The 57,671-nt window shown below is 55.6% G+C and carries 36 protein-coding genes, 2 pseudogenes and 1 riboswitch (1 of these 39 running past the window's edge); of the genes and pseudogenes, 10 read left to right on the top strand and 28 right to left on the bottom strand.

Annotated features, from left to right (window positions below):
* Window positions 1-600, top strand: partial view of a phosphatase gene (locus tag PGS25_RS02280; protein WP_118360312.1) — the 3' portion only. Its footprint begins 129 nt before the window's first position; only the last 600 of its 729 coding nucleotides appear in the window; the start codon falls outside the window, past its left edge; the stop codon is at window positions 598-600.
* 12 nt (window positions 601-612) lie between these two features.
* Window positions 613-1,539 (top strand): ROK family protein, encoded by a 927-nt coding sequence (locus PGS25_RS02275; protein WP_270417564.1) that lies wholly within the window; start codon window positions 613-615, stop codon window positions 1,537-1,539.
* A 478-nt stretch (window positions 1,540-2,017) separates the two neighbouring features.
* Here the strand turns inward: PGS25_RS02275 and PGS25_RS02270 are convergent, their stop codons facing one another.
* The 17 genes from PGS25_RS02270 to PGS25_RS02190 all read right to left on the bottom strand — a co-directional run bounded on the left by PGS25_RS02270 (window position 2,018) and on the right by PGS25_RS02190 (window position 37,883).
* Window positions 2,018-11,986 (bottom strand): InlB B-repeat-containing protein, encoded by a 9,969-nt coding sequence (locus PGS25_RS02270; protein WP_270417563.1) that lies wholly within the window; start codon window positions 11,984-11,986, stop codon window positions 2,018-2,020.
* Window positions 11,987-12,235: 249 nt separating this feature from the next.
* Window positions 12,236-12,820, bottom strand: a complete 585-nt coding sequence (locus tag PGS25_RS02265) for a response regulator transcription factor (RefSeq protein ID WP_270417562.1) — start codon at window positions 12,818-12,820, stop codon at window positions 12,236-12,238.
* Window positions 12,810-14,744 carry a sensor histidine kinase gene (locus PGS25_RS02260; protein WP_270417560.1) on the bottom strand — a complete coding sequence of 645 codons (1,935 nt, stop codon included), beginning with the start codon at window positions 14,742-14,744 and terminating at the stop codon, window positions 12,810-12,812. The genes PGS25_RS02265 and PGS25_RS02260 overlap by 11 nt, the downstream gene beginning before the upstream one ends.
* A 391-nt stretch (window positions 14,745-15,135) precedes the next feature.
* On the bottom strand, window positions 15,136-17,220 hold the full coding sequence (locus PGS25_RS02255) for an elongation factor G (protein WP_270417558.1): 2,085 nt from the start codon (window positions 17,218-17,220) through the stop codon (window positions 15,136-15,138).
* A gap of 614 nt (window positions 17,221-17,834) precedes the next feature.
* A complete protein-coding gene (rpoD, locus tag PGS25_RS02250; protein ID WP_118760287.1) occupies window positions 17,835-19,073 on the bottom strand; it encodes an RNA polymerase sigma factor RpoD in 1,239 nt (412 codons plus the stop codon).
* Window positions 19,070-20,836, bottom strand: coding sequence for a DNA primase (gene dnaG / locus PGS25_RS02245; RefSeq protein ID WP_270417557.1), 1,767 nt, complete (start codon window positions 20,834-20,836; stop codon window positions 19,070-19,072). The genes rpoD and dnaG overlap by 4 nt, the downstream gene beginning before the upstream one ends.
* A gap of 58 nt (window positions 20,837-20,894) precedes the next feature.
* A complete protein-coding gene (locus PGS25_RS02240; RefSeq protein ID WP_270417556.1) occupies window positions 20,895-21,896 on the bottom strand; it encodes a deoxyguanosinetriphosphate triphosphohydrolase in 1,002 nt (333 codons plus the stop codon).
* A gap of 121 nt (window positions 21,897-22,017) precedes the next feature.
* Window positions 22,018-22,653: a YigZ family protein gene (locus PGS25_RS02235; RefSeq protein WP_117750915.1), complete on the bottom strand. Its 636-nt coding sequence runs from the start codon at window positions 22,651-22,653 to the stop codon at window positions 22,018-22,020.
* 32 nt (window positions 22,654-22,685) lie between these two features.
* Entirely contained in the window at window positions 22,686-23,966 is a 1,281-nt protein-coding gene (gene hflX, locus PGS25_RS02230; protein ID WP_270417554.1) for a GTPase HflX, read from the bottom strand.
* 694 nt (window positions 23,967-24,660) lie between these two features.
* On the bottom strand, window positions 24,661-24,864 hold the full coding sequence (rpmE, locus tag PGS25_RS02225) for a 50S ribosomal protein L31 (RefSeq protein WP_016147979.1): 204 nt from the start codon (window positions 24,862-24,864) through the stop codon (window positions 24,661-24,663).
* 87 nt (window positions 24,865-24,951) lie between these two features.
* Window positions 24,952-25,410 (bottom strand): S-ribosylhomocysteine lyase, encoded by a 459-nt coding sequence (locus PGS25_RS02220; RefSeq protein ID WP_110436301.1) that lies wholly within the window; start codon window positions 25,408-25,410, stop codon window positions 24,952-24,954.
* Window positions 25,407-26,795, bottom strand: a complete 1,389-nt coding sequence (locus PGS25_RS02215) for an MATE family efflux transporter (RefSeq protein ID WP_270417553.1) — start codon at window positions 26,793-26,795, stop codon at window positions 25,407-25,409. Before PGS25_RS02215 ends, PGS25_RS02220 begins: the two co-directional genes overlap by 4 nt.
* Window positions 26,796-26,905: 110 nt before the next feature.
* Entirely contained in the window at window positions 26,906-27,562 is a 657-nt protein-coding gene (locus tag PGS25_RS02210; RefSeq protein ID WP_270417552.1) for an HAD family hydrolase, read from the bottom strand.
* 120 nt (window positions 27,563-27,682) lie between these two features.
* A complete protein-coding gene (locus PGS25_RS02205) occupies window positions 27,683-28,975 on the bottom strand; it encodes a chloride channel protein (protein ID WP_270417551.1) in 1,293 nt (430 codons plus the stop codon).
* A gap of 87 nt (window positions 28,976-29,062) precedes the next feature.
* Window positions 29,063-30,568 (bottom strand): IMP dehydrogenase, encoded by a 1,506-nt coding sequence (locus PGS25_RS02200; protein ID WP_117491317.1) that lies wholly within the window; start codon window positions 30,566-30,568, stop codon window positions 29,063-29,065.
* A gap of 378 nt (window positions 30,569-30,946) precedes the next feature.
* Entirely contained in the window at window positions 30,947-34,522 is a 3,576-nt protein-coding gene (gene addA, locus PGS25_RS02195; protein WP_270417550.1) for a helicase-exonuclease AddAB subunit AddA, read from the bottom strand.
* On the bottom strand, window positions 34,503-37,883 hold the full coding sequence (locus PGS25_RS02190) for a PD-(D/E)XK nuclease family protein (RefSeq protein WP_270417549.1): 3,381 nt from the start codon (window positions 37,881-37,883) through the stop codon (window positions 34,503-34,505). Before PGS25_RS02190 ends, addA begins: the two co-directional genes overlap by 20 nt.
* A gap of 288 nt (window positions 37,884-38,171) precedes the next feature.
* A riboswitch (FMN riboswitch) is annotated at window positions 38,172-38,298 on the top strand.
* 172 nt (window positions 38,299-38,470) lie between these two features.
* Between PGS25_RS02190 and ribD the strand changes: the two genes are divergently transcribed.
* From ribD to ribH, 4 genes are all read left to right on the top strand, one after another.
* Window positions 38,471-39,556, top strand: a complete 1,086-nt coding sequence (gene ribD, locus PGS25_RS02185) for a bifunctional diaminohydroxyphosphoribosylaminopyrimidine deaminase/5-amino-6-(5-phosphoribosylamino)uracil reductase RibD (protein WP_270417548.1) — start codon at window positions 38,471-38,473, stop codon at window positions 39,554-39,556.
* Window positions 39,556-40,191, top strand: a complete 636-nt coding sequence (locus PGS25_RS02180) for a riboflavin synthase (protein WP_117491329.1) — start codon at window positions 39,556-39,558, stop codon at window positions 40,189-40,191. The genes ribD and PGS25_RS02180 overlap by 1 nt, the downstream gene beginning before the upstream one ends.
* A gap of 15 nt (window positions 40,192-40,206) precedes the next feature.
* Complete coding sequence (locus PGS25_RS02175; RefSeq protein ID WP_117491331.1) at window positions 40,207-41,415, top strand: bifunctional 3,4-dihydroxy-2-butanone-4-phosphate synthase/GTP cyclohydrolase II; 1,209 nt, start codon at window positions 40,207-40,209, stop codon at window positions 41,413-41,415.
* Between the two features lie 80 nt (window positions 41,416-41,495).
* Window positions 41,496-41,957 (top strand): 6,7-dimethyl-8-ribityllumazine synthase, encoded by a 462-nt coding sequence (gene ribH / locus PGS25_RS02170; RefSeq protein ID WP_117554956.1) that lies wholly within the window; start codon window positions 41,496-41,498, stop codon window positions 41,955-41,957.
* A gap of 118 nt (window positions 41,958-42,075) precedes the next feature.
* Here ribH and PGS25_RS02165 read toward each other — a convergent pair.
* The 7 genes and pseudogenes from PGS25_RS02165 to PGS25_RS02135 all read right to left on the bottom strand — a co-directional run bounded on the left by PGS25_RS02165 (window position 42,076) and on the right by PGS25_RS02135 (window position 49,026).
* Window positions 42,076-42,337 (bottom strand): annotated as a pseudogene (locus PGS25_RS02165) (hypothetical protein).
* Window positions 42,338-42,470: 133 nt separating this feature from the next.
* Entirely contained in the window at window positions 42,471-43,622 is a 1,152-nt protein-coding gene (dnaJ, locus tag PGS25_RS02160) for a molecular chaperone DnaJ (RefSeq protein WP_118360297.1), read from the bottom strand.
* Between the two features lie 127 nt (window positions 43,623-43,749).
* Entirely contained in the window at window positions 43,750-45,597 is a 1,848-nt protein-coding gene (gene dnaK / locus PGS25_RS02155; RefSeq protein WP_118479120.1) for a molecular chaperone DnaK, read from the bottom strand.
* A gap of 56 nt (window positions 45,598-45,653) precedes the next feature.
* On the bottom strand, window positions 45,654-46,181 hold the full coding sequence (gene grpE, locus PGS25_RS02150) for a nucleotide exchange factor GrpE (protein ID WP_270417547.1): 528 nt from the start codon (window positions 46,179-46,181) through the stop codon (window positions 45,654-45,656).
* A 28-nt stretch (window positions 46,182-46,209) separates the two neighbouring features.
* The gene (hrcA, locus tag PGS25_RS02145) at window positions 46,210-47,256 is read right to left on the bottom strand and encodes a heat-inducible transcriptional repressor HrcA (RefSeq protein ID WP_270417545.1); all 1,047 of its coding nucleotides are present in this window, start codon (window positions 47,254-47,256) and stop codon (window positions 46,210-46,212) included.
* Window positions 47,257-47,531: 275 nt separating this feature from the next.
* On the bottom strand, window positions 47,532-48,737 hold the full coding sequence (locus PGS25_RS02140) for a tyrosine-type recombinase/integrase (RefSeq protein WP_270417544.1): 1,206 nt from the start codon (window positions 48,735-48,737) through the stop codon (window positions 47,532-47,534).
* Between the two features lie 82 nt (window positions 48,738-48,819).
* Window positions 48,820-49,026 carry an excisionase gene (locus tag PGS25_RS02135; RefSeq protein ID WP_270417543.1) on the bottom strand — a complete coding sequence of 69 codons (207 nt, stop codon included), beginning with the start codon at window positions 49,024-49,026 and terminating at the stop codon, window positions 48,820-48,822.
* A 234-nt stretch (window positions 49,027-49,260) separates the two neighbouring features.
* Between PGS25_RS02135 and PGS25_RS02130 the strand changes: the two genes are divergently transcribed.
* Window positions 49,261-49,944, top strand: a complete 684-nt coding sequence (locus tag PGS25_RS02130; RefSeq protein ID WP_270417542.1) for a recombinase family protein — start codon at window positions 49,261-49,263, stop codon at window positions 49,942-49,944.
* A gap of 262 nt (window positions 49,945-50,206) precedes the next feature.
* Here the strand turns inward: PGS25_RS02130 and PGS25_RS02125 are convergent, their stop codons facing one another.
* Window positions 50,207-51,529: a hypothetical protein gene (locus tag PGS25_RS02125; RefSeq protein WP_270417540.1), complete on the bottom strand. Its 1,323-nt coding sequence runs from the start codon at window positions 51,527-51,529 to the stop codon at window positions 50,207-50,209.
* Between the two features lie 520 nt (window positions 51,530-52,049).
* Entirely contained in the window at window positions 52,050-52,388 is a 339-nt protein-coding gene (locus PGS25_RS02120) for a hypothetical protein (RefSeq protein ID WP_270417538.1), read from the bottom strand.
* 396 nt (window positions 52,389-52,784) lie between these two features.
* On the opposite strand from PGS25_RS02120, the gene PGS25_RS02115 reads away from it, so the two are divergent.
* Both PGS25_RS02115 and PGS25_RS02110 read left to right on the top strand, forming a co-directional pair.
* On the top strand, window positions 52,785-53,804 hold the full coding sequence (locus tag PGS25_RS02115) for a Gfo/Idh/MocA family protein (RefSeq protein ID WP_188885413.1): 1,020 nt from the start codon (window positions 52,785-52,787) through the stop codon (window positions 53,802-53,804).
* A 98-nt stretch (window positions 53,805-53,902) separates the two neighbouring features.
* Complete coding sequence (locus PGS25_RS02110) at window positions 53,903-54,505, top strand: hypothetical protein (protein ID WP_117750901.1); 603 nt, start codon at window positions 53,903-53,905, stop codon at window positions 54,503-54,505.
* A gap of 96 nt (window positions 54,506-54,601) precedes the next feature.
* On the opposite strand, the gene PGS25_RS02105 is transcribed toward PGS25_RS02110, so the two are convergent.
* The gene (locus tag PGS25_RS02105; protein ID WP_270417535.1) at window positions 54,602-55,609 is read right to left on the bottom strand and encodes a Gfo/Idh/MocA family protein; all 1,008 of its coding nucleotides are present in this window, start codon (window positions 55,607-55,609) and stop codon (window positions 54,602-54,604) included.
* A 300-nt stretch (window positions 55,610-55,909) separates the two neighbouring features.
* Between PGS25_RS02105 and PGS25_RS02100 the strand changes: the two genes are divergently transcribed.
* Window positions 55,910-56,926, top strand: a complete 1,017-nt coding sequence (locus PGS25_RS02100; RefSeq protein WP_118360290.1) for a LacI family DNA-binding transcriptional regulator — start codon at window positions 55,910-55,912, stop codon at window positions 56,924-56,926.
* A 547-nt stretch (window positions 56,927-57,473) separates the two neighbouring features.
* On the opposite strand, the pseudogene PGS25_RS02095 reads toward PGS25_RS02100, so the two are convergent.
* A pseudogene (locus PGS25_RS02095) lies at window positions 57,474-57,671 on the bottom strand (ABC transporter permease); the annotation flags it as partial.

The following is a 57,671-nucleotide window of genomic DNA, read 5'->3' as shown; positions in this document are numbered from 1 at the left end:
ACCAATCCGGACGGCCCGCACGAGTGGCATTTCTCCAACCTGGACCTTATCCCGCGCAAGATCGGCAAGGTAACGGTCATTCGCGGCATCGAATTCGACATCACCGCTCCGGCAGGCGGCATCAACGTCATTTCCAACAAGAGTCTCAAGCCCATTGAGTTTGCGCTCGCCTCCTTCCACGAGTGCATGTTCCCGCCGGTGGACAGCAGCGTGCACACGGCGGCGCTCGAGGCCATCCTGTACAACCCGTATGTCAACGCGTTCGGCCACCTCGGCAACTCCAACTTCCCGTTCGATCACGAGTACATCATCAGCCGCTGCAACGACCACGGCAAGATTGTCGAGATCAACAACGCGTCTCTGTCCATCCGTAAGGGCAGCCATGACAACTGCATGGACATCGCCCGCCTGTGCATGAAGTACGAGGTGCCCATCTCGGTGGACAGCGACAGCCATATCTGCTACCGTGTCGGTCATGTGGAAGGCGCACTGGAGATGCTCGAGGAGATCGGTTTCCCGGAGGAGCTGATCATCAACAGCAGTGTGGAGCGACTGGATACCTATTTCAAGGGCCGCGGCCTGTATCTGTTCGACGAATAAGGAGGATTTGCGATGAGAATCGGTATTGATCTGGGCGGCACGACCGTTAAGGCGGCGCTCTGCGCCGAGGATGGTACGCTGCTGCTGAGGGACAGCCTTCCGACCCGGACCGGCAACGCAGCCGGCCTGAAAGCGGATATGAAAGCGCTGGCGCTCTCGCTGTGCAGGGCGCATGGCTGCGCGGTAGAGGACGTAACGACGATCGGCATCGGTGTGCCCGGCTCGTTTGACAAGGCGACCTGCACCCTGCGGTTCGGCACCAATCTGGGTCTGAATAACGTCAGCTTTGCGGATGCGTTTTTGCCGGAGTTCGGCTGCTCGGTGCATCTGGATAACGACGCCAACTGCGCCGCACTCGGCGAAGCGACTGCCGGTGCGGCCAAGGGCACGCGCAACATGCTGATGGTAACGCTCGGCACCGGCGTTGGCGGCGGCATTATCATTAACGGCCAGCTGTATACCGGCTGCAACGGCATTGCCGGTGAGATCGGGCACATGGTTATCCGAAAGGACGGCGAGCCGTGCAACTGCGGACGGCGCGGCTGTCTGGAGGCGTACTGCTCGGCGGCTTCGCTCGTGCGGTTTGCCGAGCGTGCGCTCGAGGACGGACGAAAGAGCGTGCTTGCCGTACACAAGGGGCAGCTGAACGCCAAGCAGATCTGCGACGCGGTGGACGCAGGAGATGCGCTCGCGCAGGAGCTGTTTGACGAATACTGCGGCAATCTGGCGAACGGTCTGGCGAGCTTTGTCAACCTGTTTCAGCCGGAGAGCATCGTGCTCGGCGGCGGACTGGCGGGCTACGGTGAAAAGCTGCTCGAGCCGCTGCGGCGGCTCACCTTCCCGCAGACCTTCCGCGGTGAGGACCGAAATACCGAGATCGTCTGTGCGTCGCTCGGCAATGACGCAGGTCTGGTGGGCGCAGCGATGCTTGTAGAGTAATCGCTTGCGAAGCGAACGAATCTTGCCTGCCCGGCAGGGGCACAAGAGGGTAGACACCAAGGTTTCCACCCTCTTGTGAATCACCCCTTTCCCTTTGGGATAGTCTGGCGAAAATCGGAGAGCGGCGACCGCTTCGAAAAGAAGAACGGCAGAGGATTTTTCTATTCGCAAGGACGGACCTATTGAGGTCCGTCCTTTTCTTTTACCTATTCGCAGTTCAGTTACCTTACTGCTACACATATGAGTTACTCTACGCAGGCGCGGCATGACAGTGCCGCGCAACTCGTTGGTCTGGTGACTACGGACGGCACCTGCGAATTTACCGATTGGTACCATCTACCCCGTAGAGGAGCACAGTGTGCTCCCACGCAATGGTAAACCGTCACGTCAATTTTCCATTCTCCATGATTCAACCGCATAGAAAAAGGGCTGACCCGTCGGGTCAGCCCTTTTCTCTGTCCTGCTGTTTTGTCTGCCGTTACTTGATGATGTTTTCGCACCAGCGCTGCATGATCGCTGCGATCTCGGCACGGGTGGCGGTGCCGGTCGGTGCCAGACGGCTGCCATTCTTGCCGTTCAGCACACCTGCGCCGACTGCCCACTGCAGAGCCGGAATCGCGTACTCACTGGCCTGCTGAACATCCACATAGCTGAGAATATTGGTATTCTCACCCACGCTTACGTCGATACCCTTGCTCTTGGCGTAGCGATACAGGATCGCTGCCGCCTGCTCGCGGGTGACGGCGGCATTCGGTCGGAAGGTACCGTCTGCATAGCCGGTTACGACCTTATTGGACGCTGCCCAGCCGACTGCTTCGGCATACCATGCGTCAGCCTGCACATCCGAGAAGTTCGCCGCTGTGCCCTTCGGCTTGCCTTCCAGGTTATACAGGATCTGCACGAGCATACCGCGCGTCAGGTTGGCATTCGGTGCAAATGCACGGCCCGATACACCGTTCATCATTTTGTGCGTGAGCACATAATCAACGGACAGATGATACCACTTTGCAGTATCTACATCCGTAAACGGTGCGGACGGACAATCCTTGCCGCCATCACACGGCTGATCTGCGGTGGTCTTGAAGCCCACGCTGACCTTAGCCGACGGCATCTTAAAGGTGTATTTGCCGCTGCCGAGGTCGGTCAGGGCAACCGTCTTGCCGTTTGCGTCCGTGACAGTCAGCGTACCTTCTCCGGCAGCAGTCAGCGTTACGGTGTCGCCTGCGGCCGCCTTGGTCTTATTCGCCTTGACGATATTCGCCAGTGCGGACGGGATCACGATGTCGTAGGTGGTCGGGGCAACGGCTCCGCCGCCGCCACCGCCGCCGCCGCCCGAAGTCGGCGCGGTATACTTCGTCCAGCTTACGCCGAACGGAGACAGGCTGGTTACATGGAACCGCAGACCATCGTTCTCCTTGGTGATATGGGTAACCTTCTCGATCTTGCCCTCGGAGCCGGTCTTGGTCAGCATATGGACGATCTGGAAGGTATCCTTGCTGTCCGTACCGTTCGGATACGGCAGAACAACGTCTACACCGTCCGCCGGGAAGTTGTTTTCGTTTACCGGAATCCACTTGCCGCTGTCATAGTATTTAAGCGCGATGTCGTAGAACGCCACGCCATCCTTCCTGCCAGTCAGTTCCGCTGTCAGCTTTGCCTGAATCTTTTCGACCGTATCCAGTTCCGGAATATTTTTGAATTTCTCCGGAACGGTCAGACTGCCGATGATTACCTGATGCGCTTCTACGCTCATATCCGGCACTGCCGTTACGTTCTTGATCGTGACGGTGTAACTGCCGTTTGCGTTCTTCTTGGCTTCCACTGCGTTACAGCCGTGCAGCGTTGCATTTTCGACAAGTTTGCCGTTGATGCAGTCGTAGCCGTTGATGACCAGCTTGCTGATTACCGTGTAGTCGCCTGCCAGACCGACTGTGAATGTCAGATCGCCGTTCTTGCGGATTTCGCTTGTCGGCTGCGTATCATTCGGTACGCGCTTCACATCGGAGACCTTCCAGCCAATGCCGCCGGTCGGGATAACGAAACCTTCGTAGGGAACGAACTTGACAGCCACATCGGTCTTGCCGGTCAGGCTCGGGATAACCAGCTCGTTAGAGATGTTATTCTGATCTACACCGTTTACCGTCCACTGTGCGACCATCTGCTTGTTTCGTCCGTTTTCTACGGCAGGCGTTGCCGTGAATATGATCTTGCTGCCGCGGGTAACACTTGCCGGACTGTTCTTCTGCGGCGTAATGGCCTTGCCGTTTGCCGCTGCAGCAACCGTTGTGCCGGTATCTGCACCCTGAACATCCAGGGTTACATCGTAGTTGATCGCGCCGTCAAATACGGCCTTGACTGTGGTATTTCTGCGAATTTCCGTCAGTGCCAGCGTATTGCCGGAGGCAGCCTGTGCAGCACCGCCGTTAACCGACCATTCCTTGAGATAGTAGCTATTGCTGCTCGGCACTGCCGTAATAGTCGTGCTGCCGCCGCGCTTGACGCTTGCCGGTTCTGCCGACGCCGTACCGCTGCCCTCGCTCGTTACCGTAATGGTGTATGTCGGGCGCTCAATCAGCGTTGCGGAAACCTCGGTATCTGTGGTTACATTCTGCACGGTGTAACTGAGCGGTGCATCCGCCGTATCGGTCATCTCAGCGACTGTCGAGCCGTTCACCTGCCATGCCTGCACCATATCGTCCGTGTTCTCCGGCGTTACGGTGAAGGTTACGTCCGAGCCGGAGGAAACATAGCCGTCCGTGATCGTCTTGCCGTTTGCGGTGATGGCGATATTGCCGTTTCTGCCGTTCCGCACGGCGCTGACCGGAACCATTGCCTTGAAGGTGACTGCAACCCTGCTGTTTTCGGTTACGTTCAGGGTGTAGGTGCTGCTGCTGTTGGCAACCGAATGACCGTTTACCGTCCACTCGTCAATCTCGTAACCCTCATTGGGTTCTGCAGTGAAAGCAACCTTAGTGCCGCCGTTGACCCGTGTGCCAGCTGCAACCGATGCACTCAGCGTGCCGTTTGCCGGCTGGCTGTACGTTACTTCGTACTCGCCTGCGCTGAACTGTGCCGCAACGTGATATACCGTTACGTTCGGCTGCGTAAGATAGCCGTTCTCGACCGTCCAAGTCAGCGTATTGCCGCTGCTCTGTACAGCCTCGCCGTTTACCGTCCAGCCGATCACATTCTGACCTGCCGGCGGTACTGCCGTAAAGGTGAGCGACTCGCCGCCGCGCGCGGTCGTTTCGCCGCCGTCTACGGTGACGTTATCGCCTGTGGTGATGTCATACTCAACCTGCCGGAACTTCGGTTCAATGTAAATCGAGCTTGCACTGGTCGTATTCGGATAGGTGTAGGTTTCGCCTGTGCCTGCGCTGTCGTCACGCACATTATTGATATACCAGCCTTCGATTTCGTAACCAGGCTTTACCTCTGCCGTGAACTGGATCGGCACACGTGCCGCAATATTCGCACCGGCAGCCGCATCCTTGAGGATAGACTCGCCGTTCGCAATGGCTTCACTCAAGTAGCCGCCTTCGCTCGTTTTGTCCGTCGGACCGAAGGTGATGCCGGTCACCAGCTTGACAAAGCGGACCTGAACCGTCGTTTCATCCTGCGGTTTGCTCAGTGTCTTGCGCGTTGCGGTATCCGCCGTGGTCTGGCCGTTGATGGTCCAGTCCTGTACGCGGTAGCCTGCGTTCGGCACCGCCGTGATCGTGATATTCGAGTCGCGGTAGAAGCTGTGCGTGCCTGCTTCGAGGTTCTCCTGTTCGTATGCGCTCATGCCCTTGCGGGTGATTTCTGCGGAAACCGTGCCGCCGTCTCCCTCGTCACCGAGCGAATCAACGGACAGGGTGAAGTCGTACTGCGGGAGCGCCTTAGACGTTGCATGAACGTCTACATTGCTTTCGATAGAGCCACTCCGGGTATAAGTGGTGTTATCATTTTCTGCTCCGTTGACATTCGTCCAACCGGTAACGTTCCAGTTGTCAGTCTCGTAGCCATCATCCGGTGTTGCCGTAAATACGATATCGCCGCTGTACTTCTCGACATGATCGCCGGTGCTCAGCGTCTTGTTACCCTGCTTTGCCGTTACGGTGATGTGAGTGTCACCGCCAAAGGTTACCGTCGGCTTCTCTGCAAAGATTACCTGAACCAAGGTATCCTTCGTAATCTGGATATCATCCTTCGTTACCTCACCCGGCTGATACTTCTCTGCACTGTCATAATCGAACGTCTGCGCTGCACCGTCAGTTGTAACGATAATGCTCTTAACGAAGTAGCCAGCACTCGGTGTTGCTGTAATTGCTGCCGTGCTGTTCATATTCACATGGCCGTTTTCACCTGCCGCACCAATCAATGTTACATTCTGGATGCCGCGTGTGCCAGCAACTTCGACTGTGCCGTTGACCGGCGCAGCCACTGTCACCTTCGGCTTCTCCAACACCGTTACTTCAACTGCGGTATCGGTGTTCCAACCGGTCAGAACCGCCTTGTTGGCGTCCTGTGCGTCCTGCGCTGCGTTCTTCCAGCCGGAAACGTAGTAGTCCTCGCCTACCGCAGCTGTGAAGGTCACTTCGGTGTACGCCGGAATCGTATCGCCGCTGTGGATTTCCGTGCTGCCGATTTTCGCGGTGACAGACGCGATATTCGTATCCGTGATATCCTTGCCGTCTGCGTCCACCGCCTTGAAGGTGATCTTTGCCGCCTGTGCTGCACTGATCACGATCTTGACCTCGTGATCCTTCGTGATATTGCGCAGCGTAAAGCTGGTTTTTGCACCCGAACCGACTGCCGCCTTGCCGTCTACCTGCCACTCCTTGACCGTGTAGTTATCGTTCAGATTTTCCAGCGCAAAGGTCACTGCCGCGCCGTCCGGAATGGCATTAAGGTCTGCCTCCGTTCCGTCCGCCAGCTTTGCAGAGGTCTGCTGCTCACCGATCGCCGTACCGGATTCGTTCACGTAGGTGAAGGTCACCTTATGGGTCTTGGCGTTGCTGAACGATACGCTGACCGTGTGATCCTTTTCGATGTTCTCCAGCGTCAGCGTTTTCTCACGGTACAGATCGGTCGTACCCGGCCAGTAATACGGCTTGTCGTCCACCATCCAGCGTGCTACCGACATACCGGTGATCGGCGCAGCCGTGAACGTCACATTTGCGCCTTCCGCAATCTTCTGTCCGGTCATGACTGCACCGCCGTCCTTCAGTGCTGCGGTCAGCTCACCGCCTTCGCCGCTGCTGAAGGTAATCGTGTGCGAATCACTGCTGAAGGCTACCTCTACGTCCAGCTTTTCCGTCAGCGCCGCTACCGTCAGTCGTTCGCCGACCTTTTTGCCGTTCGACAGAATCTTCGTCACCTTGTACTTTGTATTACCGGTAATGGACTGACCGTTGACCTTCCATTCCTTTACAAGGAAACCGTCGTTGCTCTTGGCATCAAACATCAGCTTGGTGTTCTTAGCGATATTCTTACCGCTTTCAAACTTCTGGTCGAGGTCGCCGCTTTTGTAGCTTGCACTGAGTGAGCCGCCTTCACCGGCGTGATAGGTTACGCTCAGGGTGTCCTGCTGGACAACCAACATGCGCTTGGTCAGATTCAGCTCGTACTTCTCGAGCAGCGACTTCACAGCCGTGTTCTCACCGTTGACGGCAATCGTTACCTCAAAGCGGCCGCTGACGTTCTTTCGGTTGCCATTGTCATCATACAGCGCACATGCGGCTGTAATTGCCGACGGCAGGGTGTCACCCGACTCTAGAGCATCCGACTTAACCTCAAATGCGCTCTTGCTGTCCGGCGCTTCGGTCGAAGTGTGCTCGCTGTTATCCTTATCCCAGGTTACATACAGCTCCAGCGGCTTGCGCTTTACTGTAATGGTCGTGGAGGCCAGCTTGGTGCGCTTGGAAGTATCGCTATCATCCTGATATGCCGTAATGATATAGGTTCCCGCCTTCTCCGGTCGGAAAGTGCTGCCGGTGATAGCCGTTTCCGGACTCTCGCTCTGACCGGACTGACGCCAGGTGTAGGTGATTCCCGTAACCTCTGTTTTGCTGCCTGCGGTAACATCGTTTCCGTTTTTCGTTACAGTCTGCTGCTGCACGGTCAGATCAATCGGCGTACCGTATACGCTCGTAATCTTGTTTTCGTTGCCAACAGCGCTTTTAAGCGTGTAAACGGTCTCCGTTGTGTTGGTCTCGCCGTCCTTTACGCTCTGCACGCCTGCCAGATAATATACCGTATCACTTGTCAAGCCGCCAGTCGCGGTGGTCGTGATGGCATACAGACCGGCTGTCGGTGCAGTCCACGTTTTGCTGTCCGTGCCGCTGCTGTTCGTTCTGCCGACAATCGTGCTGACCGTGCCGTCCGACGTGTTCGTAATCGTCAGCGTGTACTCCACATTGCCGAGTGGAGCGTCGTTCTTTTCCGCCTTTTCCGTCGTTTTCGTTGTCAGGGTCAGCGCCGTACCGGAACCCGGCGTAGAGGTAGTAACCTTATTTGGAACCGTAGTTTCCTTTGTTACCAGTGTGAACGAAGGATCCGTATAATTGCCCAGCTTCGTCTGCGGTGTGCAGGACAGCTCGGTCAGTTCATAGCTGTTCTCTGCCTTCTTCAGCATCTGATAATACTCGACGGTATAGGTGTCCTCTGCGGTACTGTCTGCACCACTGGTCGACTTATCCATCTTGCTGAGGATATAGCGCGGAACTTCAACTCCGTTCTCCGTCACCTTATCCTCACCGTGAATCAGGTACTGCTCGCCGTTCCGGTACTTGCTTTCGTCGTATTCCGCGGCTGTCGGTACATACGTTGTACTGTCCAGCGTAAACGCTTTTGCTTTTTTTGCGTCTTGGTCTATCACCACAGTTTCCGGCGTAATTGTGCTCGGCACCGTTACTGCCGTCTCACCGTTTTTCCACTGATAGGTGGTATTCATGGTGAGTTCCGCACCTGCGGTATATGTCTCGCCATTCTTTGTTACGGCGTAGTATACGGTCGATATCGAACCGTTTGTTTCCCTCTTTTCACCGATGCCGACATATTTTTCCTTTTGATCGTTTACCTTGTAAACATTCAGCGTCATGCCATCGGCTTCTACGGTGCACGGAACGGTTGTCTTTACGGATTCTGTCGTGGTTTTAACCGTGTTGAAATTACTCTGACCGATATACGGGGTATCCTGAGTGCCGCTGCCCTCCAAAGTAGAAGTACAGGATACCGTCAAACCGGCGGTTGCCTGCGGTGTACCAACCGTCAGCGTTGCCGCATCGCTGTAGAACGAAATGGGCGTTCTTGCACCGTCATAACATGTTACCACGCAGCGGTACATCGCACCGTTTAGGTCACTCGTTACCGATTTTACAGTATAGCTGTCCTTAGCTGCCCCTGCAATATTGCCCCACTTTTTGCCCGGCAGACGCTGCTGCCACTGGTATCTCGTGCTGCTGTACTCAGCAGGTACAGAAGCCAGTACCTCGAAGGTCGCCGAGCCGTTCATCTGAACGGTTGCGTTATGCGGTCCGTTGATGTCCGGACGGCTCTTATCATTTGCCAGAGTTGTACCGGCAATAATCTCGCTTTCAACCGATTCTTCCTGACTGGTGTAATATCCCGAGGTAATCGCATACTGATACTTCGTATTAGGTGCAAGATCCTTCAGCGTGTACTCATACTGACCACTCGAAGATTCAGCCGCATCCACAGTATCAATCAATACGAACGGTTCTTCCTTATTATCTTCAAGATAGCGGTAAATCTTGTAATACTCTGCCGGACGGTCGCCGGATTCCCACGACAGCACCATGCTGTTGGTGGTCTGCTCGCTCAGCGACAGATCCTGCGCCGGAGACGGCGGTGCCGTCACATTGCTGACAACATAGCCCAATACCGGTACTTCATCGCCGTTGAACGGTACCGTCCATGTGCCGAAGCTCCAGTCAAAGTTATAGCGCGAATCGCCGCCGCCGGTAACAGCGCCCAGCTTGGTAATCGTATTGGTGTTTACCCTTTCGGTTCCGGCGCTTGCTCCCCAGTGATAGCCGCCGCCAGCCTTGAAGCCGCCAACTACACCATACATCTGCACCGAACCCTCATAGGAGTACTCAAAGTTTACGCCGCTGCTGGTTGCAACCGTAAAACTCTGCAGCTGTGTACCCGAATCTTTGTAATGACCAACTTTACCGGACTGCTCCGAATGGGAACCGCTCGGCAGACTGGAACGATACGTATTCGGCTGACCGGACGTGCCCAGATGCAGGTTGCTGCCAATCTGCTGCATACCCTCGTACGCCGAAGCAGCCTTATTATAAGTATCTACCGAAACCATGCGCATCGAAGGATTACCCGGAACCGCCAGCGTCATAGAACTGGTCAGCTTCGGCGAATTACCCTTCATTGTGTCATCCGGATACTTCACCTGATACTCGTAATAGGTCATCGGTGTTGCATACATGAGCACCATATTGTCGTTCGTATCATTAGAATACTCGACCGTTATTTCCTTGCTTGTAGATTTTGTTGCACCAACAGTAAAGGTATGACTGGTATTAAATTCAACACCGCCGCCGGTCTCAATCAGCGGTGCAACATATTCAAAGCCCGCCATGATATCAAAACCAAACGAACCGGATGCCGTTACTACTACAGTATTATCCTTACTGTATCCGATTCCGGTCTGCGAGTTTCCGATATCGCCGTCATTCACCTCCGCAAAATGCGGCGACGCCTCCAGAATCGCCATTACCTTCGGATCGGTATAGCCGGTGCTGACGCTTTGGATCTTCGCAAGCATGGCATCGTTGTTCACATCTGCCGTTGTAAGCGCCAGATTGCAGTTGCTCTTGTCATAGTATGTCCAATCATCCTCCCAGCGCGTGAACGTGCTGCCAGTCGATCCTTTGTAAAGCTGACCAATCTTCAAAAACTGCTTGTCGAAGGTCTCCTGCTTGCGGTACTCAACGTAGTATACCTGTTCCATGCCCTGCTTGTTGCCGTTAAAATTGCCGACGGCATAGTCCAGAATACCGCTGTTGTTAATGAGTCGGCCGCCCAGCCAGCGGTCATGTCCCTTATCCGAGCCTTCCAGGATAGACAGCTGCTTGCCGTTCGCCGGGTCGACTTTATACATACTGCCGGAAATGAACAGATATTCCTGGGTGTTCACGCCGTCCGCCGCAACAGCCGCTACCGCGATCGGATTCTGCACATCGTCACCCTTGGTGCCGGTATTGGTAAAGCCGTTGGTGACAACTTCGGTCGCCTTGCATTTCGCTGTCCACGAATTATCATTCGTGCTGTACTGATAGCTGTATGCCAGCAGCTTGCTCTTGTCAAAGTCGCAGTCCTGATAATTACCATTCTTATCGTAGTAGCCTACCGCAACAACTTCCGGCGGCATACTGCCGCTCGGCGCATCGCTGACATAACCGATGGTTACGCCTGCAAAACGGGCACGGCCGCTTGGACCGTCATTGCTGTTCAGCAGTTTCTTGTTCATCAGCTGCTTCCAGCTTTTATTGTTGTTGTAATCGTAAACCGTCAGATAGGATTTCTCGTAGTCGGTATGACCGTCATACGATTTCTCCTTCAGGTCGTTGACATTGACTGTCATTGCCAGCTCGTCGATACCGTCCATATCCACGTCGCCGACTTCCATATCAACGCTCAGATGCGCGCGCAGCTCGTTATCGCCGTTGCCGTCGTGGTACAGCATTGCTTTCAGCGCGTCTCGGCCGCCGTCGATGACGTCACCGAGGTTAATTACACGACCCTTGTCAGTCAGTGTGTCGCCGCTGAACGTATACTCCTTAATGCTGTCTACCGTATCCGTACTCTTGTTGTTGCCCGGCGTGTAGACCATCAGGGTGTCCTTGCCGTCGCCGTCAAAGTCGCCGGCGGTCAGGCACAGCATAGCGCGGGTCTGGTAGAATTTCAGTTTCTTGATGTATTCACTGTCGCCACCGCAAACATCCTTAACACCAGACACCTTGCGGTCCTTGTTGGTGACATACAGCTTGAGCCGCTTTGCGTTCTTATCGAACACCAGATTAGCGATGTACTCATCTTTGCCGGTGCCGTTCGGGTCAAATGCCACAGTCGCAATACGCTCGGCATTGCCGACATCGGTCGAGTTGCTCCACCGAAACGTAGACATCTGATTGCCCTTTCCTTTGACTTCGCCCTCGTATGTCGTCTGGAACTCATCCGAGTCCACGCCGGCTACAACCAGCTCGTGGTTCTGGAACAGCGGAACCCATCCCAGCGTGCCGTATGGGTTATTACGAAGTGTGGCTGTGTCTTTTATGCCCGTTTTTTCTTCCGTGGGCAGACCAAAGCCATCTGTTGCTGCTGCAGTATCCGCTGCCGCCGCCTGCGGCAGCACGATCTGCGGCAGCAGACCTGCCAGCATACTGCATATCAGCAGCAAACTGCAAATTCTTTTTTTCATTTTTCTTCCTCCTTGCCTTATGAAATAAACGGTTTCCACGGCTTTCCCCTTGCTTTACTGCGGAGCACCGTCCGAGGATACAGGTATTTCACCCTACTTTCAGTATAAAGGCAAAAAGACAGCGGACGGCGAAGGTATCAAATTTGTTACCTTCGCCGTCCGCTGTTCAATTATTGCTCCTCGAGCCGATAGCCGCTGCTGCGGTACGAATTGACCGTGACCCTCGCATCCTCTCCGCCGAGCTTCTGCTTAAGCCGCGAGATCGGCATGCGGGTCGGCTCCCATCGGCTGCTGCCAGACCGCCTCGTACAGCTCCTGCGCGCTGACGCTGCGGTTCGGGTGCCGCGCCAGATACAGCAGCGCCGCAAACTCCTTCTGCGTCAGATTCAGGTCGGTCTCTCCGATGTACGCGCGTCCGCTCAGCAGATTCATCCGCAGCGGGCCAAGCCGTACTGCGCGTTCCTTCGGGTGCGCCGCACGCAGACGCGCTTCCACGCGGGCCATGAACACCTCCAGATCATACGGCTTTGTCAGATAATCGTCTCCGCCTGCGGTCAGTCCCTTGACGATATCCTCGTTTTCGCCCATAGCGGTCAGGAACAGGATCGGCACGTCATATTCCTGCTTGATCTCACGGCACAGCGCCACGCCGTCGCCGTCCGGCAGAAGAATATCCAGCACGATCAAGTCCACCGCGTGAAAGCACAGCAGCTCCCGGCACTTGTGCGCGGTTTCTGCCTGCAGGGTGCGGTAACCGCGCATGTGCAATGCCGCGTCGTTGATCGCCATGATGTGCGGATTGTCCTCCACCAGCAAAATCAGTTTATCTTCCACAATCGTTCTCTCCTTGTGTTTTGAGCGGCTTTTTCAGCAGTTCGAGCCGGAACACCGTGCCGTCTGCATCGGTATGCTCCACCTCGAGCGAGCCGTGGTGAATCTTCATCGCGTCCGCGCATATCGTCAGACCGATACCGCTGCCGCCGTCGCCGCTGCAGCCCTTCTCAAAGATATGCGGCAGCAGGTCGGGCGCAATGCCGCTGCCGGTGTCGCTCACACGCAGGCACACCCGCTCGCCCTCGTCCGTAATGCGGTAGGCGATCACGCCGTTCTCCGTATGACGGTTGGCATTGACCGTCAGGTTGATGAGCACCTGCAGCAGCATTTCCGGATTGCCCCAGAGCGCAATACCGTCTCCGCTGTCGCTTTCCAGCCGGTTGTGCTTTTTTTCCAGCATGGGACGGCATACATCCGCCGCACCGGACAGCAGCTGCGCCGCGTCAATGACGCCCATCTCAATATCGGGTGAACCGCCGTTGGCGAGATCGATCAGCCGCGATACGAGCGCAGAAAGCCGCTGCGCTTCGGACGAAATGGTCTGCATGTGTTCATGCGCGTCCGCGCTGACCTCTCCGGTGCCAAGCTGCCAGTCGGTCAGCTGCGCGTAGCCGCTCATAACCGTGAGCGGTGTTTTCAGTTCATGCGCCATCTGGTGCAGAAATTCGCTTTTCAGCCGGTTGAGCTGGGTCAGCACCTCGCGCTGACGGCGGCTCTCGGACAGCTCCTGTTCCCGGCGGTTGATCTTCAGGCTGATGGCTCCCGCAATCAGGAACACGAACACCAGCAGATACGGCGGCGCTGCTCCGTGGCGCGTGATGGTCGTCACGATGCGGCCAAATACCGCCTCGTACACGTTCGAGCCGAACAGCAGCAGATAGCCGAGCAGAACAAGCACATCGTCCCGTTCAAACCGCCGGATACGCCAGAACCGCCGAATCAGCTGTACAACCAGATACAGGAAAAACGGCATCGAGAGATAGTACCCGATTTTACTCAGCGGTGCGATATCCTGCGTCGGCAGGATAAAATGCGCCGCCGCCAGCACGGCATACAGCACCGCATAGCACCGCACAACGATTGGCTTCGCCAGTTTTTCGTACAGGCTTTGCAGCAAAAGCAGCAGAAAACACGGCTGCAGCGTAATCATCAGCACCAGAAACCGATATGCGACTGCCCAGTTGTAGTTTGCAGGCAGCAGATGCAGCACATAGAAATTCTGGTCGCGCAGACCGAGCAGCACACAGATGACCGCGAGGAAAACATACTTGATCTCGCCCTGAAAGACCGCAAACAGCAGAAAATACATGCCGAACAGGCACAGCGAACCGCCAAGCACCAGTGAATACAGATTCCGGCTTCGGCGCATACGGTCGATGTTCTCCGCAGTGGACAGGTGCATCTGCGTCAGACCGCCGCCTTCGCGGTGCACGAAATTCGCATACTGACAGACCACCTCGACCGTGCCGTCCTCGCCGGTGTAAATCGGTATGAGCATGTAGTCGATGCGCGGCTCAGACTCCGCCGCAGACGCCCCAACCTTGCCGATTTCGAGCACTTCACTGCCGTTTACCAGCACGCGCGTGCTGTAATCGAATGAGTAGCCGCCGAGTGTCAGGTATTGTTTCGGCTGCGCGTGTATTTTCAGCCGGTATGAGCCGCATGGAATGGATTCATTGCGTTCTCCCGGTTGGGCAGTGTTCAGCTCTGCACCGCTGCCGAGTATCTCAGGATAGAACGCCCATTCACCGTCTATCTCATATACCGCCGACGAAAAGTCCGCTGATGTTGCATCCAGTACGCCGTCCTGCGCTTCCATTGCGCTGAAATTTCCCGATCGGTTGGAAAACAGCAGCATCAGCAGCACAAAAACCAGCAGGATAGCCGCCGTTATCGAGATATAGCGCATTCGTTTGTTTTTCATGGGCAGCTCCCCCTTCAAATCTCATTATAGGAGAAATCTTCAGTTTCTGCAAGATAGGAGTGAGAATGAAACCGCCTGTGCAGCAGCAAAGTTCCGGCACTGCGTAGAGGTAAAGAAATGGGAGCACACTGTGCTCCCCTACGATAGAAAAAATCCTCTGACGTTCCCCTATTTCGAAGCGGTTGCCACTCTCTGATTTTCGCTATGCCCTCTAAGGGAAAGGGGTGAAAATCAGAGGGTGGAAAACGCAGGTGTCTACCCTCTTGTGCCCCTGCCGGGTAGGCAAGTTTCGTTCGCTTCGCAAGCGTCAAACACCCATTTCTAACCGGTTAAGCAAAGAAAAACCGGCCGCTCACGCAGCCGGTTTCAATTTCACAAAATGCAGGGAATGTTATTCCTTGTTCAGCGCCTCCAGACGAGCCTTATTCGCTGCGATAACCTTTTCCTGTACCGGAACCGGTGCCTCATCGTAGCGCTCGAACTGGGAAACAAACGAGCCTCTGCCCTGCGTCATGGAGCGCAGCTTGATCGCGTAATCGCCAAGCTCTGCCATCGGGCACTCGGCCACGATCTCCTGCTTGCCGCCGTCGAGCGGATTCATGCCCATGATGCGGCCGCGGCGCTTGTTCAGATCGCCGATAACATCGCCCATGTAGGAATCCGGGATAACGACCTTGAGCGAGCATACCGGCTCGAGCAGTACCGGATTTGCCTCCGGGATACCGGCCTTGTATGCCAGACGTGCTGCCATCTTGAAGGACAGCTCGTTGGAGTCTACATCGTGGTAGGAGCCATCGAGCAGGGTTGCACGCAGGCCAACCATCGGGTAGCCGGCCAGAACGCCATGCTCCATTGCCTCGCGGATGCCCTTGTCAACTGCCGGATGGAAGTTCTTCGGCACGGAACCGCCGAAAATCTTCTCCTGGAACAGATAATCACCCTCGGCATACGGTGCAAATTCCATCTTAACGTGGCCGTACTGACCATGACCGCCGGACTGCTTCTTATGCTTGCCTTCTACCGTAACAGCCTTGCGAATCTTCTCGCGGTACGGAACGATCGGATCGGTCAGCGTAACCTCTACGCCAAACTTATCCTTCAGCTTGGAGCACAGAACGTCCAGATGAATATCGCCGGCACCGGAGATCAGATGCTGCTTGGTTTCCGGGTTAAACTCGGTATCGAAGGACGGATCCTCGTCACGCAGACGAGCAAGACCGGTGGAGATCTTCTCCTCAACGCCCTTTACCTTAGGCGCGATTGCCTGCGTGTAGCACGGCGGCGCAATCTCGATCGACTCAAGCTCAACCTTGCGAACGCTCATCGAAAGCGTATCGCCGGTCTTGGTGGTAACCAGCTTGGAAACGGCACCGATGTCACCGCAGCCGATAACCGGAACCTCGGTCGTCTTTTTGCCGCATACGGTGAAGATGTGGCCCATCTTCTCGTTTGCATCGGCACGCTTGTTGACCAGCGTCATATCCTGCTTAACCTCGCCGGACATAACCTTAAAGTAGGAGAAGCGACCGTACTGGTCAGCGACCGTCTTAAATACAAATGCACAGGTAGAGCCGTTCGGGGTGCAGTTGATCTCAATCAGCTCGCCCTTTTCGTCCTCGCAGATCTCGACCGGCTTTTCATCGGGAGACGGCATGTAGTCCGCAATGCCCTTGAGCAGTGCGTAGGAGCCGATACCGGTTGCAGCGGTGCCGCAGAATACCGGCGCGAGAACCAGATCCTTCACACCCTGACGGATGCCGGCGATCAGTTCTTCATCCGAGAACTCCTCACCTGCGAAGTAACGCTCCATCAGGTCCTCAGACAGCTCGGCGATGTTCTCGCACAGTGCTGCACGGTGCTGGTCGACACGGTCCTTCATGTTGTCCGGGATCGGGATCTCGACACGCTTGTTGCCTTCCATGCGGTACGCCTTGCGGATAACGCAGTCCACAATACCAACGGTATCGCGGTTGCCTTCAAAAATCGGGACAACGATCGGCGCTACCGATACGCCGAACTGCTTCTGCAGCTTGTGCAGAGAGTTATAGTAATCCGAGTTTTCCTCGTCGATCTTGGAGATGTAGAACATACGCGGCATTGCGTGCTCCTCACAGTGAGCCCAAGCCTTTTCGGTGCCGACGCCCGGACCGGACTTGCCGGTTGCGACGATCAGCGCGGACTCCGCAACGCGCAGTGCGCACTGCACTTCACTTTCAAAATCAAAGAAACCCGGGGTATCGAGCAGATTGATCTTGCAGCCGTTCCACTCTACCGGCGCTACAGCCGTGGAAATGGAAAACTTGCGCTTGATCTCTTCGGGATCAAAGTCACAAACCGTGTTGCCGTCCGCGATCTTGCCAACGCGGTCGGTTACACCGGCGATATTGAGCAGGCTCTCGACCAGCGAGGTCTTGCCGTCGCCGCCGTGACCCATCAGACATACATTACGGATCTTGTTAACCGGATAATTCGCCATAGTTTATATTACACTCCCCTGCCCTAACCTGTTATCGTGCCCTGCCGGCACGTTATACTCCTGGGCGCTTTGTTTCGCGGGAGCGATCCTCTCTTTGCGGGATCGTTTCCCTTCTTCGTTATTATACACCACACAAGCCAGATATGCAAGCTGTTTTTTGTGCAATTTTCATGTAGCATTTTTCACAACGCCGTCGAATAACAGCGGCGGCCACTTAGTGTACGTTTCGCACACATTCTGATAAAAAATCCGAATTTTCCTTTGTTTTTTGCATTTCCGGAAGATTTTCAGCAAAATCGCTCACTTTTGTTTACTTCTTACAAATAAAATGATATAATTTTAGTGCTACTTCACAAAGGAAGAAAAAACGCCTTCGCATAATCTGACAAAGGGAAGCCTGTGACGGCATTTTGCACAGCTGTCCGTTCTGCCGATCTCAGGCAAATTCTGCCGCAGTTTTACAACACGATAGAAACCTTTGCCGCCGGTCAAGCATTTTATGCGGTATCTCGAATATCGCAGTAATTGAGAATGGAGAATTAACGCAACGGTTTCATTCTCCATTTTCCATAAAAAAGCCGCTTACCATTGGTAAGCGGCTTTTGATATCTTGCTTAGTTCAGAAAATCCTTCAGCTTCTTGGAGCGCGACGGATGGCGCAGCTTGCGCAGCGCCTTTGCCTCGATCTGGCGGATACGCTCACGAGTTACGTTGAATTCCTTGCCGACTTCCTCAAGGGTGCGGGTATGGCCGTCCTCGATGCCGAAGCGCAGGCGCAGAACCTTTTCCTCACGCGGCGTCAGAGTCTTAAGCACCTCAACGAGCTGCTCCTTGAGCAGCATGAAGGAGGCCGCCTCTGCCGGTTCCGGCGCGTCGTCGTCCGGGATGAAGTCGCCGAGGTGAGAATCCTCCTCCTCGCCGATCGGCGTCTCGAGCGATACCGGCTCCTGCGCGATCTTCAGGATGTCACGCACACGGTCAACCGGCATGTTCATCTCCTTGGCGATCTCCTCCGGGCTGGGATCGTGGCCCAGCTCCTGCAGCAGTTGGCGGGAAACGCGGATAACCTTGTTGATAGTCTCAACCATGTGTACCGGAATACGGATCGTACGTGCCTGATCTGCAATCGCACGGGTGATCGCCTGACGAATCCACCACGTTGCGTAGGTAGAGAACTTAAAACCCTTGGTGCTGTCGAACTTCTCAACTGCCTTGATCAGACCGAGGTTGCCCTCCTGGATCAGATCGAGGAACAGCATGCCGCGGCCGACATAGCGCTTTGCGATGGAGACAACCAGTCGCAGATTCGCCTCAGCCAGACGCTTCTTGGCACGGTCGCCGAGCTTGATATCCTTCTCAAGCTGTGCGCGCTCCTCCGCCGGAATGGCATCGCCTTCGTTTGCGATGCGTTCTGTGGCCTCGTTGCCCTTCTGCATACGCTCTGCGAGCGTTACCTCCTCCTCAGGAGACAGCAGATCGACCTTGCCGATTTCCTTCAGATACATGCGGACCGGATCATCAATGGCGAACGTCTCAGCCATGGCAGAGGTATCGACCAGTTCTTCCTCCGGAACCTCTTCCACTTCCTCCGGCTCAAAGGAGTCGTCATCGTCACCGATGACCTTCTCCAGCACACCATTCGTCTCGACCTCGATGCCCATGGTCTCGAGCGTCTCGTACACCTTGTCGATGTCCTCACTCGACAGCTCCAGATGGCTCAGTGCATCCGAAATCTCCTTGAGCGTCAGGCGGCCGTTCTTCTTGCCAAGCGCGAGCAGGTCGCGCAGGATCTGCTGCTGTGCTGCCTGCTGCTCCTGTGCGTTTGCGGCTGCATTTGCGTTTGCTTTCGTCATATCGTTTGTCCTCCCGCGTTTTGTTTTTTGATGCGTCCGAATGTAAGCAGCGGGTCCTCTCCCGCCTGTGTAATGGTTCCATCCTTGACGCGCTGCATTCGTATGGTGTTTATGTATTCCTGCAGTTCCCCTCGATGCTCTCCGGCCGGAATGCTGGGTTCGAGTATCGCGGACAGCAGGCTCATTTCGTTAGGCTCCAGCCATCCCTCAAAGGACAGCACATCGACCATCTGGTCGTTTCGGTTCAGCTCCAGCACGCGCTCGTATATCTTACGCAGCACCGGTGCGGAAAACCACGCCGGCTGCAAGTCTTTTTCGGCAACGGTAATCAATTTCTGGTCCGAGAACAGAAGTCTAAGCACGTTCTCCTCAGCCTTTGCGGATTTCATGTCGGTATACGCCAGCGACCTGTCTTTCGGCTGCGCCAGTCCGACCGGAGAGCGTATCTCACGCCGTTCGGCGGCCTTTCGCCGCTTGCGCTGAATGCCGAGTTCGCGCCGAACCTCAACGTTCATGGCTTCGGCGGTCACGCCTGCCATCTTGGCGGCACGTCCGGCGTAGACCTCGCGCTCAATGGTACTCTCGATGCCGGCGAGCATGCGCGCTGCATCTCTGAGGAACAGCACGCGTGCTTCATCGTCCTCAAGGTCGTACTTTGCGGCGATCTGCTCAATGCGGAACGCGTTGTGATCCTCACTGCGTTCAATCAGATTGCGGAACGCATCCGCGCCGCGCGCCTTGATGAATTCATCCGGGTCCTTGGCTCCCGGAATGCGCAGCACCTTGACCTGCAGGTCGCATTTTTTCAGGATGTCAATCGCGCGCTGTGCCGCCGCCTGACCGGCTCCGTCCGCATCATACGAGATGACAATGCGGTCGGTGTGCCGCGCGATAATGCGCGCCTGCTCCTCGGTCAGCGAGGTGCCGAGCGATGCAACCGCGGAATCAAATCCCGCCTGATGCAGCGCGATGACATCCATATAGCCCTCGGCTAAGATAAAATAATCGTTCTTCGTGCTTTTTGACAGGTTTAGCGCAAACAGATTGCGGCTCTTGTGGAAGATCGGCGTTTCCGGCGAGTTCAGGTACTTCGGCTTGGAATCATCCAGCACACGGCCGCCGAATGCGATCACATGGCCGCGCACGTCGATGATCGGGAACATGACACGGTTGCGGAACCGGTCGTAAATATGTCCCTTTTCGCTGCGGCTGACCAGACCGGCGTCCATGAGTTCCTCGCGCGTGTAGCCTTTGGCCGTCATCGCGTCGATGAGCGCGTGGAAGGAATCCGGTGCATAGCCCAGTCCGAAGCGGTTCATCGTCCTTCGGGACAGACCTCGGTTGATAAAATACTGCTGTGCGGTTCGGTTTTCAGGCCGCCAGAGTGTGTCATAATAATAGCGTCCGGCATCCCTGCAGAGCGCGTACAGACGCTCTCTGTGGCGCGCCGCTTTGCGCTCGGCTTCACCCTGTTCGGGTATCTGCATGCCCGCCCGCTCGGCGAGATAGCGTACCGCATCCGGGAAGGTCAGACCTTCCGCCTTCATAATAAAGGTGATGACACCGCCGCCTGCGCCGCAGCCGAAGCAGTGAAAGATCTGCTTGTCCGGAGAGACCGAAAACGAACCGGTTTTCTCGTTGTGGAAGGGGCACAGACCGAAATAATTCGCGCCGCTCTTTTTCAGCTGCACATATTGCGAAACGATCTCTACAATGTCGTTCCGCGCGGACAGCTCGTCCAGAAATATACGGTCAAACGGCATTTCGTGTCCCTCCTTCCCTATTTATCGAACGAAAACGAATATATGATACCCATTTTCGTTAATCCTCAATCTTATTCCAGCTTTTCGGAATAAACAAATTCTTATAGACCGCTATCGAGTAGCGGTCGGTCATGCCTGCAACATAGTCGCACGCAATCCGCTCGAGCGCCTCCCCTCGGGCCTGCAGCACGAAGTAATCGTCCGGCAGCTCGTCAGGATGCTCGATAAAATATTCGTACAAACTGCGCAGCATGGATTTTGCGCGTTTTTCCTCACGCTGTGCGGCCGTGCCGTGGTACACATGATCGAACATGAACTGCCGCAGCTCCATCATGTCCGCGCGCATCTGCTCGTCCATGCCGATCTCCAGATACCGCTGACCGTACTCGATCATCGCCGTCACCAGCGTATCAATGCGCTTGCCGTGCGTCCCACCCAGGCGTTTTCTCAAATGCTGCGGAATATCGCTCTCGCGGATAATGCCCGCGCGTACCGCGTCGTCAATATCGTGGTTGATATAGGCAATGCGGTCGGCAAAGTGGATAATGCGGCCTTCCGGCGTACTCGCCTTGCGCCTGCCGGTATGGCAGACAATGCCGTTGCGCACCTCACGCGTGAGATTCAAATCCTCGAGCACATCCACCACGCGCAGACTCTGCTCGTTGTGCCGAAACCCGAACGGACAAACCTCATCGAGTGACGCCTCTCCGGCATGGCCGAACGGCGTGTGCCCGAGATCATGTCCGAGCGCAATCGCTTCGGTCAAATCCTCGTTGAGTCCGAGCGCCCGCGCGATTGTCCGCGCAATCTGCGCGACCTCGAGCGTGTGCGTCAGCCGAGCACGGTAGTGGTCGCCCTCCGGCGAGATAAATACCTGCGTCTTGTTGCCCAGCCGCCGGAACGCCTTTGAATGGATAATGCGGTCCCGGTCGCGCTGAAAGCAGGTGCGGTACGGACACGGTTCCATCGGGCGCAGCCTGCCTGCGGAGCTGTCCGCAAAGGTCGCCCACGGCTCAAGCACCGCGTGCTCGCGCTGTTCGTTCTGCTCTCGAATGGTCATATGTACCGCCTCCTCAGCCTCGGAGAATCCGTCACATAATAGTTATACGAAATGAAATCTGAAAATCCTCTTTTTTTCACAAAAATTTTTTCAGAATTTTGTGAGCCTTGCAAGCCGGTATTTACTTGACACGCCGACCCATGAATCGGGTCTCCATGACCTCGGCATAAACCTGCCCTGCCGTGGCTTCGGCAAGCGCCCGATTGAGCTCGTCCTCCCGACCGGCGGGCAGCGTCACGGTCAGCGTTACATCCGCACCGTAGTCGGTCTCCTCGACCGCGCAGTCGTGGTCCGGCAGCAGGTGCAGAATAATCTCATACAGATTGTACGGGCACGCGATGAGCGCCACCGTGTACAGGCTCATTCTCTGCACACCGGCCGCCGCGACAGCCACCTGCGCGCCCTGCGTGTACGCGCGGACCAGTCCACCGGTGCCGAGCAGAATGCCGCCGAAATAGCGCGTGACAACGCAAACGCAGTCGGTCAGGTTCTCGTGGCGCAGAACCTCGAGGATTGGCATGCCTGCCGTGCCCTGCGGTTCTCCGTCATCCGAGTAGCGCATCACATTGCCTTCACGGAGAATGTAGGCGTAGCAGTTGTGTGTCGCGTCCCAGTAGGTCTCGCGCATTTCCTTTATCTTCGCTACCGCCTCCTCGGCGGTTTCAACATGCCACAGCCGTCCGGTGAACTTGGAGCGTTTTTCTTCAAATTTGTCCTCGCCGTAGCTGGCGAAAGGCACAAAGTAATCTTTTTCCATCAGCAAATCCTTAAATAATTAGGAATTAGTAATTACTCATTACCCATAATGTATGTCGAAACTCTGCCGTAGGTCTTATCATCCACAACCGCCTCGACAATCGTGCCTTCTGCGGCATAGTCGGTCGAGTCGATCTGCGCTTCACGGTGCAGCATATCGAGCACGGCACCATCGCTGTACGGAATGCACAGCTTCACCTTATGCTTGCCCTTGCCGAGCGCCTTTTCGATGGCAGTCAGCAGGTCGTCAACGCCCTCGCCGCTCTTTGCGGAAATCTTCACGCCCTCATCCGGCCGAATGAACGGAATGACGTCCGGGTCGCACTTATCCGCCTTGTTGTACACCATTACGCGCGGAATATCCTGTGCGCCGAGCTGTGCCACAACCTTATCCACAGTCTGTGCATGAATCTGCCAGTTTTCATCCGAAACGTCCACAACGTGCAGCAGCAGATCGGCATACGCCAGCTCCTCGAGCGTTGCCTTAAACGCCGATACGAGATGATGCGGCAGCTTGCGGATGAAGCCTACGGTATCGGACAGAAGGATTTCCTGCGTATCCGAAATGCGTTTTTTACGCGTGGTCGGGTCGAGCGTATCGAACAAACGGTCGTTCGCCTCGATGCCCGCACCGGTCAGGGTGTTCAGCAGCGTGGACTTGCCCGCGTTCGTGTAGCCGACAATAGCAACCAGCGGCAGCTCGGCCTTTTTGCGCTGGCGGCGCTGCACGGAGCGCACCTGACGCACCTGCTCCAGATCACGGCGCAGCTTGTCGATGCGACTGCGGATGTGACGACGGTCGCTCTCCAGCTTGCTCTCACCGGGTCCGCGCGTGCCGATGCCGCCGCCGAGACGGCTCATCGCCTTGCCCATACCCGCCAGACGCGGCAGAATATACTGGTACTGCGCCAGTTCGACCTGCAGCTTTCCCTCGCCGGTGCGCGCACGCTGCGCGAAAATATCGAGGATGAGCGCCGAGCGGTCGAGTACCGTGCGGCCGGTCAGTTCCTCCAGATTGCTCATCTGCGACGGCGACAGCTCGTTGTCGAACAAGATCAGACTTGCGTCGTTCATCTCGGCAAGCTGCTTGACCTCTTCCGCCTTGCCCTCACCGATAAACGTGCGGGCATCCGGTGCCGGACGGCGCTGCAGCGTCATCGCAACGGCTTCCGCACCGGCAGTCTCCGCCAGCGCACGCAGCTCGTCCACCGTGCGCTCGTCCGCATCCTGATCGGCGTTGAAGCTCGGACACGACAGACCGACCAGAACCGCCCGTTCGATCTGCTTTTCTTCTGTTTGATTGGTAAACGGCATGGAAAATTCCTCCTTGCTGTTAAATTGTCCTCTATATTTATTACACCCAAACGCAAAACCGTACAAGACTCGATTTTCCGTCTGTTTTGTGGTAATATAAGGGCAGAAAAGTGAATATTTTCCCGTCACGACCAGTCGTGGCGGATTTTTGTTATATAGAAAATGCCCTATCGTTGTAAGTCAGTGCACCCTGCGGTAACATTTGTTATCAAATAAAACCCGCAGGCGCCGTCCATAGGCACCAGACCAACGAGTTGCGCGGCACAGATATGCCGCGCCTGCGCAGAGTAAACCGTCTGTGTAGTAGTATGGTATCCGGTACTGCGAATCGGTCGAGACATGGGAGCACACTGTGCTCCCCCTACGGTAGAAAAATCCTCTGCCGTTCCCCTATTTCGGAGCGGTCGCCGGTCTCTGGTCTGCGCCAAGCTAAGAAACAAAGGGAAACGGGAGTTAAGAGGGTAGAAACCGCAGGTGTCTACCCTCTTGCCCGCCGCCGTGGGTACGGCGACTCTCCTGCCGTCCGCAGACGGCAACTCTCCGCTGAGGTTCAGCGAAAAACTTTCCGCCCGGACAGGATGAACCGCCTGCGCGGTTCAAGCGCACCAGACCGCCTGTGCCGCAAACACCCTTCCGCAATCTGAAAACAGATAACGAAAAAGCCACCGAAAACACGTTTCGATGGCTTTTCACATTACTTGTCCAGATTGAAACGCTTCTTGAAGCGATCAACACGTCCGCCGGTGTCTACCAGCTTCTGCTTACCCGTGAAGAAGGGGTGGCACTTGGAGCAAACGTCAACGACGATGTTCTCCTTGGTGGAGCCGGTCTCAATGACATTGCCGCAGGCACAGCGGATCGTGGTCTGCTTGTAGTCGGGATGGATGCCCTGTTTCATGTTGTTTCACCTCTTTCCACGGATATGTTTACATATCTCCAACAGTCGTAAAATTATCTTACCACATGTTTTCCGAAAATGCAAGCATTATTTTTCATAAATCAGATTTTCTTCTTTCCAGCCCTCAAGCACGGGAATCATGGAAGCGGCAAGCTGCTTTGCGCCTGCCAGATCGTGCAGCAGATAATTGCCACACTCAATGCGGCTCGCACCCGGAATCTCGCCCTCGTAAGCGGCGATAAACGCCATGCTCTCCTGCACGAGCGCAATCGCGTCCGACGGCTTCATATCGCGCACCAGGAAGTAGAAGCCGGTCTGACAGCCCATCGGACCGCAGTAGATGATCTGATCGGCAAACTTCGAGTTGCGCGCATACGTTGCAAACAGGTGTTCAAACGTGTGACCCGCCGCAGGCTGGATGTAAGTACCCGCATTCGGGTACACCATTCTGATATCATAGGTGGTGATGTCGCCGTCGATACGCGAGGTATACATACCCGGCTTCAGTTTATCATGGTTTACTTCAAAGCTGGCAATTCGTTTCATGCCTTTGCCTCCTTTTCTACATCAAGGAACCGCAGTTCCGAGCGGTATTCGCGCCAGAGCAGAATATACGAGATAAAGAATGCTGCGATTTCTGCAATCGGGAATGCATACCATACCGCATTCAGGCCAAACTGCTGACCCAGCAGCCATGCCGCCGGCAGGATAACGACCAGCTGACGGCAGACAGACACGATCAGGCTGTTCATGCCGCGTGCGGTTGCCTGAAACATTGTGGAATTAATGATACCGAACGCTGCACCGAGGAAGGACAGGCTGATGGTCTTGAGCGCCGGAACGCCGACCTCAATCATCTCCTGTGCTGCCGCTGCATCGGACTTGTCCACAAACAGCATAAGCATCTGCTCGGGCAGCAGCTGGAACAGCACCAGACCAAGCGCCATAATGACGACAGCCGCCGTCAGCGTGATCTTGTATGCCCCCATCAGACGCTTGCGGTTGCGTGCACCGTAGTTGTAGCCCATAACCGGCAGCGCACCCTGATTGAGTCCGAATACCGGCATAAAGACGAAGGTCTGCAGCTTGAAATACACACCGAGTACGTTGACCGCCGTCTGCGAGAAGGCAATCAAAATACCGTTCATACCGGCCGTCATAACCGAGACCACGCTCTGCATGACAATACCCGGCAGGCCGACACGGTAAATGTCCTTGATCGTCTGTCCGCGCCACTTGAACTCGCGCATGTTGACATTCAGCACCTTCTGTTGACGGAACACGCCCCACAGACCAAGCGCCATGCCGAAGATCTGGCCGATAACGGTCGCGAGCGCCGCACCGCGAATACCCATCTCCGGGAACGGACCGATACCGAAGATCATCAGCGGGTCAAGGATGATGTTGATGATCGCACCGGTCAAACCCTGACACATCGGGATGATCATGTTGCCGCCGGACTGCTGGATCTTCTCGCACATCATCGAGATCATAACAAAAATACTCATGCCGACCGCAAGGTGCGAATACTGGATAGCGTAAGCCGAAACCGACTCACTTGCGCCGAATGCGCCGACAAATACACCGGACAGTCCCCATCCGAGGATGAAGAACGCGATGCCGCCGACAACCGCCAGTGCTACACCGTGCTCTGCCGCCGAGTCCGCGTGCTTCTGGCGTCTCTCGCCCAGACGGCGTGCGATCAGTGAGTTTACGCCGACACCGGTGCCGACACCGATCGCCACGACCAGCATCTGCAGCGGATATACGAGCGAAACCGCCGCCAACGCATCCTGCGAATACTTGGCCACGAAGATACTGTCTACGATGTTGTACAGCGCGTTGATGATCATGGAGATCATCGCCGGCAGTGCCATCGAAAAGATCAGCGGACCCATTTTCGCGGTGCCCATTTTATTCTGTTGTTCCAAAAATTCCAGCCTCCCAACGTAAAAGGAAGCCGCGTTAGGATTCCTAACGCAGCTCCATACTCTCTTTCCTATATATAATAGGATATGATGCGTTATATTGCAAGTGTTTTTTACAGTTTTCCGGCAAGTTCGGCAAAGGAATGCTCGACGAACATATCGCTGACCTGCCGGAGCGTGTCTTCGCCCTCCGCGTAGGCGGGTTCGGCCATGCCGCAGAGCGCAAAACCGGCTTTTTTCGCCGTTACGCCCGCATACGGCGCGTCCTCAAACACCATGCACTCGCCTGCTGTCAGACCGAGGCGCTTTGCTGCTTCGAGATAAATGTCCGGCTCGTACTTAGGCACGCCCACATCCTCGATGGTGAGCATGAACTCGAAATATTTCATCATGTCGCGGTCGATGAGCGCCTTCTCCGCGTGGCGGCGTGCCGTCAGCGTAGCGATGGCCATTTTGACGCCGCGTGCGCGCAGACCTTCGAGAAAGTCGAGTACGCCGTCCTTGGGCTTTGCAATCGTCTCGTACCGCGAGGTGATCATCTCGTCCATGCCGTCGAGCATCTGCTGCTGGGTCAGCGGCAGATTCGGATAGCGTTTCAGAAAATACTCCGCAACCTGCGGCTGAGAAAAGCCCTCGCATACCGCGTAGTCCGCGTCCGTGATGTGAACGTTGAACTGCGCAAGGTAGCGCTGTGTCAGTCGTTTCCAGACCGGCATGGAGTCCAAAAGCGTGCCGTCCATGTCGAAAATTGCACCTTTGAAATTCTGCATTGGCTTTGTTCCTTTCGAGAACGTATATCGTAGGGCGTGACGACCTCGGCACGCCGCCTTTTCAGCAACTGCACATGATTTACACGGTGCGCCGAGTCGTCGCGCCCTACGGATGGTTGGTTATTTGGTTTTTCGGTCGATATATCTCGGCTGGAGCTTGGAATAGATGATTTTCTGCTCACTGTACAGGCCATAGTAGCCGGAGAGCATGTACGCGATGGCGATGACCAGCGCAAACAGCGCAAGGCTCTGACCGCCGAACAGCTCATACGCCAGCAGGATGGATGTAAGCGGCGAATTTGTCACGCCGCAGAACACGGCCGTCATACCGAGACCGGCCGCAAAGGACGGCGCCAGACCGAAAAATCCGCCGTAGGCGGCGCCGAAGGTCGCACCGATGAACAGCACAGGCACGATCTCACCGCCTTTATAGCCGACGCCGATGGTAATCGCCGTCAGCACCAGCTTGAGGAAAAACGCCTCGTATGCCGCGTGACCGGCAATCGCGCGTTCAATGACCTGCATGCCTGCACCGTTGTAGTCGCGCGTGCCGAGCAGCAGGCTGATGAGCACCACGACCGCGCCGCCAACCGCAATGCAGGCGTACTGGTTCGGCAGAAAATGCTTGAACAGATGACCGATTTTATGGAAGATGATGCACACGAGCGCACTCAGTCCGGCGCAGACCACGCCGAACGCCACCAGCTTTACAATGAGTAGCACATCCGTATTTTCCGGCACACCGGAGAGCGTAAACGCGGTCGTGCCGCCGCCAAGCTGCAGCGCTACCTGATGCGCGATCACGCTCGCAAGGATGGACGGAAACAGCGCCGCGTAGTACATCACGCCCACGCTGATAACCTCCATTGCGAACACGCTCGCCGCAAGCGGTGTGCCGAACAGCGCCGAAAAGCACGCTGCCATGCCGCACATGGTGATCGTGCGGGAATCCTTATCATCCAGGTGCATCAGATGTCCGATATTGCCCGAAATCGCACCGCCGAGCTGCAGCGCCGCACCTTCTCGTCCGGCAGAGCCGCCGCACAGGTGGGTCAGCACCGAGGTGATGAAGATGCTCGGAGCAAGCCGCAGCCGCACCGGATGATCCTGCCGCACCGAGGTCAGGATGAAGTTGGTGCCGCGTTCAAGCGGCATATCCATTTTACTGTACCAGAACGCGATAAACAGACCGACCAGCGGCAGAAAATACAGCGTCCATCTGTATTCCTGACGGGTTTCGGTCGCCCATTCGAGGGCGTGCTCAAACGCCGCGCCGACTGCGCCCACCACCACGCCGATAATGACTGCAAACAGGCACCACCGCGCAAACGCGCTGATATTGCGCCGCACGCGGTACCACGAACCGTACAGCCGCCGCAGCAGACGGCGTCCCGGCTTATTATTCTGAGGCATAGCGCCCCTCCCCTTCATGCAATCTCATTTCCGATAAGAATTGCCCCGCAGAGATAACCTGTGGGGCAATTTGTGAGTAAACTATGCTTATTTGCTCGTAGATGCGGTTTCCTTGAGCACAACATCGTGTGCGCCGCCCTCGACGATCGAGGTTGCGGATACCAGCGTGATCTTTGCCTTCTTCTGGAACTCCGGAATGGACAGAGAGCCGCAGTTGCACATGGTGGAACGGACCTTGCTCAGGGTCAGACCGAGGTTGTCCTTCAGCGAGCCTGCGTACGGAACGTAGGAGTCAACGCCTTCCTCGAAGGACAGCTTCTTGTCGCCGCCCATGTCGTAGCGCTGCCAGTTGCGGGCACGGGCAGAACCCTCGCCCCAGTACTCCTTCATGTAGCTGCCGTTGATGTTGACCTTGTTCGTCGGGGACTCGTCAAAACGAGAGAAGTAACGGCCGAGCATGAGGAAGTCAGCGCCCATAGCCAGCGCCAGCGTGCAGTGATAATCGTGAACGATACCGCCGTCCGAGCAAATCGGAATGTAGATGCCGGTCTCCTCGAAATACTCGTCACGAGCGGCTGCAACCTCGATCAGAGCGGTAGCCTGACCGCGGCCGATGCCCTTCTGCTCACGGGTGATGCAGATGGAGCCGCCGCCGATGCCGACCTTGATGAAGTCCGCGCCGGCCTCAGCAAGGAAGCGGAAACCCTCGCGGTCAACAACGTTGCCCGCGCCGACCTTTACACTGTCTCCGTACTTTGCGCGTACCCAGGACAGAGTGCGGCTCTGCCACTCGGAGAAACCCTCGGAGGAGTCGATGCAGAGAACATCTGCGCCAGCCTCAACCAGTGCCGGAACACGCTCTGCGTAGTCGCGGGTGTTGATGCCTGCGCCGACTACATAACGCTTGTGCTCATCGAGCAGCTCAAGAGAGTTTGCCTTGTGGCTGTCGTAGTCCTTGCGGAATACCATATAAACAAGGTGCTGCTTGTCGTCTACCAGCGGCAGAGAGTTCAGCTTGTTGTCCCAGATGATGTCGTTTGCGATCTTAAGGCTGGTATCTGCCGGAGCGGTGATCAGCTTGTCAAACGGCGTCATGAACTCCTCAACCTTAACGCTGCGCTCCATGCGGGAAACACGGTAGTCGCGGCTGGTGACAATACCGAGCAGCTTGCCGTTCGCGGTGCCGTCATCGGTAACAGCCATGGTGGAGTGACCGGTGCGCTCCTTCAGCTTGAGGACTTCCTCAAGGGTGGTGTCCGGCTTTACGTTGGAGTCGGATACGATGAAGCCTGCCTTGTAGCTCTTTACGCGGGAAACCATGGCAGCCTCACTCTCGATCGACTGCGAACCGAAGATAAAGGAGATACCGCCCTCCTGCGCCAGTGCGATCGCCATACGATCATCCGATACCGCCTGCATGATTGCGGAAACCATCGGAATGTTGGCATACAGCGCGGATTCCTCGCCCTTTTTGTACTTAACGATTGGTGTGCGCAGGCTTACGTTCGCCGGCATGCACTCCGCAGAGGAATACCCCGGTACCAGCAGATATTCGTTAAAGGTATGCGAAGGTTCACTGAAATAATACGCCATTTCGTCGTTCTCCTTTTCTCCAAATAGGTCGTTTTTGATAGTTAAGCTTATTATATCCTTTTTGCCCTGTAAAGTAAAGCGGGCATATGACGGTTTTTCACGATTTTTGCCGCATGCGTGTTATGCAATCCGTGCAAACGGCTGTCGCGAAACCAGCCTCTGACAGATAGAAAAATCCGCAGACGTTCCCGTCTGCGGATTTTTCATTTGGAAATGAGGAATGAATGATGGTGGCATATTGAGGTTCTGCGGAGCCGTCCGGTATTTTTCCGGTGCCCCTTTGCTTTTGTTGTACTCAATTTACCATCGTGCGGCCGCAATGTCAATGCGTGCAAATGAATCTTAACACGCTCTTAACTGCTGTGCGGTCGAATGCCGTCAGGTCTCGTCGAGCGACACCCATTCGGTATCGCCGGTGTGGAAAAAGTACAGCACACACGCGCGGACCGGTCTGCCGTAAATCTCATGCACGGCACGCGCGTAGGCGGCCAGCTGCGGACGGTACTGCTCGGCTCTCTCGACCGCACCACCCTTCTTGATGCGGTCGGTCTTGAAATCAAGGATAACAAAGCCGTCCCCGGTTTCGATCAGGCAGTCGATAACGCCCTGCAGGAGCACGTTTTCCTCGGGTGCATCCGCCGCAACCGGAAAATACGCTTGCGCCGGAACGAGCACGGAGAACTTGAACTCACGCCGCACCTTATTTTCCGCCATAAAGGTTTTGTACAGGTCGGAGGCGAAAAACCGTTCGATCTTGCGTTTATCCACAGCATACGCCTGTTCTGTGGACAAAATCTTCTTTTCCGCCAGACGGTTCAGCTCGTTTTCCACGCCGTTCGGTACACAGGCGGCGTCAAAGTCGCAGAACTGCATGAACAGGTGGTGCGCTGTACCGATCTCGGCAGGCGTCAGCTTCTTTTCTCCCTGCTCGAACAGCGGTGCGCGCAGCTGCACTTCTTTCCGCGGCGGCGGTGTCTGCTCGGCGGCCTCGTCTGCACGGTAGCCGCGGCCTACACCGGTGGCGGTCAGCTTGCTCGGCAGCTCCGCGAGGTAAGCATGCGGGTAGTCGAAGTGCGGCTGCACGGTGCAGTCGCCGGTCTCCCTGTCCTCGAAACGCAAGATTTCAGTTTCCTGCGGCTGCAGGTCGCTCGGATAATACACCTTGAGCATAAACGCATCATTGTCCGTGCCGTGCTCGGGCACCTCGGGCGCATACTCCTCGCGGAAGGCACGCGCGCATGGATGCCGCAGCAGCGGTGTCAGAATCCACGCAAGCGGCGTGCGTGCCGCACCCATGGCGTACTGCGGCAGCTCATCGAGCGACGCCAGCAGCGACCATTTTTTCAGCGAATTCCGCAGACTGCCGGTTGCTGCCGTCAGAATCAGTTTTTCCTTGGCGCGCGTCATCGCTACATATAATACGCGCAGCTCTTCGGATATCATCTCGCGGCGCATCTGCACCGAGACCGCAATGCGCTCGGCGGTGTCGTACTGCACACCGCGGTCACGGTCGCGGCACTTACTGCCGAAGCCGAGGTTCTGGTGCACGAGCACCGGCTCCTTGAGGTCGCTGTCGTTGAACTGCTTGGCGCAGTCTGCCACGATAACGACCGGAAATTCCAGTCCCTTAGACTTGTGGATGGACAGAATGCGGACCGCACCGCCGGTGGCCTCGGCACCGACCGTCTGGAAATCCTCGCCCTGTTCGAGCATGCCGCGCAGCAGGCGCACAAAGTCAAACAGGCCGCGGAAGCCCTGTCCCTCAAACGAGCGCGCCCGCTCGAAGAACGTCAGCAGGTTGCTCTGGCGCTGTGCGCCGTTCGGCAGAGCGCCGTACAGACCGAGCGCGCCGGTCTGGTCGTAAATCTCCCACAGCAGGCGGTACACCGGCTGATCGCACGCAAAGGTGCGCAGAAAGTCCAGCCGCTGCAGGAAGGTTTCCACCTTGGGAAAATCTGTTCTCGCCTGCAGCAGCGCGTCATAATAGCTGATCTTGCGGTCCACAAGGCGAATATCCGCCAGTTCCTGCTCGGTGAATCCGAACAGCGGCGAACGCATCACGCCGATAAGGTCAACATCCTGCCGCGGGTTGTCAATGACGCTGAGCAGCGACACCATCGTGCCGACCTCGGCAGTCTCCAGCAGGCCGCCGCGCTGCTCGGCGCTGGCTGTTACGCCGATGCGCTCCAGCTCCGCAATGTAGGTCGGCGCCTTGTTTCTGGGCGAGCGCAGCAGGATTACGATGTCGCCCGGCGTGACCGGACGCAGCTTCCCGGTCTGCTTATCCGTCACCGGAAAGCCTTCGTCGAGCAGCGCACGAATCCGCTTCGCGGCAAGCCGTGCTTCGAGTTCGGTCTTATCCGGCGCATCATCGTCCTCGCCGAGTCCGTCCGCGTCCACGAGCAGGACTTCGGTCTTGTACCGCGCATTTCCGGACTCCGGATAGTAGTCCGCGCCGAGGTGCAGCGCCTCCTTGTCCGTGTACACGAGATCGCCCACGGTCTCGCCCATGACGGCGGCAAACAGATAGTTGCACGCATCCAGCACGGCCGCTCGTGAACGGAAATTCTGCCCGAGCACGACACGGCGCGGCTGCCCGTCAGCGGCGTCTGCCACCTCACCGAAGCTGCGGTATTTCTCAAGGAAAATGGACGGGTCAGCCAGTCGAAAGCCGTAAATGCTCTGCTTGACGTCACCGACCATGAACAGGTTGGTCTCGTTTCTGGAGAGTGCACGGAAGATGGCATCCTGCACGGCGTTGGTGTCCTGATACTCGTCCACCGCAATTTCGGTGAACTGCTCGGACATGGTTTTCGCCAGTGCGGACGGCTTGCCGTCTGTATACAGCAGACGCACGGCAAAGTGCTCCAAATCGTTGAAATCCGCAGCATTTCTCGCACGTTTCGCTGCCGTAAAGGCATCATCAAAGGCGTTTACCATGTCAATGAGCGCGAACAGCGCGGGGGCTGTCAGGCCTCGGTCGTACTCCGCTTCTTCTGCGGTGACGGTCAGCCATTTCTCCCGAATGTTATTGGCAACGCCCTTCCACTCCTCGCGCATGGCCTTGATCTGCTCGAGGAACGCCTTGTCCTCAAATTTTCTCGCGGCCTTCAGTCGGTCAAACGAGATCGACCGGGCAGCCTTCACGCAGTCGTCCCAGCTGCCGTTATACAGCGCATCGAGCAGACGCTCGGCCTGATTTAAGTCGCTTGTCAGCGCGGGCAGATAGTTGTCCGCCAGCTCATCAATGCCGGTCAATTCATCCACAGCCATGTGCAGAAATGCCGCACCGTGCTGTGCCGCCGACTTCGCCTGCTCGCGCAGAACACGGCCGTGCGGCGTGTCCATGCCGCGCGTGTACAATCCGGCGCGCACATCCTCGAGGAACGCCCGCGGATCAGGATGCGCCTGAATCTTCTCGTAGGTGCCGAGAATGACCTCGCCCAGCTTTTGGTCATCGCGCCCCGCCGTCAGCAGATCACAGAGCGCAAAAAACTTCTCGTCTGCCTGCTCATAGGCCGTATCGAGCACTTCTTCGAGCACCTCGGCGCGAAGCAGCTTGCCCTCGTTTTCGTCCATCAGGCGGAAGTCGGGTGCAATACCGAGCACCGCCGCCTGCTCGCGTGCGAGCGACAGACACAGCGCGTGCACGGTCGTGATTTTCGCGCGGTGCACGAGGAACAGCTGCCGCCGCAGACGGGTATCCCGCGGGTTTGCGGCTACAGCCGCACCGAGTGCCGCACCGATTCGCTCACGCATTTCGGCTGCCGCCGCGTTGGTAAACGTAACCAGCAGCAGGCGGTCGATATCGACCGGATCCTTCTCGTCCGTCAGCCGACGGAGTACGCGCTCGGTCAGTACGGCGGTCTTGCCCGAGCCGGCTGCCGCCGAAACCAGCAGTGCGCCGCCGCGGTCGTCGATCGCGGTCTGCTGATCAGGTGTCCACTTCGGCATTGTCGTTCCCTCCTAACTGCTCCCAGAATTCCTTGTCCTTGATGTTTTTCAGCCAGCGTACCTTATCTCCGGCGGTCTCGTCGAACCGGCAGGCTGCCCGGAAATCGCACCATTCGCAATAGCTGCGGTCGGTCTTGCGCGGATCGGCTTCAATGCTGCCGTTTCGCAGAGCCTGTCCCATTTCGAGCAGCTTTTTCTGCGTATAGCGTGCCAGTCTGCCGAATTTCGCCAGATCAGCTACCGCAGACTTGGCGGCAAGCGTCAGCTCGTCCTCGCCCTTTCTGGTCTTGATAGAGACCGGAATAAACCGTCCGTCACCTTCCAGACCGTGCTCCATCGCCTCGAGCAGCGACATATCGTCGCTCAGCAGACCCGAACGCCGCAGCGCCTTGTCGCGCAGGATGCGCAGCCCTTCCTCGTCCGTGTCGCGCGCCGCGTCCGGCAGCTCATCGCGCACCGGAACATACAGCACGCCTGCCGGTACGATTTCGTTCAGCTCGGCGGTCAGGCGGGCACGATAGCGGTCCAGGCCCTCCTGCTGCAGCGCGTACAGATAGATGATAAGCTGCATGTTGAGTCCGTACCAGATATCGGACAGCGAAAATGACTTTTTGCCGCTTTTATAGTCCATAACGCGCAGATAGAGGCGACCGTTTTTGATGTAGCCGTCCACGCGGTCCACCTTGCCGGAGAGTGAAACCGACACATCGCCGTCCTCGCACTGCACGGGCGGCAGGTCGCCGCTGCGCGAGAAGTCCAGCTCATAGTCGATCGGCGCAAAGTCGGATACGCGCAGTTCTTCGATCACGTTGTCGAGGATCTGCTCCACGGCGCGCACCAGTCGGCGGAACAGGTATTGGAAGCGCGCGGTTTTATTCTCCAAGCCGCCAAGCTCCTCCGCGACATACTGCCGTACCGCTTCACGGCAGGCTTTCCGCACGGTCGGCTGATCGGCATGGGCGGCGCCGCCCTCGCACTTTCCAAGAGCATCCAGCGCATGCTCGAGCACATAGTGGATGAACGTGCCGGTCGAGAGCGCATCAAACTTCGCCACGCGGCGCGGCTTGGCCTTCAAACCATACTGCATAAAGAATGCAAACCGGCAAGAATAGAACGTATCCACACGCGAAGCGGTCAGATTGAGGCTTTTTCCGTACAATCCGTCAATCGTGTGCGGACTGCTCAGCGGTCCTCTGCCGCGCCGCTGCGTCTGTGCGTTTTTGACTCGCTCATCATCCTTATAGTAGGCATAGGCAGCCCGCACGGCGGCTGTCCGGTCGCCCGAAAGATACGCGCACGCGAGTTCGACCGCCGGTCGTTCCGCCTGCAGGCGGTCGCGCACGGTCTCCGTCCGGTGGGTGGAAAACGGCACATCCGGCAGCAGCTCCCGCACTGTGTTCACGAAGTAGGACAGCCGCGTTTCACCCCCGCCTGCGTCGATGGTGTGATACGTCAGCAGCAGCTCGTCTGTCGGGCACGCGAGTGCCCGATAGAGCGTTTCCTGCTCCATCAGCAGGCGTTCCTCGCCGTAGGCTTTGAGTTCCACGCCGAGCGCATCCATTTTGTCGCGGTCCATGTCACTCAGCAGCGAAGTCGAGGACGGGGTTTTCGGTATCAGGCCGTCGTTGACGCCCAGCAGGATGACATATTTCGCATTTTCCGTACACGCACGCTCGATGTTGCCGCAGGTCACGCGGTCGAGCGAAACCGGAATCGTACCCACATCGTACTCGCCGAGCACCAGCCGGAACAGCTGCGCGAAACGGTCGAGCGTCAGCGGCATATCACCGCACACCCATGCAAACTGCTCCATCGCAGAGACCAGGATTTCCCACAGCTGGCGGTACTCGTCGGCCAGCTGCAGACGGCCCGCCTGCTCGTGTCCGGCGGCGCGGTCAGTCATGCGCTGCGGCGCATCCACCGCAAGAAGAAATGCATAGAGCGCACGCACGCAGTCGCCTGCAGGCTGCTCACCTGCAAGTGCCTCGCGCAGTGCGGAGAACGGCGCGATTGCCCGTTTGCGGAGTGTGTTCAGCTCGACAAGCTGTGCCTTCGCGTTCTCGTCGATGGACAGACCGTAGCCGTCCGGATGCTCGGTCCACTCGCGTTCCCATGCTCCGCCGCGGATGTTCCAGGTGAGCACATAGTTCTCTAATTTGTCAATTTCGTCCCAATCCAAGCCCGCGAGTCCGGTCTTGAGACAGGAGAACAGATCTTCATATCGGAAGTGATTTCGCACCGCCTCGAGCGCATTCGTGACCAGCGCCATCGGCGGACGGGACAGCAGATCCGGCTTTTCTGCGAGGAACACCGGAATGTCGTACCGCGCCATCGCCATTGCGAGAAACGCACTGTACGGCTCGATATCGCGTGCCGCAACCACAAAATCGCGGCAGCGCGCGCCTTCGTCCCGCACCTTGCGCCGAATGTAAGCCGCCGCGTGCTCGCACTCGTCAAACGGTGAAGCCGCCTCGTACAAACGAACGCCGGCCGCGCTCTCCTGCGGGGTACGCACCGGCAGCAGGCTTTCGCGCTCGAGCGCAGCCAGTCCCGCCGGTCGGGCCACCTTGCTTCCGCCCAGTTCGATGCGCTCGACCGTCTGGTTATGATGCTTTGCCATTCGGGTTAATTTCTGCACTGTTTTACAGCCGGTAAGGAAAATCTCCGGGTAATCCGTATCACAGGTTACCGCCGCAGAGAGCGGCACACCCGCTGCCAGCATGGCATCAACCACTGCACTTTCCTGCACGGTAAAGCCGAGAAATCCATCCAGATAGACCGCTGCACCGTCCAGCGTGTGACTTTCTGCCAGACGGTCGCGCAGGTGTGTCAGCCGGTCTCTCGGGTCAGGCAGAGACTCCTCGCACAGACGCTCGTAGGCTGTTAAAATCTGTGCAAGATCGGACAATTTTTCTGCAAGTACCGCGTCCTCACTCTCCTCGGCAGCCGCAAACAGCGTCTCCGGTGCGACTGCACAGGTTTTGCACTCGTCGATCAGCCGCAGCGCCTCCTGCAGCAGCTCCGGCTTGTCTGCCAGACCCTTCCATGCACTCAGCCCCCCCTGCACACGGCGTGCCGCCTCCTGCAAGGTCAAAAGCTGACCTGCCGGCGTCAGCATCTGCTGTGCCAGTCCGCCGACCTCAGAGAACACACGGTCAGCCAATCGTGAGAACGTCAGCACCTCGGCCGTGCGTGCGCCGTGGTTGTGCGTGGCTGCAGCAAGCCGTCGCTCCATCAGGTGCGAGTTCAGCTCGGGCACGAGCAGAATCTGCCGTCCCTCTCCCTTTTCACTCAGCGCCGCGATCTCCCGCAGGATGGCCGTTGTCTTGCCGCTCCCCGCTCGTCCGGTCCAGATCCGCATGGCACACTCTCCTTTCATTTCATAGCTATTTGATTATAGCACAACCGGAGCAAATTGAAAATTGGTAATGGAAAACGGAAAACTATCAATAACAACCGTATGGTCATTTTATATTTTTTGTGCGTTATCAGCGTATTTTCCAGTCTTTTTCGAACTTTTACGGTGCTTTGTTTGCATTCACATATTCTGTAAAATTATTTTTTCAAAAAACTCTTGCATTTTTCTCCGCTTGGGACTATACTTTCCTCAGGCAGAACAATAAAGGCTCTGCCCCGCAAAACCAAATATTTGATTCTTCAGGGCAGGGTGCAATTCCCTACCGGCGGTACAGCCCGCGAGCGGATGCCATTCGGCGGAAGCATGATTCGGTGAAATTCCGAGGCCGACAGTATAGTCTGGATAAAAGAAGAATGCGCGGAAAGATTTTCCGTTTGTTTGCTGTTCTGAAATGCCGATTCGGTGTTTCGGACTTTTTATTTTCACAATGCTTTTTTCAGCGTCCCGAAGATTCTGTCTTTGGGACGTTTTTTTGGCTGTCGCCAAACTATCGTGAAATTTTCTACAGAATTATTATATCAGGTGATTCTATGCAGGAGCAAAAACAGGAATATATGCGTCAGGCGTTGGCGCTGGCCCAGCGCGGAGCCGGTCACGTCAATCCGAATCCGATGGTCGGCTGCGTCATCGTCAAGGACGGAAAAATCATCGGTGAAGGCTGGCACGAGCACATCGGCGGCCTGCATGCTGAGCGCAATGCGTTCGCGCACTGCACCGAGGACTGCACCGGCGCAGACCTTTACGTCACGCTTGAGCCGTGCTGCCACTGGGGACGCACGCCGCCGTGCACAGATGCAGTCATCGAGCACAAGATCGGCCGCGTGTTCGTCGGCTGTCTGGACCCCAATCCGCTGGTAGCCGGCAAAGGCGCACAGATCCTGCGCGACGCAGGCATCGAAGTCGAGACCGGCGTGTGCGAGGACGAATGCCGCCGCGTGAATGAAGTTTTCTTTCACTACATCACGCACAAAACGCCGTTTGTGACGCTCAAGTACGCGATGACGCTGGACGGCAAAATCGCCGCGCACACCGGCGACAGCCGCTGGGTTACCGGCGAGACCGCCCGCCGTCATGTGCACGAAACGCGCAACCGGCTGCCCGCCATCATGGTCGGCATCGGCACCGTGCTTGAGGACGATCCGCTGCTCACCTGCCGCATTGACGGCGGGCGCGATCCGATCCGCGTAATCTGCGACAGCCGCGCAAGAACGCCGATCGACAGCAGAATCGTACAGACGGCGAACAAAATCCCGACCTATATCGCGGTTGTCGGTCGAAATGAGCGCACCGCTGAACTGGAACGGCACGGTGTACACATTCTCGAATGCAAAACGAAAAACGAGCGCGTAGACCTTGCCGACCTGATGCGCCAGCTCGGCGCACTCGGCATCGACGGCATATTGCTTGAAGGCGGCTCGGCACTTGCGTTCTCCGCGCTGGAGGCCGGTGTGGTACACCGCGTGCAGGCGTACATTGCCCCGAAAATCATCGGCGGTGCAGGCGCGAAAAGTCCGGTCGGAGGTCTGGGATTTGACAAGATGGTGCAGGCGCTTCCGCTGAAGGACGTGACCTGCACGCCGATGGGCGAAGATTTCCTGCTTGAAGGGAGATTGTAATGTTTACTGGACTTATCGAAGAAATCGGTACGGTGCGGCGCATCGAGCGCGGCGCAAAGGGCGCTCGGCTGACGATTGCGGCAGATACTGTGCTCGAAAATACAAAAATCGGCGACAGCATTGCCACGAACGGCGTGTGTCTGACCGTGGTCGCGCTGACGGACGACAGCTTCAGCGCCGACGTGATGGCGGAAAGCCTGCGGCGTTCCGCGCTCGGCAGTCTGCAGAGCGGCTCGCCGGTCAATCTGGAGCGCGCGATGCCTGCCGACGGACGGTTCGGCGGTCATATCGTATCCGGCCATATCGACGGCACCGGCTCGGTTCTCTCGCAGCGGCGCGAGGACAACGCCGTATGGGTGACGATCAAAACACCGGCTCCCCTGCTCCGGTACATCGTCGAAAAAGGCTCGATCGCCATTGATGGCGTCAGCCTTACCGTGGCGGCTGTGACGGACACCGACTTTTCGGTCTCTATCATCCCGCACACCGGCGCACAGACCATTCTGCTCGGCAAAAAGCCGGGCGAGCCGGTCAACCTCGAATGCGATGTGATCGGCAAATACGTTGAAAAAATGCTCACGCCGCACAAATCCAGCGGTATTACGATGGATTTTCTTGCACAACACGGATTTTAACGGAGGTTTTCTTTTATGGAATATCAGTTCAATACAGTTGAAGAAGCGCTCGAAGAGCTTCGCGCCGGACACCTCATCCTCACCATCGACGACCCGGACCGCGAGAACGAGGGCGACCTCATCTGCGCCGCACAGTTCGCCACGACCGAAAACGTCAACTTCATGGCGACCCATGCCAAGGGCCTGATCTGCACACCGATGAGTGAGCAGGTTGCGCTCCGTCTCGGTCTGGAGCAGATGGTAAAGGTCAACACCGACAACCACCACACCGCGTTCACGGTCTCCATCGACCATGTGGACACCACGACCGGCATTTCCGCCGAGGAACGCGGCTTTACCTGCCGCAAATGTGCGGATATCCACACCAAGCCGGAGGAGCTCCGCCGTCCGGGACACGTTTTCCCGCTTGTTGCACGCCGCGGCGGTGTGCTGACCCGCAACGGCCACACCGAGGCGACTGTCGATCTGTGCCGCCTGGCCGGACTCGAGCAGTGCGGTTTGTGCTGTGAGATCATGCGCGATGACGGCACGATGATGCGCACGCCCGAGCTGATGGAGAAGGCCAAGGAATGGGGTCTCAAGATCATCACCATCAAGGACCTGCAGGACTACTGCCGTCGTCATGATAAGCACGTTGTCCGCGAAGCCTGTGCGAAAATGCCCACCCGTTTCGGTGAGTTCCGCATCTACGGCTACGTCAACGACCTGACCGGCGAGCACCACGTTGCGCTCGTCAAGGGCGAAATTGGCGACGGTAAGAACCTGCTCTGCCGCGTACACTCCGAGTGTCTGACCGGCGACGTGTTCGGTTCCCGCCGGTGCGACTGCGGTCAGCAGCTGGCGGCAGCCATGCAGCAGATTGACAAGGAAGGACGCGGCGTGCTGCTCTATATGCGCCAGGAAGGCCGCGGAATCGGTCTGATCAACAAGCTGAAGGCGTATGAGCTGCAGGAAAAGGGCTTCGATACAGTCGAGGCAAACGTAAAGCTCGGCTTTGCGCCCGACCTGCGTGAATACTGGATCGGCGCTCAGATCCTGCAGGATCTCGGCGCGAAGGAGCTGCGCCTGCTGACCAATAATCCGGAGAAGATTTACGGTCTGGACGGTTTTGGTGTAGAGATCACTGAGCGCGTGCCGATCGAGATTGCACCGCAGAAGGACGACGCGTTCTACCTCAGAACCAAGAAAATTAAGATGGGTCACCTCTTTAGTGAAACATTGTAATCAATCTATCCCGCAGGGCGGGATGACCTCACCTCGCCCTGCAATATATCTGTTCACCATATTGAAAGGAAGATTTTAAGATGAAGGTACTCGAAGGCAAGTTAGTAGCAACCAAGGGCAAGTTTGCAATCGTTGGTGCACGTTTCAACGAATTTATCGTTTCCAAGCTGATCTCTGGCGCGGAGGACACGCTGGTACGTCACGGTGTGGACACGGATGACATCACGCTCGTATGGGTTCCGGGTGCATTTGAGATTCCTCTTGCGGCACAGAAGCTGGCGCAGAGCGGCAAGTATGATGCAGTTATCTGCCTCGGCGCGGTTATCCGCGGCTCGACCAGCCACTACGACCTCGTGTGCAACGAGGCTGCCAAGGGCATCGCACAGGTCAATCTGCAGACCGGCGTACCGGTAACGTTCGGTGTGATTACCACTGAGAACATCGAGCAGGCCATCGAGCGCGCAGGCACCAAGGCCGGCAACAAGGGCGCCGATGCAGCGATTGCCGCTCTCGAGCTGGCAAACCTGCTGCCGCAGCTCTAAAATTGTGCAGAAAAATGCTCTCTGATGATTCAGAGAGCATTTTTATTTACCATCCTCAATTCTCCATTTTCCTCCTGCAGACGAAAAACCACCCGTGAAAAATCCCGGGTGGTTTTCTTTATTCTACCGAGCCTTCTCCGCCCATGAGCGCGGTCAGCTCCTCAATCCGCTCCAGTGGGAACGGTGGGAACGCCACCGGCTTCATGGCGATGGACATCAGCTTCATCGGGTTATCGTCCGCCGCTGCGCGGTTAGAGGCAGTACACCGCGCCTGCGGGTACGACCGGACGGCCGCACACCCTGCAGGTGAAGCTGTCGTCGCAGGCATGCGTTTTGTAATAACCCTTTTGATATTGCTTGCGTTTATTCTCCCGATTCATGGGAATTCCTCCTGAAAAGTCGATATTTTTCGTCCTTTGGGGAGGTGGTTTACGGATTCCTGTACAGCCGACCTCCCGGTCAGCGCACAAGCTCCAGTTTACCGAATTTGTTCAAAAAGCAATGCTTCTTTAATTATTTATCCTTGAGTGCGTCCTTTACCTTATCCCAGAAGCTCTTGCGCTTTACCTGATTCTCGTCTGTGGACGTTTCCTCGAACTCACGCAGCAGCTTTTTCTGCTTTTCGGACAGGTTCTTCGGCACCTCGATGTTTACGCGGACATACTGGTCGCCGCGACCACGGCCGTTGACATTCTGAATGCCCTTGCCGCGCATGCGGAACGTCGTGCCGGTCTGCGTGCCTTCCGGAATCTTGTACTCGATGCGGCCGTCGATGGTCGGCACCTGCAGCGTATCGCCGAGTGCGGCCTGTGCGAACGAAATCGGAATATCGACATGTACATCCGAGCCGTTGCGGGTAAAGATCGGATGCGGACGGATGGCAACCGTTACGAACAGATCGCCTGCGGGACCGCCGTTCACGCCTGCATTGCCCTGACCGCGCTGCTGGATGGACTGACCATCGTCGATACCGGCCGGAATGTTGACCTTGAACTTGCGGGTCTTGCGGACACGACCCTGACCGCCGCACTTCGGACACGGCTTCTTGATGATCTTGCCGGTGCCGCGGCAGTTCGGGCAGGCGCCCTGCGTCTGGAACATGCCGAGCGGCGTGCGCTGGGTCTGCGTAACAACGCCGGTGCCACGGCAGTTCGGACAGGTCTCTGCCGTGGTGCCCTTTGCGGCACCCGTGCCGCCGCAGTCATCACAGGATTCGATGCGCTCGACCGTGATCTCCTTCTCACAGCCAAATGCGGCTTCCTCGAAGGACAGGATCACCGTCTGACGGATGGATTCGCCGCGCTGCGGTGCATTACGGCGGGACGACCGTCCGCCGCCAAAGCCGCCGCCGAAGAACGAACCGAACAGGTCGCCCAGATCGCCCATATCAAAGCCGCCGCCGAAGCCGCCGGCACCGGCACCGCCGCCGTAGCTCGGGTCAACGCCGGCAAAGCCGAACTGATCGTACTTAGCGCGCTTCTCCTTGTCGGACAGCACTTCGTACGCTTCGTTTGCTTCCTTGAACTTATCCGCAGCCTCCGGATTATCTTTGTTGAGGTCCGGGTGGTACTTGCGCGCCAGCTTGCGGTATGCCTTTTTCAGCTCATCATCACTTGCGCCCTTCTGTACGCCGAGCACTTCATAATAATCTCTTTTATCAGCCATAAAAAATCATCCTATACACAGGGATAGGCGCACCGAAGCGCGCCTCTCCATTAGAGTGGAGTGTGGAGAGTGAAGAGTGAGGAGTTTTTCTCTCCACTCTCCACTCTTCTATCTTCACTCTTGCTTATTACTTATTGTCGTCGTCCTTAACCTCGGTGAAGTCAGCGTCTACAAAGTCGCCCTGCTGGCCGCCCTGTGCGCCTGCACCCTGAGCGCCGCCCATGTTCGGGTCGCCCTGCGGTGCCTGCTGCTGATAGATCTTGCCGGCCAGATCGGAGAACTTCTTAGACAGGCCCTCGGTTGCAGCCTTGATCATATCGGTATCGGTGCCCTTGAGCGCTTCCTTAACCTTTTCGATCTCAGCCTGAACGCCTGCCTTCTCATCTGCGGACAGCTTGTCGCCCAGATCGGTCAGTGCCTTCTCGGACTGGAATACCAGCTGCTCAGCGTTGTTGCGAACCTCAACTGCTTCCTTGTTCTTCTTATCCTGCTCAGCGTACTGCTCAGCCTCGTGCATTGCCTTGTCGATCTCGTCCTGAGACAGATTGGTGGATGCAGTGATGGTGATCTTCTGCTCCTTGCCGGTGCCGAGGTCCTTAGCGGATACGTTTACGATGCCGTTTGCGTCGATATCGAAGGTAACTTCGATCTGAGGAATGCCGCGCGGTGCCGGAGCGATGCCGTCGAGGGTGAAGCGGCCGAGGGTCTTGTTGCCTGCAGCCATCTCGCGCTCGCCCTGCAGAACGTGAATCTCAACGGACGGCTGGTTGTCAGCTGCGGTGGAGAAGATCTGGCTCTTCTTGGTCGGGATGGTGGTGTTGCGGTCGATCAGCTTGGTGCATACGCCGCCGAGGGTCTCAATGCCGAGGGACAGCGGAGTTACGTCGAGCAGCAGCACGTCCTTGACCTCGCCGCCAAGTACGCCGCCCTGGATGGATGCGCCGATGGCTACGCACTCGTCCGGGTTGATGCCCTTGAAGCCTTCCTTGCCGGTGATGCCCTTAACAGCCTCCTGTACAGCCGGGATACGGGTGGAACCGCCAACCAGCAGAACCTTGGACAGATCGGAAGCGGACAGACCAGCGTCGCTCATAGCCTGACGAACCGGGCCCATGGTGCGCTCAACGAGGTCTGCGGTCAGCTCATTGAACTTTGCACGGGTCAAGGTCAGCTCGAGGTGCTTCGGACCGGTTGCGTCTGCGGTGATATACGGCTGGTTGATGGAGGTCTGGCTCATGCCGGACAGCTCGATCTTTGCCTTCTCAGCAGCTTCCTTCAGGCGCTGCATAGCCATGCGGTCGTTCGACAGGTCAATGCCGTTGGACTTCTTGAACTCGTCAACCATCCAGTCGATGATGCGCTGGTCGAAGTCATCGCCGCCGAGGTGGGTATCACCTGCGGTGGACAGAACCTCCAGAACGCCCTCGCCGATATCCAGGATGGATACATCGAACGTACCGCCGCCGAGGTCGTATACCATGATCTTCTGCTCGGATTCCTTATCTACGCCGTAAGCCAGCGCAGCAGCGGTCGGCTCGTTGATGATACGCAGAACTTCCAGACCTGCGATCTTGCCGGCATCCTTGGTAGCCTGACGCTGCGAGTCGGAGAAGTAAGCCGGAACGGTGATGACCGCCTGATTTACCGGCTGGCCGAGGTATGCTTCTGCGTCAGCCTTCAGCTTCTGCAGGATCATAGCGGAAATCTCCTGCGGAGAGTACGGCTTGCCGTCGATGTTTACGCGGTAGTCGGTGCCCATGTGGCGCTTGATGGAAATAATGGTGCGGTCTGCGTTGGTTACAGCCTGGCGCTTAGCGACCTGACCGATCATACGCTCGCCGTCCTTAGAAAATGCAACAACAGACGGAGTGGTGCGCGCACCCTCAGCGTTAGGGATGACTACGGCTTCGCCGCCCTCCATAACAGATACACAAGAGTTCGTCGTACCAAGGTCAATACCAATGATCTTACCCATAATAAATACACTCCTTAATAGTTAGGATTTAGTTTACTTTAATTAGTAGTTAGTAATCAGTTTGCAACCTTCACCATCGCATGGCGAATAACCTTATCGCCGATCTGGAAGCCCTGCTGGAAGGTTTCCGCGATGACATTTTCACCGAGGCTTTCATCCTCAACGTGCATAACCGCGTTGTGGAAGTTCGGATCGAATGCGGTGCCTGCGGCAGCGTCGATGACGGTGACGTTAATGCCCTTGAGGCTTTCGGTCAGCTGCGTCATGGTCAGCTCGACACCCTTTTTATATTCGGTGTCGGCGGTCTCTGCCTTGAGCGCCCGCTCGAGGTTATCATAGGTCGGCAGCAGTGCGGTTACGGCGCGGCTGACGGCATCGGTGTACGCCTGCTCACGCTCGCGCTGGCTGCGCTTGCGGAAGTTATCGTACTCCGCCGCCATGCGGAGATAACGGTCGTTCAGGTCGTTATACTTGGCTTCCCAGTCCGTCGCGGGCTTTGCTTCAGCCTTGGCGGTCTCCTCTGCGGGAGCCTCGGTCTTTACCTGCTCCTGCTCTTCCGCCTCCGGCTTTGTCTTTTTGCTCATGTCGTTTTGTGCCTCCGTTTGCAGGAAATCAATGATTTCCGTCTTTTTCATCTAAAAATGTCTCGGCAATCAGCTTGTTCAGCCCTTTTGCGAAGCGGCTGAGCTGTGCGGACAGCTTGGCGTAATCCATGCGGGTCGGACCCACGATGCCGATCGCACCCTGACCGATCTTGCCGATATCGTATTTTGCGTAGATCGCCGAGGTTTCACTCAGCGGGTTTTCACCGTTTTCCGGTCCGATGAAGAACTGGATGCCGTCGATCTTGCGGGTGGCCGGCAGCAGGTGCTTGCGGTCGTCCTCCATGTAATCGAGCAGCGTCTGTGCTTTTTTCGTATCGCGGTACTCCGGAAAACGAAGCAGCTTGCTGGCACCGTCGAGGTAAACCTTCTGGTCGCTCAGCTCGGTGATCAGCTCTGCGATGTACTCGGCCACCGGAGCGAGCAGCGCGGTCAATCCCGCGGCGCGGCGCACAATGTCGAATCGCTCGGCGGTGATGCTAGAGAGCGGCAGTCCGGTCAGCGTCTGGTTGAGTACATAGGTGAGCAGCTCGGCCTCATCCTTGGAGACCTCAGCCACCGTGCGGACCATTTTGTTCTTAACCGTACCCGAATCCGTAACTACTACGATTACGAAATTCATCTTATCGACTGCGATGATCTCAAACTGCCGGATGGCGATCTGTGTCATGGCCGGTGTGATAGCAACCGACGCGTAATTTGTCAGACTGGTGAGCAGCTTGCCGGCCTCCTGAATGAGGTGGTCAAGCTCCCGTACCTTGGTAAGCACGCTGTTCTGCAGTGCGTTTCCGTCCTCCGCATTGTCGGTCGGACGCTCCATCAGTTCATCCACATACAGTCGATAGCCCTGCGGTGAGGGGATTCGTCCCGCAGAGGTGTGCGGCTTTTCGAGGTAGCCCATGTCCTCCAGCTCACTCATCTCATTGCGGATGGTGGCGGACGAGAACGGCAGCTCGTGTCCCTCGGTCAATGCCTTGGAGCCGACCGGCTCAGCCGTGCGGATGTAATCGCCGATAATGGCTTTGAGTATTTGCTTTTTACGTTCCGAAAGCTCCACCGAAGCAGACTCCTTTCTTTCGGTTGTTAGCACTCCATCTCCCCGAGTGCTAAACTTAATTTACCACCACATACGGACAAAGTCAAGTGCTGTTTGTGAACAATTTATGAAAATTTTAATTCCTTTCCTCGTACCTTTCGCACTAAAACAAGGCTGTTCACGGCATAAAGCAGGGTTTTCAGCCACTTTTGAAAATCCAGTTTTTAGCACTCTTCACATATCTTCACGCACTTTCACGCGAAAATGTTGTACTTGTGATGTACTGTGCAGTGTGCTTATCCTCGCATTTTCTTTTGCGCTGTGGCACGGAGAGTGCTAATATCAATGATATTTTGCGATTTTGCCATCTTTTCAGCAGCCAGCTCCTTATTTGCGTGTCCATATACGTTCAAAATCTGAGTGGGTGTTCCATGCCCCATTACTGCTTGCAGTTCTTTCAGGCTCATCTTGTCCAAATATTCCGTGCAGAACGTGTGTCGGAATCGGTGCGGGAAAACGTGCGTGATTTGATTATCAGGGTGTTGCTTGTTATACTTCTTCTCAGCCCACGCCATTTTAGAAGAAATGTTCTCGCCTACCATCGGTTTTCCATCCTGTGTAAAGAACAAAAAACCGCTATATCCACCTACCACAGGTTCTTCCATCGGTGCATTACGGTTTTCCAGCAGATGTTTGAAACAATAATAGGCGTTGTCATTCATTCCAATACTGCGATTGCCCGCTTTGGTCTTTGGCAGGTCAATAAAGTATTTTCCCTCGCGCTTTTTCAACTGCTTGTTGATAAAGATTCTCCGATTTTCAAAATCCAAATCAGATACCGTCAGTCCGCACAGTTCACTTACACGAACGCCTGTGAACAACAGCAGCGCGAACATATCAAAATACTTAGAATACGTTTCATCGTTCCACAGGAAAGTCAGCCAGTTCCGCTGTTCCTCTGCTGTCAACGGTGTGCGTTCCTCTGTATCGTTTTCAAGCACTTTGTTCATTCGGATTCCAAACGGATTACGCACGATAACCTCATCTTCAATCGCCATATTATAAGCCGCTTTTAACACTGCAATAACACTTGTGATAGTCTTATAGGCTCTGCCGTCCTTGTGCATTTTGCCAATCAGATTTTTCACGCTCGAAACTTTAACGTCCATAATTTTCTGGTGAATGACAGGCTCTTGCTCGACCATTTTCAAGCGTGCTTTGTAATTCTTGATTGTGGTATCTCGTCTGCTTTCCAGATGGTCGATATATTGTTCAACCAGTTCATACACCGTAATATTCGCAGAGTTATAATCAACGCCGCTGTTAAGTTTCTTCCACAGCTCTTTTTCTTTCTCGCGCAGCTTTTCAAGTGTCTTTGCATACAGATACTTGCGTTCTTTGGAATACGGGTCAGTATAGCTATACTGATAAAGTCCATTCGGTCGTTGACTCTCATTCTTTTCGAGGACTTTGCCGTTTTTGTCTTTTCGCTTTCCAGCCAATAGTTTTATCTCCTTTCCTGCTGAAAAGCCCCAAATATGACAGCAACAGTATAACATAGTTGGGGCTGGATTGCACGAATTTTTACGCCGAATAACACTCCATCAAATACTCCTCCAGCTTTGCCCGCTTAATCATGCGTTTTGTGCCAATCCACAGCACATAGGGGTTATTCTTTCCATCGGTCAATTCTCGAATCTTGTTCATCCCAATGCGAAAATAGTCCGAAGCCTCCTCTACATTTAGCAAAGGACTTTCCCAAATCGGTGTAATGTTTTTCTTATTCGTCATATTGTGAATCTTCTCCTTTTTAATTGGTTGAGTGAGATACATCTACTCGCCCGCTCGTGTGCAGGCGGCAGGTGTGAAAAGTGCAAATCGTGCCCGTTACCGTTATACCAAAAGTGAGGTCATCGTAATTTGTACCAAATTCCTGTTGACACTGCTTAAAGTCCGTGTTATATTGAGAGTGTAGATAATGCCAAATCTAACGAACGTCACTTATGATACAGGAGGTAACAGAGCATGAGTATTTACGGCTATTGCCGCATATCAACGCCCCAACAGAATATCGAGCGGCAGGAACGCAACATCAAAGCCGCCTATCCTGATGCGGTTCTGGTCAGTGAAGCCTACACCGGCACCAAGATTGAGCGCCCCAAGTGGTCACGGCTGCTGGCCAGAGTGGTCAAGGGTGATACCATCGTTTTTGACAGCGTATCCCGCATGAGCCGTGATGCTGTCGATGGTTATGCCGCCTACGAGGACTTGTACAGCCGAGGTGTAACGCTGGTGTTCCTCAAAGAGCCGCACATCAACACAGACACCTATCGCGCGGCTATGAGCGTATCGCTCCCCAAGACAGATACCAAGGTCGATATACTGCTGGATGCAGTTGAACAGTTCATGCTTGCACTCGCTAAAGAGCAGATACAGCTTGCGTTCGACCAGTCAGAGAAAGAGGTCAAAGACCTGCATCAGCGCACGAGTGAGGGCATCAAGACCGCCAAGCTGAACGGCAAGCAGATAGGCCAGCCCAAGGGCGCGAAGCTGACTACCAAAAAGAGCATCGCAGCCAAGCAGATTATCAAGCAGCACGCTAAAGAGTTCGGCGGCAGTTTGTCCGACCCAGAGGTTATCAAGCTGGCTGGTATCAGCCGCAACAGCTATTACAAATACAAACGAGAACTGACAGAGGGAGAGGGCTAACGCCCTCTCCTTTGCTCCGGAACGCCCTGTGCTCGTGTTAGTTTCACCCAGAATACCGTAACGAAACGTTACAGTATCGCGATAGGTACAGCATTGCATCTGGCTTATCAGTACCGCTTGCGCGGCACTGGAAAAAGACTGATTTTTCATCAATCAAATAATCAAAAGACAGTGGGAGAGATAAGAGGAAACACTATATTAGGGGGAACGCTCTCACCCGAAAATGCAGAAAGCAGTAAAAAGTGCATTGTTCCCTGTGTTCTCAATCCATCAAGCTATCTATCTCCGCATCGAAGTTGCACATTTCCTCGAGCGTTTCAGGATTTCCAAAACCAAACGAGCATATACACTGAGGGCGATTTAGTTGTTCCTCTCCGAGATACTTCCCGCCGTCAATAGATTCCACAATTTCCTTGAACCATTCCTGTTCATACAGCCAGCAGGTAAATGCAGGGTCTTCCTCGTTCAATTCTTCCATGTATTCCAGAAAGGCTTGTTGGCTCTCCCTCTGCCGTTCCTCACGCTCTGCCGCCAGTGCAGCCAGATAGTCAATCTCTGTGTCGCTCATTGCATCAAAGGCGTTATCCGGTTCATCCTCGCCCGCTCGTTGCACATCAGACAGCCCACGCAGATAATCAGCCAGCCAAGCACGCAGACAGGCTTGCAGCCGTTCAATATACGCACTCAGCTTATCCCGACTAATCAGCGTAACACTGGTGAGTTTCTTCCACGGCATACCCGTACAGCTGTCGTTATACCGCTTTACCGCATATTCCCCGTTATTACCTGTCAATTCGCCCACAATCGCGCGAAACTGTTCCAGAGAGAAAATATACCATTGGTGTTCACAAAACCATGTACGCCATTCAGAGCGTTTCACGCCCTTATGCCACTGGTCACGCAGTATGTTGCTGTGATATTCGATCAACCGGTTGTAGCTATCCTCCGTCAGCAGTTCACCCAGCATGGAAATAGTTCGCCGCGCCGCTTCTTCAATCGTGCCGCCAGCATCCAGACACCGAAGTTCCAAGCGGGCATATATGCCGCAGTTCGGATATTGTTTGGTTTTGTCGTAGCACTCATTCTCAAAAGGGCGTTTGGGCTTGCCAGTGATGGACGGTGACTGACTTTTTGCGAACATACTTTTGACAGAACCGTCCTCGTCCATGGTAATACCGTTGTTATCGAGGCTGAATCTATCAATCACCAGCCAGCGAACCGCTTTATTCAGACGGCGCAGTTCATCATATGAGTGTGTAAAGCTGTCAAAGGCAAAGTCAGCCCGTTCAACATAGTACGGATTTCTCTCTGTCATATCGGCGATTGTAGTTGCCAAGTCACGCCCAGACAACAGAGTATAACGTGTGCCCGCTGCACGAATAGAGGGGTTAAGCTGATAGCGATAGAATTTCTCCGTGAACTGTGGCTGCACCTCGTTTGTCTGCCGCGCTGCACCTTGCTTGTGTCCCCAGAAAATGCTATAATCCGCATAGTCGAGCGGGAGATATTTCGCTTGCACCTGCAACGTATGCAGGCCGCACGAATGCTTTCCGCCGTATAATTTTTTGATTTCCGCTTTTTTCATTAAAAGTCTCCCTTAAAATTGATAAAAAGTTTCCAAAACCTCTATTACCCCTTCTGGCTCGTCCCGATTTTTTCGGAAAACAGCTTTTTGCAACTCTCCGAAGTTTCGAAAAACGTGCTTCTCGATAAAAAATTTAGGTTTTCTTGAATTTCTCTCGAGCGCACGAATCAAACCACTTGACTTATCACATACTTGATGGTATTTTTATTTTGAATAACCGAATCATATTTTCACCCTCTTTCTAAATTGGCTCAGAATGCCCCAGAATCGTTTCTGATGGTCACTCGTCAAAGAATACGCACAGCCACCTCAAAGACGATTGTGCGGCGCTTTAGCGTTCCTGTGATTGCCTCACACTACCTACTATACAAAATCGGGCTCAGAGAGACGCCAAATTATACATATTTTTTAATTCATTTATTGTGCATTATTCACAATCTGCAACCAAAGTCATTATATAGGCAGCAAAAAGCGGCTGATATGCGTGAAAAATCGCACATCAGTCGCAGTTATTTTTTAATTAAAGATCTTCATCATCATCAGCCAGAAAGATAGTCAGCTGAAAAGGTTTCTGATCTGCGAACTTCACAGTGATATACTCAATCCGTTCCTCTGGAAAGAAACGCCCGCTTGCCCATGCAAATTCGCCTTTTACCACAATCTTACTCTCCCAGAACGGGTCAATGATAAAAGCAACGCCGTCCTCGATAATTTCAAAAGGCCCTACTACAAGAGATATATCTACTCGACTGGCCGCATCTTTCGAGGGAAAGTTCATCTGCATACTGGTGAAATACCCTCTGTTCAAATGAACCAGCAGGCTTTCCAGCGTCGGGAATGTTAGTCTTTCAAATTCCATGATTTTCTCCTTTGTTTTTCCGTTGGGTGATTGGGTTTTCGGTGTCATTTCGGGGCTTTTCGGGTCAAATGTTGTACTTGTGATGTACTGATTTTTCATATTGATAACATTTCAGTAGTTTTAATCATGCATTCCGCTCGAATGACATCATTTTGCGAACTCTATCCACTCCTCAAAGTGTACTATTTGTTATCAATTTATGAAATGATGGTCGGAATTTTATCACACTCGTCTGCCGAGTGCTGAAATGCCAATTTTCACCGTATGAAAAATGCTCTGATTTGGTCGTTTTTCCTTGCGTTCGCGTTCACACAGTGATAAAATTATTATGAGAGAGACAGGCAATCGTTCGATTGCCGTAGAGAGAAAATCCGCTCTATAAAAAGGAGAACAAACATGAAGGAAATCAAAGTTGGCATCGTTGGTTTGGGCCGTCTCGGTTCGGTACACGCGCAGAATCTCGCGTTCAAGATTCCCGGCTGCAAGCTGGTCGCTGCCTGCTCGCTCGTGCAGAAGGAGCTGGACTGGGCAAAGGACTACCTCAAGGTAGAGTACACCACCACGGACTACAAGAAAATGGTTGATGAGGCAGACATCGAAGCTGTCGTTATCGTCTCCTCCTCTCCGGAGCACTGCTGGATGATCGAGTACGCGCTCGATGCAGGCAAGCACGTCTTCACCGACAAGCCGCTCGGCTGCTCGCTTGAGGAGTGCAAGCGCGCTGAGGCTGCCGTTGAACGTCACCCGGACAAGATCTTCTTCCTTGGCTTTATGCGCCGCTACGATCCGTCCTACGCGGATGCAAAGGCACAGATCAACGCAGGCCGCATCGGCAAGCCGTATCTGGTAAAGGCTACCGGCCTGGACCCGGAAGCACTGGTCGAGAGCTGCATCAAGTTCTCCAAGACCTCGGGCGGCATCTTCATTGACGCGGCTTCGCACGACATTGACCTGATGCGCTGGTTCCTCGGCGGTGAGGTTACCGAGGTTTACGCCGCAGGCACCAACTTCAAGCACCCCGAGTTTGCCGAGAACGGTGACACCGAGACCGGCATGGCAATGCTCAAGTTTGACAATGGCACGGTCGCTTTCCTGCACGTTGGCCGTACTGCGCCGCACGGCTACCACACCGAGACCGAGATCGTCGGCACCGAAGCGCATATCCGCGTAGCCGGTGTACCGTGGAAGGACCGTGTAATGGTTTACGATCAGTACGGTGCCCGTCAGGAGATCGTCGAGAACTTCCCGCAGCGTTTCGCAGAGGCTTACCTGCTCGAAATGGTGGACTTCATCGACTGCATCCAGAAGGACCGCAAGCCCGAGCTGACCGTTTACGACGGCACCAAGGCAACCCTCGTTACCTACGCGATTACGGATTCGTTCCACTCCGGCAAGCCGGTTCAGGTACAGTATTAATATATTGTAAAATCGCACAAAAGCAGAGCCGAAAGACTCTGCTTTTTCTTGCATATTTTCATCTTCTCTGCTATGATAATGGCAAGGAGGTAGAGTCTATGACGAATGCTAACCCCAATGCTCCCGCGTACCGCTGGCTGCTGCTGTTCTGGCTGTTCAATGCTCTGAATGTGCTGTTCAGCGTGATCGACCTGCCGGTCGTATTGTTCAGCGGTGAAGCCGGTCAAATCACGTTATCTAATATTCTCGCACTCGCTGCCGCAGTCGCACAGTTTTATCCGTTCTATCAACTCGGCAAGCTGTCCGACCGTCTGCACCGCGCCTTCACTGTCAACATTATCAGCGTCTGCGCAGCCGTTGTCGGACTGATCTCGCTTCTGATAGCGCTGACCGACCGACCGCCCTATAACTCTGCCGCGGTCATCACGGTGATGAGTCTGGTAGTCATGGCGGGCGTGATTTGCCTGTACGTTTCCCAGTTCTTTCTGTATACCGGATTGGAGGCGCTTCGCGCGGAACGCGGCTATGATTATCCGTCCCGCCTGATCCGACTGTGCTTTTTCGTGCCGCTGATCTGCGATATTGCCGCCGTCCTGCTGGACAGCGCGCTCAAAACCTCGATTTCGCTCTTTTCTAAGTGTTTCTGCCTGATCGTGCTCGGACTGTTCGTCCGCGCCGCTCGCAAGAGCGAGATTGCATAACTGCGGCACGAGATCATGTCGCCCATAAGATATCAAATACTTCTGCAAACGCGAAAAAAGACCGCCTAAGCGGTCCTTTTTCTTTTATATGAGAGATTATTTGTAGAGAGCAGGTTTATCCATCATCTCGATCGGCAGGAACTGATTCGTGCCGCGGGAACGGTTGAGCGTGTCTGCTGCAACGCAGGCAGCGTAGCCGTCCCATGCGGACGGACCATCCGGCTCCCCCTTCTCCTCGAGGGTCTTGACCCAATGGGTCAGCTCAATGTCATAGGCTTCAATAAAGCGGTCCTTCCAGTCGGTCAGGATCGGGAACGAACGGGTTGCGTTCGAGCGCTTGACAACCGCATACGGATCAGGCAGGTTGACTGTGCCCTTCTCGCAGACGACCTGACACTGGATGTCATAACCGTAAGCGTCCGCAACCTGAACCTCTACGTCAATACGCGCACCGGACTGGGTTTCCAGCAGCACGATCTGCGGGTTGTCATAACCCTTGGTAGAGCACACGGACTGGCGCACCTTGAGCACCTGACCGCTCTTATACTCGTCACCGAGCAGCCAGCGGCAGATGTCCAGCTCGTGGATTGCAACGTTGGAAACGCCCATCTCTGTCTGGAAGCCGTCCGGCTGAGACACGTTGCGGTGGCACGCGTGAATCATCAGCGGTGCACCCAGCTCGCCGGAGTCGATGATGCGCTTCATCTCGGCATAGCCGCGGTCATAATGGCGCATAAAGCCCACCTGCAACAGACGTTTGCCGTGCGCGGTTTCTGCGGCGATGATCTTCTCGCAGTCCTCTGCGTTCTGCGCTAGCGGCTTCTCGCAGAACACCTGCTTGCCCGCTTTGAGAGCCTCGAGCACATAGCCTGCGTGGCTCGGGTCGGACGAGGTGATAACGACCGCCTGCACCTCCGGTGCTGCGATCAGCTCCTCGCCGGTCTTGTATGCCTTCATGCCTTCATACTGCGCTGCAACCTTAATCGCAGCTTCTTCAAAATAGTCTGCACAGGCAACAACCTGACAGCCCGGAACAATGTCCGTCAGGCGTCGAATGTGATCGCGGCCAATTGCGCCGCAGCCAATAACACCAATATTCAGCATGCTGATCCTCTCCTTTTAACAGCAAGAATAATCACTTAAAATCTCGTTAATACTCGCGGATTCCCGCGTTTTTTCACACTTTTTTTCTTCATTGCATACATTGTACCGCAATCCCGCCGTCACGGTCAACCGTCCCACCAAAACATTGGTAGCCTGCCTAAAAAAGCACCGCAAATTTATGGCAAAATGAAGGCTCAAAAGCAGATGACAGTGCATTTTTGATTGTGCACTGTGCGTAGTTATACTTGACGTCAGCGCTGCTCTCCCCTATACTTTGAAGTAGAAAAGGAGAATGTGTCAATGGCAGTTACCATACAAAAAATCGCAGAGCTGTCCGGTGTGTCGCGCGGCACGGTGGACCGTGTGCTGCACGGACGCCCCAACGTCAATCCGATGATACGCGAAAAAGTTGTCCGTGCCGCAGAAAAACTCGGCTACCAGCCTCCAGTGCCGCCGAAATCGGCAGATTGCAGGCAAGCGGCTATTCTCATTCCGCAATGGACGGATGGGCATTTCAATCGGCAAATCGTCAGCGGCATTCGCAAGGCACTGCGCTATATCGCTGATCCAGCGTTTATACTGACCGAGCAGCCGCTGCGCACTATGACCATGCAGGAGCTGCTCCGCGCAATGGACGAACAGATTCGTTCCGGCGTGGACGGGCTCATCATCCGCGCCGAAAATACGCCCGAGGTCCGCGCCGCCATCGAGCAGGCGGTGCAGCAGGGCGTGACCGTCATTACCTATGATGCCGATGTGCCGCACAGCGGCCGTCTGTGCCACGCCGGACAGGATCTTGTCCGCGCGGGCGCTATCGCCGCCGGTGTCATGGCGCGGCTCATCCGGCCGCCCGAGCACGTTCTCATTGTCACCGGAAATCTGCGTATGGAGGCCCACAAAGGCCGCGTGGACGGCTTTTGCCGCCGTCTGCTCGAGCTAGGCTTCTCCGAAGATGCCTACCGCGTGATTGAAACCAACGAAATGCCTGAACTCACCGGCGAACTCGTCGCGCAGGCGCTTCAGGCCGACAGTCGCCTGCACGCCGTCTATATGGCCTGCCAGCCGCTCTCCGGCTGCATCGCGGGCATCCGAAAAGCGCGGCGCACCACCCGGCCGCATATCGTCTGCAACGACCTCACGCCCACCGCGAAGCGGTATCTGCGGGACGGCACGGTGGATTTCGTGATCGGTCAGTCATTCTCGCAGGAGTCGTTCCACGCCGTGCTGGCGATGTATCAAATGCTGCTGCGCGGCGTGAAGCCGAAGCGTGAGCTGTATTATACCGATCTGCGGTTGATCACGCAGGAGATGTTGTAGCGAGAGATTGCATTTAGCGATTTGCAGTAATTGAGAATTGATAATGGAGAATGGAAAATTGACGTGACGGTTTACCGTTGTGTGGGTGGCCAATGGCCTCCCTACGGGATAGATTGTGCAGGTCGGATACAAGCGGTGCGCCGAGTCGTCACACCCTACGGTATAACGAGTGCAATTCGTAGGTGTCGTGCAAAATATCCAAGCCAACGAGTTGCGCGACACTGTTATGTCGCGCTTGTGAAGAATAACCCGCATGTGTAGCAGTACGCTATCTGTGAACTGCGAATAGTTTGCGAAAGACACGCAATGGTAACCCGACTGCCGTTCCCCATATCGAAGCGGTCGCCGGTCTCTGATCTGCGCCAACCCAAGAAATAAAGGAAGATGGAGTCCCAAGAGGATAGAAACCTTAGGTGTCTATCCTTTTGGCCCCCCCAGTCAAAGGTTGGCTTCCATTCCCAATACTTTAGTAATCAGATAACGATTTACACAACAAAAAAGAGCCGCTTTACAGCGACTCTTTTTTTGTTTGATATGCGTGGACTGATTACTTAGCAGCCAGACGGCGAGCCTTAGCAGCCATGCGCTCACGGGTAACGTCGAGCAGTACGGCGCCGATGATAACCAGGCCGAGTACGAGGTTCTGTACTGCCGAAGAAACGGACAGCAGGGAGAAGCCGTTACGCAGAACAGCGATGATCAGCGCGCCGAGCATGGTACCAACCATGGTGCCCTTGCCGCCCAT

The sequence above is a fragment of the Butyricicoccus sp. AM78-15b2TA genome (assembly GCF_027665985.1).
Taxonomy (GTDB): domain Bacteria; phylum Bacillota; class Clostridia; order Oscillospirales; family Butyricicoccaceae; genus Agathobaculum; species Agathobaculum butyriciproducens.
This window is presented reverse-complemented; position numbering and strand designations above follow the sequence as displayed.

Bases quoted from the DNA above. Each gene is read 5' to 3' on its own strand.
- PGS25_RS02275 (WP_270417564.1), top strand. From the start codon at position 613: ATGAGAATCGGTATTGATCTGGGCGGCACGACCGTTAAGGCGGCGCTC.
- PGS25_RS02270 (WP_270417563.1), bottom strand. From the start codon at position 11,986: ATGAAAAAAAGAATTTGCAGTTTGCTGCTGATATGCAGTATGCTGGCA.
- PGS25_RS02260 (WP_270417560.1), bottom strand. From the start codon at position 14,744: ATGAAAAACAAACGAATGCGCTATATCTCGATAACGGCGGCTATCCTG.
- PGS25_RS02255 (WP_270417558.1), bottom strand. From the start codon at position 17,220: ATGGCGAATTATCCGGTTAACAAGATCCGTAATGTATGTCTGATGGGT.
- rpoD (WP_118760287.1), bottom strand. From the start codon at position 19,073: ATGACGAAAGCAAACGCAAATGCAGCCGCAAACGCACAGGAGCAGCAG.
- dnaG (WP_270417557.1), bottom strand. From the start codon at position 20,836: ATGCCGTTTGACCGTATATTTCTGGACGAGCTGTCCGCGCGGAACGAC.
- PGS25_RS02240 (WP_270417556.1), bottom strand. From the start codon at position 21,896: ATGACCATTCGAGAGCAGAACGAACAGCGCGAGCACGCGGTGCTTGAG.
- PGS25_RS02235 (WP_117750915.1), bottom strand. From the start codon at position 22,653: ATGGAAAAAGATTACTTTGTGCCTTTCGCCAGCTACGGCGAGGACAAA.
- hflX (WP_270417554.1), bottom strand. From the start codon at position 23,966: ATGCCGTTTACCAATCAAACAGAAGAAAAGCAGATCGAACGGGCGGTT.
- rpmE (WP_016147979.1), bottom strand. From the start codon at position 24,864: ATGAAACAGGGCATCCATCCCGACTACAAGCAGACCACGATCCGCTGT.
- PGS25_RS02220 (WP_110436301.1), bottom strand. From the start codon at position 25,410: ATGAAACGAATTGCCAGCTTTGAAGTAAACCATGATAAACTGAAGCCG.
- PGS25_RS02210 (WP_270417552.1), bottom strand. From the start codon at position 27,562: ATGCAGAATTTCAAAGGTGCAATTTTCGACATGGACGGCACGCTTTTG.
- PGS25_RS02205 (WP_270417551.1), bottom strand. From the start codon at position 28,975: ATGCCTCAGAATAATAAGCCGGGACGCCGTCTGCTGCGGCGGCTGTAC.
- PGS25_RS02200 (WP_117491317.1), bottom strand. From the start codon at position 30,568: ATGGCGTATTATTTCAGTGAACCTTCGCATACCTTTAACGAATATCTG.
- addA (WP_270417550.1), bottom strand. From the start codon at position 34,522: ATGCCGAAGTGGACACCTGATCAGCAGACCGCGATCGACGACCGCGGC.
- PGS25_RS02190 (WP_270417549.1), bottom strand. From the start codon at position 37,883: ATGCGGATCTGGACCGGACGAGCGGGGAGCGGCAAGACAACGGCCATC.
- ribD (WP_270417548.1), top strand. From the start codon at position 38,471: ATGCAGGAGCAAAAACAGGAATATATGCGTCAGGCGTTGGCGCTGGCC.
- PGS25_RS02180 (WP_117491329.1), top strand. From the start codon at position 39,556: ATGTTTACTGGACTTATCGAAGAAATCGGTACGGTGCGGCGCATCGAG.
- PGS25_RS02175 (WP_117491331.1), top strand. From the start codon at position 40,207: ATGGAATATCAGTTCAATACAGTTGAAGAAGCGCTCGAAGAGCTTCGC.
- ribH (WP_117554956.1), top strand. From the start codon at position 41,496: ATGAAGGTACTCGAAGGCAAGTTAGTAGCAACCAAGGGCAAGTTTGCA.
- dnaJ (WP_118360297.1), bottom strand. From the start codon at position 43,622: ATGGCTGATAAAAGAGATTATTATGAAGTGCTCGGCGTACAGAAGGGC.
- dnaK (WP_118479120.1), bottom strand. From the start codon at position 45,597: ATGGGTAAGATCATTGGTATTGACCTTGGTACGACGAACTCTTGTGTA.
- grpE (WP_270417547.1), bottom strand. From the start codon at position 46,181: ATGAGCAAAAAGACAAAGCCGGAGGCGGAAGAGCAGGAGCAGGTAAAG.
- PGS25_RS02135 (WP_270417543.1), bottom strand. From the start codon at position 49,026: ATGACGAATAAGAAAAACATTACACCGATTTGGGAAAGTCCTTTGCTA.
- PGS25_RS02130 (WP_270417542.1), top strand. From the start codon at position 49,261: ATGAGTATTTACGGCTATTGCCGCATATCAACGCCCCAACAGAATATC.
- PGS25_RS02125 (WP_270417540.1), bottom strand. From the start codon at position 51,529: ATGAAAAAAGCGGAAATCAAAAAATTATACGGCGGAAAGCATTCGTGC.
- PGS25_RS02120 (WP_270417538.1), bottom strand. From the start codon at position 52,388: ATGGAATTTGAAAGACTAACATTCCCGACGCTGGAAAGCCTGCTGGTT.
- PGS25_RS02115 (WP_188885413.1), top strand. From the start codon at position 52,785: ATGAAGGAAATCAAAGTTGGCATCGTTGGTTTGGGCCGTCTCGGTTCG.
- PGS25_RS02110 (WP_117750901.1), top strand. From the start codon at position 53,903: ATGACGAATGCTAACCCCAATGCTCCCGCGTACCGCTGGCTGCTGCTG.
- PGS25_RS02105 (WP_270417535.1), bottom strand. From the start codon at position 55,609: ATGCTGAATATTGGTGTTATTGGCTGCGGCGCAATTGGCCGCGATCAC.
- PGS25_RS02100 (WP_118360290.1), top strand. From the start codon at position 55,910: ATGGCAGTTACCATACAAAAAATCGCAGAGCTGTCCGGTGTGTCGCGC.